Source organism: Bradyrhizobium sp. BRP23, from assembly GCF_020194135.1.
Taxonomy (GTDB): domain Bacteria; phylum Pseudomonadota; class Alphaproteobacteria; order Rhizobiales; family Xanthobacteraceae; genus Bradyrhizobium; species Bradyrhizobium yuanmingense.
The window spans coordinates 1-56,074 of sequence record NZ_JADYVW010000004.1; the positions used below are offsets into that span (position 1 = coordinate 1).

General features: G+C 65.1%; 53 protein-coding genes and 1 pseudogene (1 of these 54 cut by a window edge). 29 read left to right on the plus strand and 25 right to left on the minus strand.

The genetic code is table 11. The annotated features are described in order from the left end of the window. Positions 1-448: pseudogene (locus I6F24_RS11485) on the minus strand (hypothetical protein); the annotation flags it as partial. A gap of 37 nt (positions 449-485) precedes the next feature. After that, on the minus strand, positions 486-1,778 hold the full coding sequence (locus I6F24_RS11490) for an adenylosuccinate synthase (RefSeq protein ID WP_036022070.1): 1,293 nt from the start codon (positions 1,776-1,778) through the stop codon (positions 486-488). 422 nt (positions 1,779-2,200) lie between these two features. Between I6F24_RS11490 and I6F24_RS11495 the strand changes: the two genes are divergently transcribed. Further along, positions 2,201-3,133, plus strand: a complete 933-nt coding sequence (locus I6F24_RS11495; protein WP_035998893.1) for a DMT family transporter — start codon at positions 2,201-2,203, stop codon at positions 3,131-3,133. Positions 3,134-3,327: 194 nt separating this feature from the next. Here I6F24_RS11495 and I6F24_RS11500 read toward each other — a convergent pair whose 3' ends face one another. After that, positions 3,328-3,729 (minus strand): DUF1330 domain-containing protein, encoded by a 402-nt coding sequence (locus I6F24_RS11500; RefSeq protein ID WP_036022067.1) that lies wholly within the window; start codon positions 3,727-3,729, stop codon positions 3,328-3,330. A gap of 92 nt (positions 3,730-3,821) precedes the next feature. Between I6F24_RS11500 and I6F24_RS11505 the strand changes: the two genes are divergently transcribed. Then, positions 3,822-4,757, plus strand: a complete 936-nt coding sequence (locus tag I6F24_RS11505) for a DMT family transporter (protein ID WP_036022066.1) — start codon at positions 3,822-3,824, stop codon at positions 4,755-4,757. A 97-nt stretch (positions 4,758-4,854) separates the two neighbouring features. Beyond that, complete coding sequence (locus I6F24_RS11510) at positions 4,855-5,832, plus strand: tripartite tricarboxylate transporter substrate binding protein (protein WP_035998887.1); 978 nt, start codon at positions 4,855-4,857, stop codon at positions 5,830-5,832. 120 nt (positions 5,833-5,952) lie between these two features. On the opposite strand, the gene I6F24_RS11515 is transcribed toward I6F24_RS11510, so the two are convergent. Next, positions 5,953-7,638: a methyl-accepting chemotaxis protein gene (locus I6F24_RS11515; protein ID WP_035998883.1), complete on the minus strand. Its 1,686-nt coding sequence runs from the start codon at positions 7,636-7,638 to the stop codon at positions 5,953-5,955. Between the two features lie 254 nt (positions 7,639-7,892). On the opposite strand from I6F24_RS11515, the gene I6F24_RS11520 reads away from it, so the two are divergent. The 5 genes from I6F24_RS11520 (at position 7,893) to I6F24_RS11540 (ending at position 13,849) form a co-directional block, all read left to right on the plus strand. Next, positions 7,893-8,936 carry a C-terminal binding protein gene (locus I6F24_RS11520; protein ID WP_036022064.1) on the plus strand — a complete coding sequence of 348 codons (1,044 nt, stop codon included), beginning with the start codon at positions 7,893-7,895 and terminating at the stop codon, positions 8,934-8,936. Between the two features lie 85 nt (positions 8,937-9,021). Then, positions 9,022-10,362: an extracellular solute-binding protein gene (locus tag I6F24_RS11525; RefSeq protein WP_225149212.1), complete on the plus strand. Its 1,341-nt coding sequence runs from the start codon at positions 9,022-9,024 to the stop codon at positions 10,360-10,362. 141 nt (positions 10,363-10,503) lie between these two features. Next, on the plus strand, positions 10,504-11,460 hold the full coding sequence (locus I6F24_RS11530; protein WP_225149213.1) for a sugar ABC transporter permease: 957 nt from the start codon (positions 10,504-10,506) through the stop codon (positions 11,458-11,460). Between the two features lie 49 nt (positions 11,461-11,509). After that, entirely contained in the window at positions 11,510-12,352 is an 843-nt protein-coding gene (locus tag I6F24_RS11535) for a carbohydrate ABC transporter permease (protein ID WP_225149391.1), read from the plus strand. Between the two features lie 141 nt (positions 12,353-12,493). After that, positions 12,494-13,849, plus strand: a complete 1,356-nt coding sequence (locus I6F24_RS11540) for an esterase-like activity of phytase family protein (protein WP_225149214.1) — start codon at positions 12,494-12,496, stop codon at positions 13,847-13,849. A 60-nt stretch (positions 13,850-13,909) separates the two neighbouring features. Here I6F24_RS11540 and I6F24_RS11545 read toward each other — a convergent pair whose 3' ends face one another. From I6F24_RS11545 to I6F24_RS11570, 6 genes are all read right to left on the minus strand, one after another. Beyond that, positions 13,910-14,737, minus strand: coding sequence for an energy transducer TonB (locus I6F24_RS11545; RefSeq protein ID WP_225149215.1), 828 nt, complete (start codon positions 14,735-14,737; stop codon positions 13,910-13,912). Beyond that, positions 14,737-15,177: a TonB system transport protein ExbD gene (gene exbD, locus I6F24_RS11550; protein ID WP_225149216.1), complete on the minus strand. Its 441-nt coding sequence runs from the start codon at positions 15,175-15,177 to the stop codon at positions 14,737-14,739. The genes I6F24_RS11545 and exbD overlap by 1 nt, the downstream gene beginning before the upstream one ends. Before the next feature lie 2 nt (positions 15,178-15,179). After that, on the minus strand, positions 15,180-15,956 hold the full coding sequence (gene exbB / locus I6F24_RS11555; protein WP_128264129.1) for a tonB-system energizer ExbB: 777 nt from the start codon (positions 15,954-15,956) through the stop codon (positions 15,180-15,182). A gap of 23 nt (positions 15,957-15,979) precedes the next feature. Beyond that, positions 15,980-16,495, minus strand: coding sequence for a heme utilization cystosolic carrier protein HutX (gene hutX, locus I6F24_RS11560; RefSeq protein WP_035998840.1), 516 nt, complete (start codon positions 16,493-16,495; stop codon positions 15,980-15,982). Between the two features lie 24 nt (positions 16,496-16,519). Further along, complete coding sequence (locus I6F24_RS11565) at positions 16,520-16,855, minus strand: antibiotic biosynthesis monooxygenase (RefSeq protein ID WP_035998838.1); 336 nt, start codon at positions 16,853-16,855, stop codon at positions 16,520-16,522. Positions 16,856-16,981: 126 nt separating this feature from the next. Beyond that, positions 16,982-19,375, minus strand: coding sequence for a TonB-dependent hemoglobin/transferrin/lactoferrin family receptor (locus I6F24_RS11570; RefSeq protein ID WP_225149217.1), 2,394 nt, complete (start codon positions 19,373-19,375; stop codon positions 16,982-16,984). A gap of 262 nt (positions 19,376-19,637) precedes the next feature. Between I6F24_RS11570 and I6F24_RS11575 the strand changes: the two genes are divergently transcribed. From I6F24_RS11575 to I6F24_RS11590, 4 genes are read left to right on the plus strand one after another with little or no spacing between them, the layout of a single operon-like run. Then, on the plus strand, positions 19,638-19,844 hold the full coding sequence (locus I6F24_RS11575; protein WP_036022033.1) for a hemin uptake protein HemP: 207 nt from the start codon (positions 19,638-19,640) through the stop codon (positions 19,842-19,844). A gap of 5 nt (positions 19,845-19,849) precedes the next feature. Beyond that, the gene (locus I6F24_RS11580) at positions 19,850-20,800 is read left to right on the plus strand and encodes a hemin ABC transporter substrate-binding protein (RefSeq protein WP_225149218.1); all 951 of its coding nucleotides are present in this window, start codon (positions 19,850-19,852) and stop codon (positions 20,798-20,800) included. Continuing rightward, positions 20,797-21,882, plus strand: a complete 1,086-nt coding sequence (locus tag I6F24_RS11585) for an iron ABC transporter permease (RefSeq protein WP_225149219.1) — start codon at positions 20,797-20,799, stop codon at positions 21,880-21,882. The genes I6F24_RS11580 and I6F24_RS11585 overlap by 4 nt, the downstream gene beginning before the upstream one ends. Beyond that, on the plus strand, positions 21,879-22,691 hold the full coding sequence (locus I6F24_RS11590; RefSeq protein ID WP_225149220.1) for a heme ABC transporter ATP-binding protein: 813 nt from the start codon (positions 21,879-21,881) through the stop codon (positions 22,689-22,691). Before I6F24_RS11585 ends, I6F24_RS11590 begins: the two co-directional genes overlap by 4 nt. Before the next feature lie 172 nt (positions 22,692-22,863). Here I6F24_RS11590 and I6F24_RS11595 read toward each other — a convergent pair whose 3' ends face one another. Both I6F24_RS11595 and I6F24_RS11600 read right to left on the minus strand, forming a co-directional pair. Then, complete coding sequence (locus tag I6F24_RS11595; protein ID WP_225149221.1) at positions 22,864-24,543, minus strand: mucoidy inhibitor MuiA family protein; 1,680 nt, start codon at positions 24,541-24,543, stop codon at positions 22,864-22,866. A gap of 179 nt (positions 24,544-24,722) precedes the next feature. Then, a complete protein-coding gene (locus I6F24_RS11600) occupies positions 24,723-25,331 on the minus strand; it encodes a response regulator (RefSeq protein WP_225149222.1) in 609 nt (202 codons plus the stop codon). 200 nt (positions 25,332-25,531) lie between these two features. Between I6F24_RS11600 and I6F24_RS11605 the strand changes: the two genes are divergently transcribed. Further along, positions 25,532-26,560, plus strand: a complete 1,029-nt coding sequence (locus I6F24_RS11605) for an AraC family transcriptional regulator (protein ID WP_225149223.1) — start codon at positions 25,532-25,534, stop codon at positions 26,558-26,560. Between the two features lie 2 nt (positions 26,561-26,562). Here I6F24_RS11605 and I6F24_RS11610 read toward each other — a convergent pair whose 3' ends face one another. Continuing rightward, positions 26,563-27,774, minus strand: coding sequence for an NnrS family protein (locus tag I6F24_RS11610; protein WP_225149224.1), 1,212 nt, complete (start codon positions 27,772-27,774; stop codon positions 26,563-26,565). 129 nt (positions 27,775-27,903) lie between these two features. Between I6F24_RS11610 and I6F24_RS11615 the strand changes: the two genes are divergently transcribed. Beyond that, entirely contained in the window at positions 27,904-28,614 is a 711-nt protein-coding gene (locus I6F24_RS11615) for a Crp/Fnr family transcriptional regulator (protein WP_036021991.1), read from the plus strand. A 105-nt stretch (positions 28,615-28,719) separates the two neighbouring features. Here I6F24_RS11615 and I6F24_RS11620 read toward each other — a convergent pair whose 3' ends face one another. Next, positions 28,720-28,917, minus strand: a complete 198-nt coding sequence (locus tag I6F24_RS11620; protein WP_225149225.1) for a DUF1858 domain-containing protein — start codon at positions 28,915-28,917, stop codon at positions 28,720-28,722. Positions 28,918-29,096: 179 nt separating this feature from the next. Then, a complete protein-coding gene (gene hemN / locus I6F24_RS11625; protein WP_225139242.1) occupies positions 29,097-30,449 on the minus strand; it encodes an oxygen-independent coproporphyrinogen III oxidase in 1,353 nt (450 codons plus the stop codon). A 165-nt stretch (positions 30,450-30,614) separates the two neighbouring features. Between hemN and I6F24_RS11630 the strand changes: the two genes are divergently transcribed. The 5 genes from I6F24_RS11630 to I6F24_RS11650 all read left to right on the plus strand — a co-directional run bounded on the left by I6F24_RS11630 (position 30,615) and on the right by I6F24_RS11650 (position 36,044). After that, entirely contained in the window at positions 30,615-30,815 is a 201-nt protein-coding gene (locus I6F24_RS11630) for a hypothetical protein (protein ID WP_057028036.1), read from the plus strand. A gap of 302 nt (positions 30,816-31,117) precedes the next feature. Continuing rightward, the gene (gene nirK / locus I6F24_RS11635; protein ID WP_225149226.1) at positions 31,118-32,215 is read left to right on the plus strand and encodes a copper-containing nitrite reductase; all 1,098 of its coding nucleotides are present in this window, start codon (positions 31,118-31,120) and stop codon (positions 32,213-32,215) included. A gap of 58 nt (positions 32,216-32,273) precedes the next feature. Next, a complete protein-coding gene (locus I6F24_RS11640; RefSeq protein WP_036022002.1) occupies positions 32,274-33,152 on the plus strand; it encodes an SUMF1/EgtB/PvdO family nonheme iron enzyme in 879 nt (292 codons plus the stop codon). Positions 33,153-33,316: 164 nt separating this feature from the next. Further along, positions 33,317-34,342, plus strand: a complete 1,026-nt coding sequence (locus I6F24_RS11645) for a Fe(3+) ABC transporter substrate-binding protein (protein WP_035998784.1) — start codon at positions 33,317-33,319, stop codon at positions 34,340-34,342. Positions 34,343-34,409: 67 nt separating this feature from the next. Next, positions 34,410-36,044, plus strand: a complete 1,635-nt coding sequence (locus I6F24_RS11650) for an iron ABC transporter permease (RefSeq protein WP_035998781.1) — start codon at positions 34,410-34,412, stop codon at positions 36,042-36,044. Between the two features lie 79 nt (positions 36,045-36,123). On the opposite strand, the gene I6F24_RS11655 is transcribed toward I6F24_RS11650, so the two are convergent. The 3 genes from I6F24_RS11655 to I6F24_RS11665 are packed head-to-tail and all read right to left on the minus strand — an operon-like array spanning position 36,124 to position 38,157. Next, on the minus strand, positions 36,124-36,759 hold the full coding sequence (locus tag I6F24_RS11655; RefSeq protein ID WP_225149227.1) for a GNAT family N-acetyltransferase: 636 nt from the start codon (positions 36,757-36,759) through the stop codon (positions 36,124-36,126). 21 nt (positions 36,760-36,780) lie between these two features. Further along, entirely contained in the window at positions 36,781-37,431 is a 651-nt protein-coding gene (locus I6F24_RS11660; protein ID WP_035998776.1) for a CoA transferase subunit B, read from the minus strand. Positions 37,432-37,449: 18 nt separating this feature from the next. Continuing rightward, positions 37,450-38,157 (minus strand): CoA transferase subunit A, encoded by a 708-nt coding sequence (locus tag I6F24_RS11665; protein ID WP_035998773.1) that lies wholly within the window; start codon positions 38,155-38,157, stop codon positions 37,450-37,452. Positions 38,158-38,445: 288 nt separating this feature from the next. On the opposite strand from I6F24_RS11665, the gene I6F24_RS11670 reads away from it, so the two are divergent. The 4 genes from I6F24_RS11670 (at position 38,446) to I6F24_RS11685 (ending at position 43,720) form a co-directional block, all read left to right on the plus strand. Further along, complete coding sequence (locus I6F24_RS11670) at positions 38,446-40,329, plus strand: AsmA family protein (protein ID WP_225141310.1); 1,884 nt, start codon at positions 38,446-38,448, stop codon at positions 40,327-40,329. Positions 40,330-40,517: 188 nt separating this feature from the next. Then, complete coding sequence (locus I6F24_RS11675; RefSeq protein ID WP_109142529.1) at positions 40,518-41,903, plus strand: ABC transporter substrate-binding protein; 1,386 nt, start codon at positions 40,518-40,520, stop codon at positions 41,901-41,903. 96 nt (positions 41,904-41,999) lie between these two features. Continuing rightward, a complete protein-coding gene (locus tag I6F24_RS11680; RefSeq protein WP_225149228.1) occupies positions 42,000-42,872 on the plus strand; it encodes a sugar ABC transporter permease in 873 nt (290 codons plus the stop codon). Next, complete coding sequence (locus I6F24_RS11685) at positions 42,869-43,720, plus strand: carbohydrate ABC transporter permease (RefSeq protein ID WP_035998760.1); 852 nt, start codon at positions 42,869-42,871, stop codon at positions 43,718-43,720. Before I6F24_RS11680 ends, I6F24_RS11685 begins: the two co-directional genes overlap by 4 nt. Positions 43,721-43,836: 116 nt before the next feature. Here I6F24_RS11685 and I6F24_RS11690 read toward each other — a convergent pair whose 3' ends face one another. From I6F24_RS11690 to I6F24_RS11710, 5 genes are all read right to left on the minus strand, one after another. Continuing rightward, positions 43,837-44,649, minus strand: a complete 813-nt coding sequence (locus I6F24_RS11690; protein ID WP_036041161.1) for an ABC transporter permease subunit — start codon at positions 44,647-44,649, stop codon at positions 43,837-43,839. 4 nt (positions 44,650-44,653) lie between these two features. Then, the gene (locus tag I6F24_RS11695) at positions 44,654-45,568 is read right to left on the minus strand and encodes an ABC transporter permease (protein WP_225112931.1); all 915 of its coding nucleotides are present in this window, start codon (positions 45,566-45,568) and stop codon (positions 44,654-44,656) included. Continuing rightward, complete coding sequence (locus I6F24_RS11700) at positions 45,565-46,737, minus strand: ABC transporter ATP-binding protein (RefSeq protein ID WP_225149229.1); 1,173 nt, start codon at positions 46,735-46,737, stop codon at positions 45,565-45,567. Before I6F24_RS11700 ends, I6F24_RS11695 begins: the two co-directional genes overlap by 4 nt. Positions 46,738-46,855: 118 nt before the next feature. Continuing rightward, positions 46,856-48,328, minus strand: coding sequence for a glycerol-3-phosphate dehydrogenase (locus tag I6F24_RS11705; protein WP_225149230.1), 1,473 nt, complete (start codon positions 48,326-48,328; stop codon positions 46,856-46,858). Positions 48,329-48,466: 138 nt separating this feature from the next. Further along, on the minus strand, positions 48,467-51,151 hold the full coding sequence (locus I6F24_RS11710) for an EAL domain-containing protein (RefSeq protein ID WP_036021968.1): 2,685 nt from the start codon (positions 51,149-51,151) through the stop codon (positions 48,467-48,469). Positions 51,152-51,353: 202 nt separating this feature from the next. Between I6F24_RS11710 and I6F24_RS11715 the strand changes: the two genes are divergently transcribed. Beyond that, positions 51,354-52,478, plus strand: coding sequence for an NAD(P)/FAD-dependent oxidoreductase (locus I6F24_RS11715; protein WP_036021966.1), 1,125 nt, complete (start codon positions 51,354-51,356; stop codon positions 52,476-52,478). 146 nt (positions 52,479-52,624) lie between these two features. Here I6F24_RS11715 and I6F24_RS11720 read toward each other — a convergent pair whose 3' ends face one another. After that, positions 52,625-52,807, minus strand: a complete 183-nt coding sequence (locus I6F24_RS11720) for a DUF465 domain-containing protein (protein WP_008546178.1) — start codon at positions 52,805-52,807, stop codon at positions 52,625-52,627. Positions 52,808-53,137: 330 nt separating this feature from the next. Between I6F24_RS11720 and I6F24_RS11725 the strand changes: the two genes are divergently transcribed. The 3 genes from I6F24_RS11725 to I6F24_RS11735 all read left to right on the plus strand — a co-directional run bounded on the left by I6F24_RS11725 (position 53,138) and on the right by I6F24_RS11735 (position 53,968). Next, entirely contained in the window at positions 53,138-53,344 is a 207-nt protein-coding gene (locus I6F24_RS11725; RefSeq protein WP_008546179.1) for a DUF465 domain-containing protein, read from the plus strand. A gap of 131 nt (positions 53,345-53,475) precedes the next feature. After that, positions 53,476-53,694 (plus strand): hypothetical protein, encoded by a 219-nt coding sequence (locus tag I6F24_RS11730; protein ID WP_035998725.1) that lies wholly within the window; start codon positions 53,476-53,478, stop codon positions 53,692-53,694. Between the two features lie 22 nt (positions 53,695-53,716). Then, entirely contained in the window at positions 53,717-53,968 is a 252-nt protein-coding gene (locus I6F24_RS11735) for a hypothetical protein (RefSeq protein ID WP_036021965.1), read from the plus strand. Position 53,969: 1 nt separating this feature from the next. On the opposite strand, the gene I6F24_RS11740 is transcribed toward I6F24_RS11735, so the two are convergent. Next, positions 53,970-54,677, minus strand: coding sequence for a GGDEF domain-containing protein (locus tag I6F24_RS11740; protein ID WP_050995844.1), 708 nt, complete (start codon positions 54,675-54,677; stop codon positions 53,970-53,972). A gap of 142 nt (positions 54,678-54,819) precedes the next feature. On the opposite strand from I6F24_RS11740, the gene purE reads away from it, so the two are divergent. Both purE and I6F24_RS11750 read left to right on the plus strand, forming a co-directional pair. Next, the gene (purE, locus tag I6F24_RS11745; RefSeq protein WP_036021962.1) at positions 54,820-55,308 is read left to right on the plus strand and encodes a 5-(carboxyamino)imidazole ribonucleotide mutase; all 489 of its coding nucleotides are present in this window, start codon (positions 54,820-54,822) and stop codon (positions 55,306-55,308) included. Beyond that, positions 55,305-56,074: the 5' portion of a 5-(carboxyamino)imidazole ribonucleotide synthase gene (locus tag I6F24_RS11750; protein ID WP_036021959.1), read on the plus strand. It continues 337 nt past the right edge of the window; the window shows 770 of its 1,107 coding nt (coding positions 1-770); its start codon is at positions 55,305-55,307; its stop codon lies beyond the right edge, outside the window. Before purE ends, I6F24_RS11750 begins: the two co-directional genes overlap by 4 nt.

Below are 56,074 nucleotides of genomic sequence, written 5' to 3' on the forward strand. Positions count from 1 at the left end.
GGCCAGGTGGGCGCGGGGCGTCGAAACGGGGCGCGCGCGGCGGCCGCGGGGCCTCGCCTTGATCATCGACGTTGAAGGACGGGCGGTCGGCGCGCGGCGGCGTCGGGGCCGGACGCGTGCGCGGCGGCACTGCTGCCGGGTTGGCCTCGGTGGCACGGGTGCTGGCGCGGCGGAAGGCATCGCCACTCGAGCCGGAGCGGGCGGCGCCACCGGGACGCGAGGCCTCGCGGGCCCGCTGGGCGGCCTCCGATTCGACCTTGCGGACGGCCTCCTCCAGCGACAACCGTTCCCGGGTGATCTCGGATTCGGAGAGCGGCGGCTGCACGCTGCGCAGCTGCGCGATCAGGGCCGTGCGCGCCCGTTCATAGAGCGCGCGACGGCTTTCGCCGGGAGCGTTGGGGTCCAGGGCGGCAATAGCGCGGGCGATCAGCGGATAGTAATCAGCCATTTCTACTCAACTATACGCGCGTCCCGGTAAGATATCGTTAAGCCTCAAACGGATTTTGCACCAGGATAGTATCTTCGCGTTCCGGGCTGGTGGAAAGCAGCGCGACCGGACATCCCACCAATTCCTCGATCCGCCGGACATATTTGATGGCCTGCGCCGGCAGGTCGGCCCAGGACCGCGCATTGGCGGTCGGCTCCTTCCAGCCCTCGATGGTCTCGTAGATCGGCTCGACCCGGCTTTGCGCGCCCTCGCCGGCCGGGAAATGGTCGATCTCCTTGCCGTCGAGCCTGTAGCCGGTGCAGACCTCGATCGAATCGAAGCCGTCGAGGATGTCGAGCTTGGTCAGCGCCAGGCCATTGATGCCGCAGGTCCGGACCGCCTGGCGGACCAGCACGGCGTCGAACCAGCCGCAGCGGCGCGGACGGCCGGTATTGGTGCCGAACTCGCGGCCGCGCTCGCCGATCTTGCGGCCGATCTCGTTGTCCTGCTCGGTCGGGAACGGGCCCTGGCCGACGCGGGTCGTGTAGGCCTTGCACAGGCCGAGCACGTAGCCGACCGCGCCCGGCCCGAGGCCGGCGCCGGTCGCGGCCTGCGCCGCCACCGTGTTGGACGAGGTGACGTAGGGATAGGTGCCGTGGTCGACGTCGAGCAGCGCGCCTTGCGCGCCCTCGAACAACATGCGCTTGCCGGCGCGCCGCTCGATATCGAGCAGCCGCCAGACCGTCTCGGCATAGGGCAGGAGCTGCGGCGCCATCGCCATCAGCTCCTTCAGGATCACCGCGCTGTCGAATTCCGGCAGGTTGAGGCCGCGGCGCAGCGCGTTGTGGTGCGCCAGCAGGCGGTCGATCTTGTGCGGCAGCGTCTGATGATCGGCCAGATCCATCAGGCGGATGGCACGGCGGCCGACCTTGTCTTCATAGGCCGGCCCGATGCCGCGGCGGGTGGTGCCGATCGCAGTCGCGGCGCTGGCGGATTCGCGGTGCGCGTCGAGCTCGCGGTGCAGCGGCAGGATCAACGTGACGTTTTCCGCGACACGCAGGTTGTCGGGGCCGACATCGACGCCCTGCGACCTGAGCCTGGCGACCTCGTCGAGGAAGGCGGCGGGGTCGAACACGACGCCGTTGCCGATCACCGACAGCTTGCCCTCGCGCAGCACGCCGGAGGGCAGCAGCGCGAGCTTGTAGGTCTTGCCGTTGATCACCAGCGTATGGCCGGCGTTGTGGCCGCCCTGGAAGCGGACGACGATATCCGCCTGCTCCGACAACCAATCGACGATCTTGCCCTTCCCTTCGTCGCCCCACTGGGCGCCGACGACGACAACATTGGCCATTCGCGGGTAATCCTGTTCAATCTGTCTCTAGAAGGCATGATCCTCGCGGAAAACCGGTGCCCACTCTTCCGGGATCACGCCTGCGCCCAGCCCAATCGGCAGCCGGAGCCGCCCGCACGCAAGGCAGCCAACCGGATAAAGGAAGCAGCCCTTCTAGGCAAGCAAGAACGGGGCTTTTTCGGGGTCCAACGTCCGGTCCAAGCCCTTGATATCCGCGGAAAATCCCGAACCCTGGCAGGCCGGCGCAACAGCTTCGACCAAAGCGGGAGAGGCCGCCTTCGCCGCCAGCATGGTCGCGATGCGCCCGTCGGCGTTGATGCAACCTCGATTTCCGTGTCTTTGGACCTGCCGGGTGATCAGCCGGCCCGGACCTCGCCGGGCCGGAGGGCTCGGCGTACTCGACGCGGGGCCCAACCGTCACAATGTCCGCCACCGGCCAGACCACGCCCGCGGAAACATCCGGCCACAGCTGGATCGCCAACCAGCCTTACCTGCTGCTCAGCATCACCGCGCTGTGCTGGGCCGGCAACGCCATCGTCGGTAGGCTCGCTGCCGGCCACATTCCGCCGGTGACGCTGTCGTTCCTGCGCTGGTTCTTCGCCTTCCTGCTGGTGCTGCCGTTCGCCTTCAAGCACCTCGTGCAGGACTGGCCGGCGATCCGCGGCAAGCTCGGCCTGATGGTCACGCTCTCGGTCACCGGCATCGGCGCCTTCAACACGCTGCAATATTGGGCGCTGGAGCACACCCAGGCGCTCAACACGCTGCTGCTGCAGTCGGCCGCGCCGCTGCTGGTGGCGTTGTGGTCGCTGGTCATCCTCGGCATTCGTCTCACCGCCGCGCAGGCCTTCGGCGTGCTGCTGTCGATGTGCGGCGTGCTGACCATCCTGCTGCACGGCGATTTCACCACGCTGTCGAGCATCGACTTCAACAAGGGCGACCTGATCTTCCTGCTCGCGCTCCTGATCTTCGCGCTCTATTCGGTGCTGTCACTGAGGCGGCCGCCGATGCACGGCCTCTCGTTCCTCGCCTTCACCTTCGGCTGCGGCGCCGCCTGTCTCATTCCGCTGGAGATCTGGGAACTGTCCGCTCGCCCGGTGATGAAGCTCGACGGGCCGAACCTCCTGACGCTGTTCTACGTCGCCGTCTTTCCCTCGACGCTCGCCTATCTCTGCTTCAATCGCGGCGTGCGCCTGATCGGCGCCAACCGCGCCGCACCGTTCTTCCACGTCGTGCCGGTGTTCGGCTCGATCATGGCGATGGCGTTTCTGGGCGAGCACCCGCAGGCGTTCCACTTCATCGGTTTCGCATTGGTGCTGGCGGGCGTGTTCGCGGCGTCGCGAAAGCAGGCAAGTTAGGCGGCTTCATCGAAGCGCTCGCTGCACTTCCCTTCTCCCCTTGTGGGAGAAGGTGGCGCGAAGCGCCGGATGAGGGGTTCTCTCCGCGCATTCAATTGGGAGTGGACTCGCGGAGAGAGACCCCTCACCCGTCTCGCCGCTACGCGGCGAGCCACCCTCTCCCACAAGGGGAGAGGGGAAAAGTGCACGCGCTGCTACTTCGTCTTGAACTTGCTGTACGCCTCGCTCGTCGCAATGATCACGTGCTCGGCGCAGCCGTTGACGCGATGCGGATCGGCTTCGCGCTCGTAGGCTTGCGAGGTCATCATGTCGAGAAAGGCCGAGACGGACGGGTAATGGACCAGCGCGACGAAGTCCCAATCGTTGCCCGCGTGCGGACCGAGTGCGACCGCCTTGCCTTCACCGGTCCAGAGCAGCGTGCCGCCGCGCGCCTTGATCATCGGCACCGTGATCGCGCTGTAGCGCAAGTATGCGTCCCAGCCCGACCCGTCGCCATCGAGCGAGCGCGCGTGGAAGCGCATCAGGTTCAGCATCACCACCGGCGCATTCGGATCGAGCCGCTCCAGGCCCTCGATGTTCAACATATTGACCGCCAATGGCACCTCCTTAGGGCTCGGCTGCATTGTAGCATTGCGGCGCTGTGACTTGTGCCATCGCGGCAATCGGGCGCAAGTTGTATCCAACGCCCATGACGACCGCTTCGCCCGCGCCACCGGCCGCCAATCCGGCCAGCTGGCTCAACAACCAGCCTTATCTGCTGCTCAGCCTTAGCTCGCTGTTCTGGGCCGGCAACATCGTGCTCGCGCGCCATGTCGGGGCGCATGTGCCGCCGCTGACGATCACCACGATCCGCTGGTTCGGCGTGTTCCTGATCCTGTTGCCGTTCGCCTGGCCGCATCTGAAGCGCGACTGGCCTGCGTTGCGCAAGAGCATGCCCCTGATGCTGTTCCTGTCGCTGGTCGGCTTTGCCTTCAACAACGCGATCTCGTACTGGGCGCTGCAATACACCGAGGCGCTGAATGCGCTGCTGATCCAGTCGGCGGGTCCGCTGTTCGTGGCGCTGTGGTCGCTGGTGCTGTTCGGCGTGCGGCTGACCGGCGCGCAGCTCGGCGGCATCGCGATCTCGCTGCTCGGCGTGCTGATCATCATCCTGCGCGGCGACCTCGCGGCGCTGGCAAGCATCAGCTTCAACAGAGGCGACATCATGTTCGCCTCCTCGCTGGTGGCGTTCGGGCTCTACTCGGCCTTCATCCCGCGCCGGCCGAAGATCCACCAGCTCTCCTTCCTGTCCTTCACCACCTGCTGCGGCGCGACGATGCTGCTGCCGACGGCAATCTGGGAGGCGGCGAGCGGCCGCGTGTTGCAATTCGACGCGACCACGCTGGCGACACTGGGCTACATCCTGATCTTCCCCTCCACACTCGCCTATCTCTTCTTCAACCGCGGCGTGGCGCTGATCGGGCCGAACCGGGCGGCGCCGTTCTTCCATTTGGTGCCGGTGTTCGGCTCGGCGCTGGCGATCGTGCTGCTGGGCGAGAAGCTCCAGCCGTTCCACCTGATCGGTTACGCCCTGGTGCTCGCCGGAGTCGTGCTTGCATCGCGGCGGGGCTCGGCGATGACATAATTCCGCGCGACGGACGCGGTCACGACCTATAGCCATCTTCCGATTCCCCTTTGGACAAGCTAGGTTCCCCGCCAACCAAAAAGAGGGAACGACCGACATGATTTCAGGGCTGATTCGAAACCTGCGGACCGTCGCCGCGGCCGCGCTATGCCTCACGGCAGCATCCACCGCTCACGCCGACACCTATCCCAGCCGCAACATCACGCTGGTGCTGCCCTTCGCGGCCGGCAGCGGCACCGACACCACGACGCGGCTGATTTCGCAGCATCTGTCGCAGGCGCTCGGCGTTCCCATCGTGATCGAGAACAAGGCGGGGGCCAACGGTATGCTTGCCGCGACCTATGTCGCGAAGGCTGCTCCCGACGGCTACACGCTGCTGGTGACGACCAACACGACGCATTCGGCCAATCCCTATCTGCTCAAGAGCCTCACTTACGATCCGGTCAAGGATTTCACCCCGATTGCCCGCACCGGCGATCTGCCCTTCATGCTGGTCATCAATCCCGAGGTGCCGGCCAAGACGGTCGGAGAGCTGGTGGCCTATGGCAAGGCCAATCCGGGCAAGCTGAGCTACGCCTCGGGCTCGTCGGCGGCGATCGTATCGGGCGCGACCTTCGCGCACAATGCCGGGCTCGACCTGCTGCACGTGCCCTACAAGAGCTCGCCGCCGGCGCTCAACGACGTCATGGGCGGCCGCGTGTCGATGATGTTCGTCGACATCCTGACCGGCCTGCCCCATGTCAACGGCAACGCGCTGCGCGCGCTCGCCGTCACCACCAAGAACCGCACGCCGCTGGTGCCACACCTGCCCTCGATGCAGGAGGCCGGCGTGCCGGACTTCGACATCACGTCCTGGCAGGGCTATTTCGGCCCGGCCGGCATGCCGAAGGAGATCGTGACCCGGCTCAACACCGAGATCCGCAAGATCATCGAGAACCCGGAGATCAAGGCCAAGCTCGCCACGCTCGGCATGGACGCTTTTTCCGGCACGCCGGAGCAGCTCGGCACCTTCGTGAACGAGCAGCTGGTGCTGTGGGAGAAGCTGATCGCCAACGCGAAGATCGAGAAGCAGTAGAACGGTCTCGTAGGGTGGGCAAAGCGCAGCGTGCCCACGAAGAGTCGCACCGTACTCAAAAAGAAAAGGTGGGCACGACGCTTCGCGTCTTTGCCCACCCTACGAATTCAGCGTAAGAATTTACGCCGCGCGGACCTTGGCGAGGAAGCCATCGACGGCATCGCGCAGCGCGCCGGACTGGGTGTCCAGCTCGCGGGCGTTGGTGAGCACATCGCTGGCCGCGCTGCCGGTCGCTTCGGCGGCCGAGGTGACGCTGCCGATATGGGCGTTGATCTCGCTCGAGCCGGCCGCGACCGACTGGATGTTGCGGGCGATCTCGCGCGTCGCCTCGCCCTGCTGCTCGATCGATGCGGAAATGCCGGCTGTGATCTCGCTCATCTCGGCGATCGTCTGGGTGATGCCGGAGATGGCCGACACCGCATCGCTGGTCGAGGTCTGCATCGCCGCGACCTGGGCGGAGATCTCCTCGGTCGCCTTCGCGGTCTGGTTGGCGAGCGCCTTGACCTCGGAGGCGACCACGGCGAAGCCGCGGCCGGACTCGCCGGCACGCGCCGCCTCGATGGTGGCGTTGAGCGCGAGCAGGTTGGTCTGCGCCGCGATCGAGTGAATGAGCTTGACCACCTCGCCGATCTTCTCGGCACCGGTGGAGAGCTCCTGCACCGTGGCGTTGGTGCGCTCGGCATCGCTGACGGCACGGCTCGCAACTTCAGTCGAGCGCGTCACCTGGCGGGAGATTTCCGCAACCGAGCTCGACAGCTCTTCGGCGGCGGCCGCAACGGTGCCAACATTGCCGGACGCCTTCTGCGAGGCGGCACCGACGGTCGCCGCGCGCGAGGAGGCATCGCTGGCGGTCGCGGTCATCGATTGCGCCGTGGTCTGCATGCCGGCTGCGGCCGAGGAGACCGAGCGGACGATGCCGTTGACGCTGCGCTCGAAATCGTTGGCGATCTCCTCCATGGCGCTGCGGCGATCCGCCGCGGCGCGTTCCTTGGCGTCCGCGTCGGTCTTCTCGAGGTCGCGGATGCGGATCGCGTTGTCCTTGAAGATCTGCACGGTCGATGCCATCGCGCCGATCTCGTCGCCACGACCGACGCCGGGGATGTCGCCTTCGAGCTTGCCGTCGGCCAGCTCCCGCATCCGGGTGCCGAGCAGCCCGAGCGGAGCACTGATGCTGCGGCCGATCATCCAGGCGACGCTGCCGGCAACGATGACGATGCCGAGCACCGCCAGGCCGAGCAGCCAGTAGACCGGACCCATCTTGGCGTCGATGTCATCCAGATAGGCGCCGGTGCCGAGATACATATCGAAGCCGGGGACCGCGACCGCGTAACCGATCTTGCGGATCGGCGTTTCCTGGCCGGGCTTCATATATTCATAGTGAAGCAGGATCTCGCCGTTGGCCTTGACGCCGTTCATCAATTCCAGCGACAGCTTGCGGCCGTTGGTCACGACGTCCATTCGGTTGGTGCCGATCACCTTCGGATCGGGCGCAAGCTGGGTGAGACCGTCATAGGACGTGCCGAACAGGTAGCCGGCACCCTTGTCATAGGTCATCGCGTTGCCGTAGCGGCGAAGCTCGGCCATAGCGGCGTCCTTCGTCATTTCGCCGGCATCGACGCGCTTCTTCAACGCGGCGGCATAGTTGCGCGCCAGCTCGACGATCGCCTTGGCCTGGTCGATGCGCGCATTCACCATCTCGCGCTTCATCAGATAGCCAGCGAGAACTCCGGAGATGCAGAGGCCGAACAGCGTGACTCCAACGAGAATGCCAAGCTTCGGGGCGATCTTCAGATTGCTCAACTTCACGGGGTTAGCTCCGGCAATATTGGGGTACGGGCGCATGACGAGATCGATCAAATTCGAATCAAGTCTTAGTGGCGGAGCCCTTAGCAAGTTACTTACGCACCTCCGTAGAAGCCCGGGGCTTGCACGGAAAAACGGAAATAGACCTCACCCGCAACAACCGTGAATTGTACGCACTTGCCCGAATTTCGCGTAAAAGACGCAAAGGCCCGCTCGTCGAGGCGGACCACGACAAGAAACCAAATCGGGAGCAGAGAATGCCGAAATACAGGGTGGTGACGCCGAAGGGTGCGAGCTTCACGGTCGCCGGCAGCGATTATTCCTATGAGCGCGAGGCGCTCGATCCGATCGATGCCGAGATCGTCGAGGCGCCCGCCGACGAGGCCGGGTTCATCGCCGCCGCGAAGAACGCCGACGCGATCTACGCCAAGGGCATCCCGATCACCAAGACCATCATCGACGCGCTCGAGAGCTGCAAGGTGATCACGCTCGGCTCGGTCGGCGTCGACAGTGTCGACGTCAAGGCCGCCACGGCCCGCGGCATTCCGGTCACCAACATTCCCGACACCTTCATCGAGGAGGTCGCCGACCACGCCATGATGCTGCTGCTCGCCGGCTTCCGCCGCCTGGTCGAGCAGGACCGCATGGTGCGCGACGGCCGCTGGGCCGAGGGCCGGCCGGCGCTGCTGAAAATCCCGAGGCTGATGGGCCAGACGCTTGGCTTCATCTCGTTCGGCCGGGTTGCGCGTGCGGTCGCGAAACGCGCCGCGCCTTTCGGCCTGCGAATGATGGCCTACGATCCCTTCATCCAGGAAACGCTGATGTACGAACACGGCGTGATCCCGGCGACGCTGAACGAGGTGCTGTCGCAATCCGACTTCGTCTCGATGCATGCCCCGGCGCGGCCCGAGGTGCACCACATGCTGACTGAGAAGCACTTCCGACAGATGAAGAAAGGCTCGATCTTCATCAACACCGGCCGCGGTGCCACCGTGGACGAGGAGAGCCTGATCAAGGCGCTGCAGGAGGGCTGGATCGCGCACGCCGCCCTCGACGTGCTGGAAAAGGAGCCGCCCTCGCACAACAATCCCCTGCTCGGCATGGAGAACGTGACCCTGACCGCCCATGTCGCCTCGGCCTCGGCACGGTTCGACGAGGCGCGCAAGCGCCGGGTGGGCTACGAATTGTCACTGGTGCTCCAGGGCATGTGGCCGGTAAGCTGCGTCAATCCGTCGGTGCTGCAGAACACCGCGCTCCGCCGCTGGCAGCCCGTCAGCATGGACCGCGGGCCGAACAGCTAGGCGGGCGGCGCGAAGGCGCCAAGGACCAAACGGCCCCTTCACCGGCGATCAACGCCGGGAAGGGAGACATCATAGGGAGGTACTGATGAGGAACGACATCACACGTCGTGATGCCTTGGCGCTGGGCCTGTCCGCTGCAACGCTCGCGGCCACCGGTGCTGCAGCGCAAACGTCCGCTATCAAGGCTGCCGACGTCCCGGCACCCAAGCGCGAGATCGAAAAGGGCGCGTCCTTGCGCATGCTGCGCCCGGTGCGCTTCGTCCAGGCGGACGAGGACGTGTTCCGCGCCAATGCGGCAAAGTTCACCAAGGACACCGGGGTCGAGGTCAAGGTCGACTTCGTCGGCTGGGAGGACATCAACCAGCAGACCGCGGTGACCTCGAATTCCGGCGCCGGCCCCGACATCATCATCGGCTTCTCCGACGCGCCTCACATCTACATCGACAAGCTGATCGAGCTCACCGACGTCGCCGACTATCTCGGCAAGAAGTACGGCGGCTGGCTGCCGCTGGCGCAACGCTACGGCAAGAAGAACAAGAGCGAGTCCTGGATCGGACTGCCGTTCGGCGCCACCGCAGGTCCCCTGATCTACCGCAAGTCGGTCCTGCAATCGGTCGGCTTCGACAAGGTTCCGGAAGATCATGCCGGCGTGCTCGACCTCTGCCGCAAGCTGCAAAAGGCCGGCAAGCCGGCCGGCTTCGCACTCGGCAACGCCAAGGGCGACGGCAACGGCTTCGCCAACTGGGCGCTGTGGTCGCACAACGCCTCGCTGCTCGACGAGGAGGGCAACGTCACCATCAACAGCAAGGAGACGATCGCCGCACTCAACTGGGTCAAGGAGCTGTATCCGACCTTCATCGCCGGCACGCCGTCCTGGAATGACGTCAGCAACAACCGCGCCTATTCCTCGCAGGAGATCGCGCTGACGGCCAACGGCGTCTCACTGTACTTCTCGCTGAAGAACGACCCGGCCACCAAGTCCATCGCCGAGGACAGCGAGCATCAGCTGCTGCCCAAGGGCCTCGCCAAGGTCTCGCCGATGGCGGGCCTGACATTGAACGCCATGGTGTTCAAGCACAGCCCGTACCCCAATGCCGCCAAGGCCTTCCTGCAGTACATGCTGGAGAAGGACCAATACGAGCCGTGGCTCAATGCCAATTCCGGCTATTGGTCGCAGCCGCTGGCCGCCTATGCCGAGGCCGCCGTGTGGTCGCAGGATCCGAAGGTGAGCCTGTTCAAGAACACGATGCAAAGCACTTACTATGACGGCTACAAGGGGCCGATCTCGACGGCCACAGGCGCAGTCAGCGCCGATTACGTGCTAATCCAAATGTGCGCGTCCGTTGCCACCGGCGCCGCCACGCCGGAGGCCGCGGCCGCCGAAGCCGAGCAGCGCTGCAAGCGCTACTTCCGGCGACAGCGGTAGAGCGACGACGACAGAGCCGCCGTCATTGCGAGGAGCACTTGCGACGACGCAATCCAGACGATCACTGCGGAGACAGACTGGATTGCTTCGCTTCGCTCGCAATGACGGTGTCGTGACACTTCAGACGGGACAAACCAATCTATGTCCGTGACCACCCTCTCCTCCCACGCACTGGCGCAGCGCCAGCCGAACTGGATCGTGCGGCTGTTCGACTACAAGCCGTTCCTGATCGCGATGTGCCTTGCGCCCGCGCTCGGGCTGCTCACAGTGTTCCTGACCTATCCGCTCGGCCTCGGCGTCTGGCTCGCCTTCACCGACACCACGATCGGCCGGCGCGGCATCTTCGTCGGGCTCGAGAATTTCCAGTACCTGCTCACCGATCCCTTGTGGTGGAACGCGGTCTTCTACAGCGTGTTCTACACGGCCGTGGCGACCTTCGGGAAATTCGCGCTCGGCTTCTGGCTCGCCCTGCTGCTCAACAACCATTTCCCGTTCAAGAGCCTGCTGCGCGCCATCGTGCTGCTGCCCTGGATCGTGCCGACGGTGCTCTCTGCGCTGGCGTTCTGGTGGATCTACGATCCGCAGTTCTCGATCATCTCCTACCTCCTGGTCGACGTGTTGCATTGGCGCGACAGCAATATCGACTTCCTCGGCTCGCCCTGGCCGGCGCGCTTTTCGCTGATCGCCGCCAACATCTGGCGCGGCATTCCCTTCGTCGCGATCTCGCTGCTGGCGGGCTTGCAGACCATCTCGCCCTCGCTCTACGAGGCCGCGATGCTGGACGGCGCCAGCGCCTGGCAGCGCTTCCGCTACATCACCTTCCCGATGATGCTGCCGATCCTTGCCATCGTCATGACGTTCTCGATCATCTTCACCTTCACCGACTTCCAGCTGGTCTACGCCATCACCCGCGGCGGTCCGGTGAACTCGACCCACCTCTTGGCGACGCTGGCGTTCCAGCGCGGCATCGCCGGCGGCGAGCTCGGCGAAGGCGCGGCGATCGCGGTGTCGATGATCCCGTTCCTGGTGTTCGCGACACTGTTCTCCTATTTCGGCCTGGCGCGCCGCAAATGGCAGCAGGGAGAGGCCAATGACTGACACCGCAGCGCAATCGACCGTCGCCGACGCAAAAGCCCCGCCCGACACCATGGCCTGGGATTCCGGGCTTCGGCGGCTGATGATGATCTACCTGCCGCTCGGCTGCTTCGTGCTGATCCTGCTGTTCCCGTTCTATTGGATGGCGATCACCTCGTTCAAGCCGAACGCGGAGCTGATGAATTACCGCGACAACAACCCGTTCTGGATCTCCTCGCCGACGCTGGCGCACATCAAGCACCTGTTGTTCAACACCTCCTATCCGCAATGGCTGAAGACGACGATGCTGGTCGCGATCGGGTCGACCACGCTGTCGCTGATCGCGTCGACGCTGGCGGCCTACGCGATCGAGCGCCTGCGCTTCCGCGGCAGTCCCTATGTGGGGCTCGGCATCTATCTCGCTTATCTGGTACCGCCGTCGATCCTGTTCATTCCGCTCGCGACCGTCGTGGTGCAGTTCGGCCTGTTCGATTCGCCGCTGGCCCTGATCCTGGTCTATCCGACCTTCCTGGTGCCGTTCTGCACCTGGCTCCTGATCGGCTATTTCAAGTCGATCCCCTACGAGCTCGAGGAGTGTGCGCTGGTCGACGGCGCCACGCGGCTGCAGATCCTGCGCCGGATCACGCTGCCGCTCGCCGTGCCCGGGCTGATCTCGGCCGGCATCTTCTCCTTCACGCTGTCCTGGAACGAGTTCATCTACGCGCTCGCCTTCATCCAGAGCGGCGCCAACAAGACCGTGCCGGTCGCGATCCTGACCGAGCTCGTCACCGGCGACGTCTATCAATGGGGTGCGCTGATGGCGGGATCGCTGCTCGGCTCGCTCCCGGTCGCGATCTTCTACTCGCTGTTCGTGGATTACTACGTCTCTTCGCTGACGGGTGCGGTGAAGGAGTAGCCCCGCTCTCTCGTCCCCCTCTCCCCGTTCTCACGGTCTGCAGGCGGGGAGAGGCGAAGAGCGCTGCGGCCTTTGGCCCGGCTTCACAATACTGCAACATGCGATCCGCATAAGCGTTGCGTCCGCCAACAGGAGACGCACATGCGCGCGACTTTTCTTTGCACCGTCGCCACGATCATCCTCACCGCGAGCACAGCGCTCGCGCAGAGCGAGGGCGAATTCCCCGCCAAGCTCGCCGGCCACGCGGTGATGCCGGCCGAAACCTTCATCGAGGCGCCGGCTGATGCGCCCGCCGATCTCAAGGCGGCGGGCAAGTATACCACCGGCAAGCGGGTCGACGCGCTTGGCACCGTCATGGGCAAGTCCTTTGAGCGCTCGACCGGCGTGTCGCTGCCGTTCAAGGGCCAGCCGCTGCAGGGCCATTCCGGCATCAAGACCCTGCCCGACGGCACGTTCTGGGTCCTCACCGACAACGGCATGGGCGCGCGCGCCAACTCGCCGGATTCGATGCTGTACCTCAACCGCTACAAGATGGATTGGGCCGGCGGCAAGATCGAGCGGCTGGACTCCATCTTCCTGCACGATCCCGATAAGAAGGTGCCCTTCCGCATCGTGCACGAGGACACCCAGAAGCGCTATCTCACCGGCTCCGATTTCGACACCGAAGGTTTCCAGATCATCGGCGACACCTTCTGGGTCGGCGACGAGTTCGGCCCCTATGTCCTGAAGGCGGACAAGTCAGGCAAAATCCTCGGCGTGTTCGATACGGTCGCCGACGGCAAGCCGGTGCGCTCGCCCGACAATTGGGCGGTGGGGACGCCGGCCGCGCCGGGCGCGACCTATACCAACGTCAATCTCCGCCGCTCCCGGGGCTATGAGGGCTTCGCCGCGTCGAAGGACGGCAAGTTCCTCTACGGCCTGCTCGAGGGACCGCTGTGGGATGCCGACAAGAAGGACTGGGAGAAGGTCGACGGCAAGGAAGCCTCGCGCATCCTCGAATTCGACGTCACTGCTGAGAAATTCACCGGCCGCTACTGGCACTATGTGTTCGAGCAGAACGGCAACGCCATCGGCGACTTCAACATGATCGACCAGGCTTCCGGCCTCGTCATCGAGCGCGACAATGGCGAGGGCACCGCCGACAAGGCCTGCCCGCAAGGCCAACGCGGCGAAAACTGCTTCCCCGACCTCGCCAAGTTCAAGCGCGTCTACAAGATCGAGCTGACCGACGCCAATGTCGGCAAGCCCGTGCGCAAGATCGGCTACATCGACCTCATGAAGATCAGGGATCCCGACAAGAAGGCGCGGAAGCCGCTCAATGATGGCGTCTACACCTTCCCGTTCTTCACCATCGAGAACGTCGATCGCGTCGACGACACCCACATCATCGTCGGCAACGACAACAACCTGCCGTTCTCCTCCAGCCGCGATCCCAACAAGGCCGACGACAACGAGTTCGTGCTGCTCGAGGTCGCGGATTTCCTGAAGGCGAAGTGAGGCGAGGCTCGCTCTCTCTCCCTCCCGCTTTTCCGCGGGAGGGAGAGTCATTGCCCATGGCTACTTCCCGAAAATCACCGGGACGTTGATGGGTATGGTTGCATAACTGATCTCGGCCGGCACCGGCGGGAATGGTTGGGCCTGGCGCACCATGGCCATCGCCTGGGCATCGAGCGCTGCGACGCCCGAGGAGCCGCCGAGGCGGCTGGACAATACCTGACCGTTACGGCCGAGCGTGAAGCTCACCTTGACCACGCCCCTCTGGCCATTCGCGCTCGTCGGATACTGGTGGAAGCGCATGAGATGCGCGCGGACGCGCTGATAATAGGTCGCCATGGTCGATGCCAACGAGCCTGCACTCACCGCGGAGGCCAGTGGCGCCTGCCGCTCCGCGCGCGGCGGTGCGCTGGTGCGCGGCGCCGGAAGGGCATCCGACGGCTTCCGGGCGTCGAGGCGGACCGCCTTGGGCTTCGCCGGGGCGGGCTTCTCCACGGGTGTAACTTTCGCAGGCTCGGGCTCCGACGGGCTCGGCTTGAGGCTCTGTTCCGGTGGAGCCACCACATCCGGCTGCTCCTGCGGCGGTGTCGGCGGAATCATTTCCTCGACAGCCTGCTGCTGCACCGGCTCGGGCGGTGACGCATCCGCCTGCTGCATCATCGGTCCCGGCGCGATGTCCAGCGGCGTCGACTGCGGTGCCGAAGTCTCCGGCGTCATGTCGATCAGGATGGCCGGCATGTTGACGCCCTCGTCCGGCACCTGCTTCAGCCAACTCGTTGCAAGCAACGCGGCGCCGAGATGCAACGCCACGATCATCGCCGCCGAGGCCCCCCAGCGCGCACCCTCCCGCTCGTCGACCGGCTGGTGCAGGGCAAAGGCGTTCGCTGCCATCAGCTGCGTCCGTCGAGCCCGACGAGGGCGACCTTGAGATAGCCGGCGTTGCGCAGGGTGTTCATCACCTCCATCAGGTCGCCATAGGAAACGGCCTTGTCGGCGCGCAGATAGATGCGCTCGTCCTTGCGGCCCCTGGTGGCCGCATCGAGCGAGGTGCTGAGCCCGTCGCGAGCGACGATATCCTCACCCACGGCGATCGAAAGATCCGGCTTGACGGTAACGAAGACCGGCTTGTCGGGCCGCGGTGCCGGCTCGGCGGCGGTCGCCGGGAGATTGACGCCGATGTCGACGGTGGCGAGCGGTGCGGCCACCATGAAGATGATCAGTAGCACCAGCATCACGTCGATGAACGGCGTGACGTTGATCTCGTGGGTGACGTCGAAATCGCTCGTCTCGCCGCGCGAGCCGAGCTTCGATGTTCCGAGCTTGACGGCCATGGCTACTCCGCTGCCCGCGCCAGACGGAAATGGCCGTGGTCGCGCTGGCGGCTCACCAGCAGCATGAGCTGCGCCGAGGCGTCGCCGAGCAAAGCGCGGTAATTGGCAATGCCGCGGACGAGGTGATTGTAGATCACCACCGCCGGAATCGCGGCGACGAGACCGAGCGCGGTCGCGAGCAACGCTTCGGCAATGCCGGGCGCGACCACCGCCAGACTGGTGGTGTGGCTCTCGGAGATGCCGATGAAGGAATTCATGATGCCCCAGACGGTGCCGAACAGACCGACGAACGGCGCGATGGCGCCGATGGTCGCGAGCACGCCGGTGCCGCGCGCGATCTGCCTGGACATCGCCGCCTCGACCCGCTCCAGCCGCAACGCGACGCGCTCCTGCAGGCCGTCGTCGAGAATGCCGCCGGAGAGCTCGGCCTCCCTGGCGCAGGACTGAATCAGCTGCGCGACTGCGTCGCGGGCGTCGCCGGTCCGCGCGGATGCCTCGGCCAGCGTCATGTTGCCTTCGAGGGTGCGCGTCCGCTGCAAGGCGAGCGAGCCCTTGCGACGCAGCTCGATGGTCTTGGCGAGCCAGACCGTCCATGTCGCCAGCGAGGCAACGGCAAGCCCGACCATCACGACCTTCACGACGATGTCGGCACCGAGGAACATGCCCCAGGGCGACAGATTGCGCGGCAACAGCGCCGCGTCGATCGCAAAGGCCGGCGCCGGCACGAGCGCCAGTGCGATTGTGAGGATCACGTGCCCTAGCGTGGAATTGCTCTGCATCCTGATCTCCCGACAAATGGAAGTCACGCCGAAAGCTTCGCCGCGATCCGGTCCGCGAGCCGCCGGAACCGCGCCAGCTGATCCGCCCGCAGCGCCCTCGTCTCGTCGCGGCCGACGAAGACCTTGAACATGATGCCGCCGTCGGCGTTCACGAAGGCGACGAAGGCCGAGGACTTGCCCATGAAGGGCCGCTCGACGAAGGCAATTCCCGCGCAGCGCTCGTGGCGGAGATGGCCGTGCAGGCCCTTTGGCTGCATCAGGTTGAAATAGCCGCGGCCGATCTCGCCCGCGGGAATGGTCCCGGTGAACTCGAAGATCGCATCATCGGTGTGGACGATCAGCGTGACCTCGCCCCATTCCGCGATGTCCTGCATGGCGGCGGCAAAATGTTCGCCGCTCCCGATGCGCACCATTGACGGCGGCAACGCCTCGATCACCGCGCGCGGCGTGGCGCTGCGCTCGCGCGCGACGTCCTCGATCACGGCACCCGGATTGTCCGCCATATGCGCCTTGAGGTCGGCGAGATCGGTGCTCAGCATATCTGGCTCCTCAACCCCGGCGCCTCAAGCGGCCGCGCTCGCCTTGCGCTCGGTCATGATGACCTCGAAACCTTCGAACTTGGGGTGACCGAGATAGAGGCTCTCGCCGGTCTTGTTGTCGGCGCGCGCATGAGCGCGGCGGAATTCCTCCGAGCGCGTCCAGGCCTCGAAAGCCGCCTTGTCGACCCACACGGTATGCGAGGAATACAGCGTGTGGTCCTCGGCGACCGGCCCCTTGAGCAGATGGAATTCGACGAACCCCGCCATGCTGCCGAGATAGGACTCACGGGTCCGCCAGACGGTTTCGAACGCGGCTTCCGAGCCGGGCTTCACCTGGAAGCGATTCATGGCGATGAACATTCGACTTTTCTCCTGTGACTTGTAGATCGGCAATTGCCGACCGGATATTTCAGAACGGGTCGAAAGCCACGCTGACGCATCAGCGTGGCTTTCGAGATCAGCAAGGCATAACCTGCGGTGTCTTCCTCAGGTGCCGCCAAAGTGGTATTTGAGACCTCCCTTGATCACGAGCCCAGCGCCGGCGCTCGCCCACTTCACGTCGTTTTGCGTGTCGCCCGTGCTACCGACCGGAATGGCGTACGGACGATAGTAGCGGTTGAAGAGGTTCTCGACGGAGAAGTTGAGCGTGAGATCGGGCGTCGGGTGATACTGCGCGTAAAGATTGACGAGATCGTACGACGTCGCGGGCGTGTAGGTCCTGGGGATGTCGTAGTTGGCGATTGCCGACGTCCACATCATCGAAAGGATGAGGGTGCGGTCGAGCAGACGCACGCCGGCCGTCGTCGTGATCTTCTGCGGCGGAATGCTGTAGAGGCCGAAGCCGGTCTGCAGATTCTTTCCGCTCTGATAGGTCCCGGAGAGGCCGAAGAACCACAGGTTCGCGTCATACATCGCCTCGGCCTCGACGCCTTGTATGAGCGCGGACGCCACGTTCTGATACTGCAGGAACGGGAGCACCGTGATCGACGGCGCCGGTGGCGGCCCGGTCGGGACCACGAGCGGGTTTCCGTAAGCGACCTGATCGATGAAGTCGCTGATGTCGTTGCGGAACACGTTGATCTTGCCGCGCAGCGTGTCGCCCGCCGTGAACAGATCGTTCTTCTTGATATTGAAACCGATCTCCTTGTTCTTGCCGACCTCGGGGCGCAGGTTTGGATTGGGCACGAAGCAGAAGGTCGAGTCCGCGCCCGGTCCCGGCGTGCCCGACGGACAGCGGAAGAACGAGTCGTTGACCGTCGCGCCGGCATGTGGCCCGCTCACCAGCGTCTCCGTGATCGAGGGCGCCCGATAGCCTTCCGCGTAGCTGGCATAGGGGGTCACGACCGCGGTCGGAACGAGAGCAACGGTGATCTTCGGCGAGAGGCGATCGCCGCCCGACGACGAGGATGCCGAGGAAAGCTGATAATTGTCGTAACGGAGCGCACCGATCACCTCGAGCATCGAAGTGTAGTTCGCCCGCCACTGCACGAAGCCGCCAGACACCGTGCGCTGGCCGCCGGGCGTCGTCACTTCGGCGGTACCGGTCCTATCCTGCGTAGATACTTTATCCTGAAAGGCGTCCAGGCCGTATGTCACCGCGTGGCGCCAGCTTCCAGTGTCGAACCGCGTCGTATTGTGCACGTCGATGCCGATTGTATCGAGCAGATATCCGCGGTTGCTCCCGATGCACCCCGAAACGGCATTGCCCGGCACGCCACCGCAATACACTGACGGCGTCGTGGTGGTGTGCCTGGTCTTAGTCTGGTCGTTCTCGGTGCGATTCCAGTAGATCTTCGCATCCCAGTCGAACCACTGATCATCCGGCTGCGAATATTTCCAGCCGAGCGTCGTGGTGTAATTCTTCACGTTGGAGGCGTAGATCGACGTGCCGTTCAGATTGTTCGTGCCGTTCGCATTGGTCGAATTGGGATCGCCGGCGCGTCGCGGCGGCTGGCCCAGGCTGTAGATGTCTTCCTGAAAGATGGCGCCGAGCTTGACCTCGTGGCCGTCCGCCGGCCGCACCGTCAGCTTGGCGATGCCGCTGCTGAGCCGATTGCCGGTATTGGCGACCTCGAAGCCGGTGCCGTCCTTGTAGCTCTCCTGCGTCGAATAGGTGCCGCCTGCGAACACGTCGACATTCGGATTGACGTGCACGCCGCCGAAGGCCGAGCCGAGTGCGCGACCATAATTGCTGCCAAGGATAGTCTTGACATCGACGCCCCAGCGCTCGCCCACGCGGACGACATCCTCGATGTCCTTGGTGCGGAACGAGGCCACGCCACCGATCGCGCCGGAGCCGTAGATGTTCGCGGTCGGGCCGCGCACGATGTCGATGCCGCTGATCAGCTCCGGATTGAGGAAGAAGGAGCCGTTGGCGAAGTGGCCTGTGCGCTGATAGTTCTGCCGCGCGCCATCGACGACGACAGCAACGCGGCCGAAATCCTGCAGGCCGCGAATGTTGATCGAGGTCGACGGCTCGTCGCCGCGATTCTGAACCCATACGCCCGGCACATTATAGATGAGGTCACCAACCGTGCTGGCCTGACGTCCCTCGATCTGCGCCGAGGTCACGACGCTGACCGGTGCCAGCGCATCCACGGCACGCTCCTCGGTCTTCGTTGCCGCGACCGTAATCGCATCGAGCGTTTGCACCGGCGCTGCGCCGCCGGCCTGGGCGCGGGCGTTCATCACCTCCGGCGCGGCCTGCTGCGCAACTTGCGGCGCCGGCTTACGCTTGGCCTGCTTCGGCCTGTCCGACGACGCGTTTTCGCTCTGCGGCGATGCGGTCTGCGCGAGACTGCCCTCCGCCGTCATTGCCGCAATTGAAACCACCGACGCGCCCAAAATCAGGGCGCGCGAATACCTAGCCCCGTCAGCCATATCAGCCCCAGCCTGCACTTCACTTTAGTTTTTGATGTCGTCTGGCTGGCGCGCGCTCGCAACGCGAGCGACTGGCTGGCTGATTGTCTCAAGAGGCGGGCGAGTTCCCCGCTGTGAGAAATCGTTACGTGGCAACACTCTGACGGTCAATGACATCGGGTTACAGTTTATATCGATTGTAAACTGCGATGGTTGGAATGCGCTTGGCGCCACCTGTACAAACGGGCGGTACTCCAGCTTTCGAAAGCGCATCACACCGACAATGTCAGCCACATCAGGAGACAGCAGCGGCAGCGCGGCAGGACCGGCACAAAGCCCTTCTGCGGCAACCCGAACTCTCACCATGCGCGGCAGCCGGATCGACAGTCGCGAGCTGTTTGCCGCCGAGCGCGAGATCATCATTGCGCATGGCGAGGACAGCTATCGTCTCCGCCTGACCTCGCAGAACAAGCTGATTCTGACGAAGTAACTGCAATGACATGTTGCCGCACCCTCACCCGTCTCCTGCTCTCCGGCGGACTCGCGTTCGCGTCTGCTGCGCACGCCGCGGGCATCACCGTGCATGACGCGCGCAATCGCGACGTCACTGTTACCGATTTTGCCCGCACGGTGTCGATCGGCGGCGCCATCACCGAGATCCTCTATGCGCTGGGATTGGAAAGCCGGCTGGTCGGCGTCGACACGACGAGCCTCTATCCGGCGGCGGCACTGCAAGACAAGCCGAATGTCGGCTACGTGCGCCAGATCTCGGCCGAAGGCGTGCTCGGTCTCAACCCGACGCTGATCCTGGCGATCCAGGGCTCGGGCCCGCGCGAGACCATGGACATCCTGGAGACGGCGAAGGTGCCGCTGGTGCTGGTGCCCGAGACCTTTTCCGAGGAAGGCCTGATCGAGAAGATCAAGCTGGTCGGCCACGCCATGGGCGTCGATGCGCGTGCCGAATGTCTCAGCGCCGCGGTCGGCGCCGATCTTGCACAGCTCCGTGCCCTGCGCGCCAAGGTGACGAAGCCGGTGCGGGTGATGTTCGTGATGTCGCTCCAGAACGGGCGGGCGATGGTGGCGGGCCACAAGACCGCGGCGGATGAGATCATCCAGCTCGCGGGCGCGGCCAACGCGGTCGAGGATTACGATGGTTACAAGGTCATCAGCGACGAGGCGATCGTGGCCGCAAAGCCCGATGTCGTGCTGTCGATCGAGCGCGGCAAGGATTCGCTGCAGGCCGATGCAGTCTACACGCACCCCGGCTTTGCGCTGACGCCGGTCGCGGCCAACAAGAGCTTCATCAGCATGGATGGGCTTTATCTGCTCGGCTTCGGGCCGCGCACCGCGGCAGCGGCGCGCGATCTCTCAGTCAAGCTCTATCCGGCCTTGGCCGAGGGCGGCGCGTTCGCGTCGGCGCTGTCGACGGCGAATTGCCGGCAATGAGCGTGGCCGCCGGGATCGAAACACGGAGCCCGCGACACAGCGCGGGACGGCGAGCAGCATCGTTCGCGATTCCCCTTCTGCTCGTGGTGCTCCTGGTCACCGCGATCGCCGCCCTGACGGTCGGCGCCGCCGGCATCCCGCTCTCCCGGCTGCCAGCCGCGCTGGGCTTGGCCGGCGAAAGCGCGGCCATGACGGCCCGCGACCAGCTCGTGCTGTGGTCGATCCGCATTCCCCGGATCGCGGCGGCGGCGATGATCGGCGGCCTGCTTGCCGCGGCCGGCGCGATCATGCAGGGGCTGTTTCGCAACCCGCTCGCCGATCCCGCCCTGGTCGGCGTCTCCAGTGGCGGCGCGCTCGCAGCCGCGAGCGCGATCGTCTTCACCGATTCCCGCTTCGGCGAGGCGCTGCGCTTTCTCCAGACCGAGCTGTTGCCCCTCGCGGCCTTCGCGGGTTCGCTGGCGACCACCACAATCCTCTACGGCATCTCCAGCCGCTCGGGACGCACCTCGATCGCGATCTTCCTGCTCGCCGGCGTCGCCATCACCGCGATCGCCAATGCGGGCATCGGCCTTCTGGTATTCATCGCCGATGACCGTCAGCTGCGCGACATCACGTTCTGGATGCTGGGCTCGATGAGCGGCGCGACCTGGACCAAGGCCGCCGTGCTCGCGCCGGTGCTCATTGCCGGACTCGCAGGCTGCGCCTTCATCGCGCGCGGCCTCGACCTGCTGGTGCTCGGCGAGGCCGACGCCTTTCACGGCGGCGTCGACGTCGAGCGCCTGAAGCGGATCTCGATCGTGATGGTCTCGGCCATGACCGGCGTCGCGGTGTCGATCAGCGGCGTGATCGGCTTCGTCGGCATCGTCGTGCCGCATCTGCTCCGTCTCGTGATCGGCCCGGCGCATCGCCTGCTGCTGCCGGCCTCGGTGCTATCAGGCGCGATCCTGATGGTCGGGGCCGACACGCTGGCGCGGACCATCGTGGCGCCCGCGGAGATGCCGATCGGCATCCTGACGGCGGCCGTCGGCGCACCCGTCTTTCTCTTCATCCTGCTGCGGCAGCGCGGGCTCGCCGCGCTATGACCGCAGTGCTCGATGCACGACACCTAGGCAAGCGCGCCGGTCGCGCGACATTGCTTGACGGCGTCAGCCTGACGGTTGCGGCCGGCGAGATGATCGCCATCATCGGCCCGAACGGCGCCGGCAAGTCGACGCTGCTGCGGCTGCTCTCCGGCGATCTCCGCCCGAGCGCCGGCGAGGTGCGGCTCAAGCAGCGCGACATCGACAGCTTCGCGCCGCGCGAGCTCGCCGCGCACCGTGCAATGCTGTCTCAGCACATCAATGTCACCTTTCCCTTCACCGTCGAGGAGATCGTGCTGATGGGCGCGGGCGAGCGCAGCTTGCGCGAGGCCGGCCCGCTCGTCGACTCCGCGCTGGACGAGGTGGGCCTGTCGCATTTCCGCGAGCGGCAATTGCCGACCCTGTCGGGCGGCGAGCAGCAGCGGGCTCATTTCGCCCGCGTGCTGGTGCAGCTCGCCTGCGGCGAAGCCAAGCACGGCCCCGGGCTCTTGCTGCTGGACGAGCCGACCTCGAGCCTCGATCTGCGCCACCAGATCGACCTCGTCGAGGCGGCCCGCCGCCGCGCGGCTGCCGGCACCGCCGTGATCGCGATCCTGCACGATCTCAACCTCGCGATCCGCTTTGCCGACCGCCTGGTCGTGCTGGCCGGCGGCAGGCTCGCCGCGGACGGTCCGCGCGCCGAGGTCGTCACGCGGGAGAGGATCCGGGATATTTTCGAGATCGACGCGGACGTGCATCAGGTTGACGGCGTGCCGTATGTGCTGCCGCAGTCGATGCGGGCTGCGGGGCAAGCTGAACTGCCGCCACGGTGAAGGTGCGCTCCCTCGCCCCGTTCTTACGGGGAGAGGGGTGGGGTGAGGGGCCTCTCTCCACACGCGAGATGGTCGAGAGACCTGTACCCCCTCACCCGGATTGCATCTTCGATGCAACCCGACCTCTCCCCGCAAGCGGGGCGAGGTGAAGCTGCGCCACCCGTGCAGGAAATCAGCCCGCCGGGACGATCACCATGCTCTTGTCCTTCGGCCAGCGGATGCGCCAGGCGAAGTTGATGTCGCGGGCCTCGCCGGGCTTGGCGTCGAACGACCATTCCAGCACGCCGCGCTTGTCGCGGATGTTGTTGGCGGTCGGCTGGGTGCTCGAGGGCAGCATCTCGACGACGATGTCCTCGTTCTCGCTGACCGGCAGCTGATCCTCGATCGCGACGCGAATCGGAAAATCATGCCCGTTGCGGATCGTGGTCTTGAACGAACGCTCGTCGGTCTTCGACGTCGTGACCAGGAGGCCTGCCGAGCCTTCGTTGCGCTTGAGCACGGCGCGTTCGATCTTGACCTTGTCGTCGGCGCCGAACCCGAGCCGCACGATGTCGTCCTTGGTGGACGCCGTGATCTTGCCGCGGCCGACGAAGGTGCCGTCGCGATAGATCGCGACCTTGCCCGGCAGCAGGGTCGTTTCGTCGGTCTGCTTGAAGCTGGCTTCCAGGAATGCGGTCGGATCCAGCACCGGCGCGGCGCGCACCGCGAGATCGGCGGGCACATTCACCGAAGCGATACGTAGGCTCTTGGCACCGTCGGCGGCGCCGAGGCTGACGCGGCCGGGAATCCTGAAGGTGGCCTGGAAGTCGCCGATCTCGGCGACGGCCTGTTGCTCGTCGGCGCGCTCGCGCAACTCGGTCGCTTCGGCAGCCTTGGACATGGGCTCGTACGAGCGCTGGCGAACAGTTGGCGCAGGCCGCGCTAGATCCGAGGCCGTGCCAAGGGCCATGGGCTTCGGCACTTGTGGATATTGCGCGATCAGCGAATGCAGCTCCGGAGCACTGCCGCCGCGGCTGATGCGCACGGTGGAGACGCCGAGCGTCACGTTCGACCAGTCCTCGCCGGTGGCCTGAGTCACCTCGGCGCGACGAACCAGTTCGAGCTGCGGCTTGCGATCCTTGGCGCCGGTATCGAGCCGCGCATCGTAGAGCGGCACCCAGCGCGCGTTGCGCACGGCATAGGTCACGCGCAGCGTCGCCTTGGTCGCGGCGGCCGAGGCGACGTCGATCCGCACTTCCAGCTTGCTCGGCGGCTTGGCCGAGCGCTCGGCTTCCAGTTGCGCGATCTGGCGGTCGAGCTCGCGCTGTTTTCGCGTGGCATCGCGAATTGCGCTGTCGGCGGTCGCGATCTCCTCGGCGACCGCGGCAAAGGCCGCGCGCCATTCAGCAATCGGGCGCGCCTCGCCCTTCTCGCCGAGGCCGGCCGGCGACGCCTCGGCAAAATGCTGCGCGAACTTGCGCCGGGCATTGGCCGAGTCGATCGCACCCTGCAGGTCGGCCCGTTGATCCCTCAGCGCTTCGATGCGCTTGTCGAGCTCGGGCAGGTTGACCGGCGGCGCGGCCTTCGGTGGGCGTGCATCGATCGTGCCGATGGTGAGCTTGGCGCCCGCCTCGCCTTCGACGCGGAGGGAAGATGGATCGAGCGAGAGCGGAAAATCCTTGGCCACCAGCGTCGAATCGCCGGAGGCGAGATCCAGCGAAATGATGCGGGTGACGGTTGCACCGTCGGGATAGACGGTGACCGTGTCGATCGTCGAATTGGCGTCCACATTGGCCGCCCATGACGGCGATGCGAGCGCCGTGGTCACCAGGACCAGGCCCGTGGTTGCCAAATATCCTGCGGTGATGCGCATAAAGTCCCTCCTGCCGGTATCGCCGCGTCGCCAGCCGGACGCGCGCGATGAGATGCCTCGCCATCGTGGTTGGACGCGGCAGGGAAGGAACCGGTTCGATTGAGACTTCCGTGGGGCGCCGCCGCGGCGGCACCATGTCTGTGGAAGGCTCGGTGGTCCGGGCGGCTTCAGGCCTGGGCCTAAGAGCCCTGGCCGAAAATGCGCCGGAGCAGATCGGTCACGTTCTTGGCGCCGGCCTTCTTCAGGACGCTGGCACGGTAACCTTCGACCGTCCGCGCGCTCAGATGCATCCGCCGGGCGATCCCCTTGTTAGTGAGGCCGGCGGCAAGATGCTCGAGCACGTCGGCTTCGCGCGCGGTCAGAGGCTCACAGCCCGGCAGCCAGCGTTGCCCGATCGCCCCGGGTTGCGCGAATTGATCGATGGCGGCATCGATCCGGTTGACAATGTCGTGGGTGCGGAACGGCTTTTCGATGAAGTCGGTCGCGCCGCTCTTGATGGCGTCGACCGCCATGGCGATGCTGCCATTCGCCGACGTCACCAGCACCGGCGCCATGCAATTCTCCTCGCGCAGCTGCCTGAGCACCTCGAGAGCGGAGCGATCCGGCGGCATCTCCAGCAGCACACAGGCCGGCATCCGCGTCTTGGCTTCCGAGAGCAGAGAGGCACCATCGGCAAAGCAGATCACGTCATAGGCGCTCTGTTCGAGCGCGGCGGAAAGTTGTTCGCGGGAGGCGGCGTCAGTGTCGATGACGAATACCTCGCCCTTGGAAAGCATGTTTCCCGGCATAGTCCCGATCCAGCAATGTCTTGGTCAAATGGCCCGAGACGGCCGGGGGCTCCGTCGCGCCCCGCCGTCATGCGCACGGCATTCACGCCAGTGCTTCGGTTTTCCTTATGTATGTTCCATCCGGTTCCTGGATTTGACGGATCGGGACAGAAACTTTACATTTCGGGACATCTGCGGGAATGCTGGCAGGAACGGTTTGCATGACCGACCTCATTCGCAGCGCAGGATTGAGCTGTTACCCCGAGGTCGCCCGGTCGGTCGGGCTCGACCCCAGCCAGATGATGCGCAAGGTCAGGCTGCCGCTGGCCTGCCTCGACCAGCCGGACATTCCCATCGCCGTCACCGGCCTGCGCCGCCTGCTCGAACTGTCGGCAAAGGCCTCCGGCGCCGAGGATTTCGGCCTGCGTCTCGCCGAGCGCGGCGGCCTCACCAATTTCGGCGCGGTCGGCCTGATCGTGCGCGAACAGGCGACCGTCGGCGAAGCGATCGAGGCGTTTTCGCGCTTCATCCATATCCATCACGACGGCATGCGGCTCGACGTCACGCGTGACGAGCGGACCGTGACCATCACGCTGCATTTGCGCGGCCGGCAGCCGCGCGCGCCGCGGCAGTCGATCGACATGGCGCTCGGCAGCGTTCACCGCATCATCCAGTCGCTGTTCGGCAGCGATTGGCGGCCGCTGGAAGTGCATCTGCACTACCCGCCGCCGCTCGACCGCAAGCGTTACCGCGACTTCTTCGGCTGCCGGGTGATCTTCAATGCGGACGACGATGCGATCCTGTTGTCGGCGCACGACATGCAGCGCCGGATCCCAAGCGCGCATCCCTTGATCGCGAGTTACTTGCGCAAGCGGATCGAGGCGATCGAGAGCAGGCCGGCAAGCTGGGAGGCGAAGGTCGACGAGGTGGTGCGGACCCTGCTCGCCAGCGGCGATTGCACGGTCGAGCGCGTCGCCGAGCATCTGGCCTGCACCCGCCGCACCATCCACCGCCGCCTCGCCGCATCGGGCACCAGCTTCTCGGCCATCCTGGACGCGCAGCGCGCCGATCTCGTGGTGCAGCTGATCGAGGATCACACCCGGCCGCTGGCCGACATCGCGGTGCAGCTCGGCTTCTCCGCGCAGAGCGCCATGGCGCGCTGGTTTCGCGGCCGCTTCGGCTGCACCATCACCGATTGGCGCAAGGGCGTGCGGCCTCGCTCCGCACCGCCCTCGGCAAGTGCAGCCTGACTTCAGCGCGCGGGGGCGGGCACGCCCATCGTGGCGAGCGCCCGCCGCCCGCTGCCGGCGAGCAGCGGACCGAACGCGACGGCAAATCCGAGGAAGGCGAGGATCCAGCCGCAGGCAGCGACGTACAGCAGCACGTCGCCATACGCGGGCAACACGACGGCACCGATTCGGGCCAGAGCCGCGATGACGATTGCAGCATAGATTGCCTGGACCGCCGGCGAAGCCGTCAGCGCCTGTCCGGTATGGCCGAGGCTGGCGCGGGTCATCACCGCGAGCGTCATCGTTCCCGCAGCACCCGCCATCCAGGCATGGATGCCGGCGCTCGGCGGCAGCTCGCCGAAGGCGGCCACAGCGTTCAGGATGAAGCCGAGCGGCACGAAGACATAACCGACATGCAGGATCAGCAGCAGCCGCTCCCGCGTGGTGCGGTCGCCGGCCCAGCGTGCAAGCCGAACCAGATGCAGCACGCCGACTGCCGCCATCGCGACGCCGGTGATCATGTTCAGCGGTGCCGCGATCCATGCGATCAGCGCCAGCGCGCTCAAGCCGATCACCGCGCCATCGAATCGTCCGAACGGCACCGGCAGGCGGCCGGGATTGAACTTGACCAGCCAGTTGCGGGTGAAGCTCGGAATGATGCGGCCGCCGATCAAGCCGATCAGCAGGACGACCACGCCGATGCCGACGCGGATGCTGACGTCGGCCGCGCCTGCGTAATGCGTCTCGACATGGAAGGCGACGTTGCCGGCGAGCAGAACCAGCACCAGCCCCACCACCGGCAGGTTGCGCCAGTTGCCGCCCGCGATGATCTCGCGCGTTGCGGCGGCAACGACCAATGCCAGGAACGCGGCATCGACGACCAGTGCAAACGTCCAACCGGTATTCGCCGACAGCGTCACCGCGACGCGTCCGGCAAGCCAGACCGTCACCAAGCCTGCGAGCGGCGCGCCCTGGATCGGCAGGCGCCCCGTCCAGTTCGGGATGGCGGTGAAGAGGAAGCCGGTGATGACGGCCGGCAGGAAGCCATAGAGCATCTCGTGGATGTGCCAATCGCGCGGCGCGAATGCGGAACTCACCGACAATTCGCCGTAGAACATCGGCAGCCAGACCAGGATCGACAACGCCGCCTGGATTGCGGCGAGCAGGAAAAAGGGGCGAAAGCTGTTCGCAAACAGCGGCCAGCCCGCAAAGTTGCGGGATCGGGCGCCAGCCATGGGTCAACTCCAATCAAATCAGACTGTTGCTTGGAAAAATACTGCCACCGGGCGGCCTCGTTTTGCGCTAACGCAAACTACCTGACGATTGCAGGTGCCATCACACTCCCTGATGCCAGGGGAGGCAGAATGGCCAAGGTCGACACATCGCTGGTTGCGCATTTGCCGCTGTTTGCGGGGATGACGCCGGAAGCTCTCGACGAGATCCTGCGTGAGGCCCGCTCGGCGCGCTATCCCAAGAACAGTGCGATTTTCGAGCAGGGGGCGGACGCGCAGTCCTTCTTCCTGCTGCTGCACGGCCATGTCCGCGCGGCCAAGACCACACCTGCCGGCGAGCAGATCGTGGTGCGCTATGTCACGCCCGGCGAGACGTTCGGGCTCGCGATGGCGATCGGAGCCGCGCGGTATCCGGCGACGGCCATGGCGGTCGACGACAGCGTCGTGCTGATCTGGCCGACTTCGGCCTGGCCGCGGCTGGTCGAGCGGTTTCCGGCGCTTGCCGCCAACACGCTCCAGACCGTCGGCACGCGGCTGCAGGAAAGTCACACCCGCATCCTGGAAATGTCGACCCAGCAGGTCGAGCAACGCGTCGCGCACGCGCTGCTTCGCCTCGCCAAGCAATCCGGCAAGAAGCTCGACCACGGCATCGAGATCGACTTCCCGATCAGCCGCCAGGACATCGCGCAGATGACGGGCACCACGCTGCACACCGTCAGCCGCATCCTGAGCGGCTGGGAGAGCCAGGGCCTGGTCGAGAGCGGCCGCCAGCGCATCATTCTGCGCGAGCCGCACAAGATTGTGGTTCTGGCGGAGCGGAGCGTCGACAGCGGCACGGCGTGAGAGACACCTCTCTGCTCAAGTGAGGGATGAGGCGCGCTTCCGCTTACGGCGAAAGCGCGCTCATCATCCGGGAACCCACGCACACCTGCGCGATTCCTGATCGTTTCACGCCGGCACGCACTCGATCAGCGCGGCGAGGAACTGGTCGCGGTCAATGCCATGCTCGCGGCAGGCGTCATCGACCGTGTGGAAGGTCGCGATCGGACAGCCGACGCAAGCCATCCTGAAGGCGAGAAACACGCGGATCGTGTGCGGCGCCGAATGCATGATGTCATCGACCAGATCGTCGGATCGGAAGGACATGGACAACTCCATTCCGATCGACGATAGCGACGCGGGACCGAGTTTCTTTGTTGGAGCGCAAGCTGGCTCGTCATTGCGGGGCGCGCGTAGCGCGAACCCGGAATCCATCGAGCAGCAACCAGTGCAGTGAAATGGATTCCGGGTTCGCGCCAAGAGGCGCGCCCCGGAATGACGGGGGGCTACACCGCCCGACTGTGCAACTGCTTGCCTGGATCCAGATGCGCATCGAACGCAGCGGCGACGCTGCGGACCAGGAAGCGCGAGTCCTTGGCGACAGCGAGTCGATCGCCCTCCACCCTCACGACGCCGTCGGAAATCAGCGGCTTCAGACGCGAGGCAGATTTCAGCATGGCGCCGGCCTCCGCGCCATGGCGCGCGCAGATGTCACCGAGATCGGCACCGAACTCGCACATGATGCGTTCGATAATGTCGGCGCGCAGCCGGTCGTCATCGGTGAGGCCGTAACCCTTCGCGGTGGCGAGGCGGCCGGCAGCGATGCTCTGCGAATAGGCGCCGATCTGCACCTCGTTCTGGACATAGCCCTGCGGCAGGTGCCCGATCGCGCTGGCGCCGAAGCCGAGCAGGACTTCGCTCCGGTCGGTGGTGTAGCCCTGGAAGTTGCGCCGCAGCGTGCCCTGCTCGAACGCCACGGCCATGGCATCGTCGGGCCGCGCGAAATGATCGAGCCCGATCTGCACGTAGCCGGCCTCTTTCAAGGCATTGGCGATGGCGCAGGCCTGGTCGTGGCGCGCAAGGCCGTCGGGCAACACGCCTTCATTGATCATGCGCTGGTGCTTCTTGAAGGCTGGCACGTGAGCATAGCCGAACACCGAGAAGCGGCTGGGTGAAAGCGCGAGGCTGCGTCGCACCGTCTCCAGGCACGAAGCCACTGTCTGGTGCGGCAGTCCGTAGATCAGGTCGAAGTTGACACCCTCGATCGCAGCGCCGCGGAGCATCTCGACCACGGAGGCCGTCTGCGCGAAGCTCTGCACACGGTTGATCGCCCGCTGCACCACCGGGTCGAAGCTCTGCACGCCGAGGCTCGCGCGGTTGACGCCGGAGAGCCGCATCGCCTCGACCATGTCCGCGCTCAATGTACGGGGATCGATCTCGACCGCGATTTCCGCCGAGGGCAGCACGAAGAATTCCTGGCGCATCGTCGCCATCAGCTCGGCAAAGGCGTCCGGCGCCATGATCGTCGGCGTACCGCCGCCGAAATGAATGTGCTCGACCTTGATGCGGTGGCCGATGGTTTCGGCCGTCAGCGCGATCTCTCTGCGTAGCGTCCGCTGGTAGCCGGCGATCAGTTCGTCGCGGCGGACGATCTGGGTATGGCAGCCGCAGTACCAGCACATCTCGCGGCAGAACGGCACGTGCAGATAGAGCGAGGCGCTGGCGGCCACGGGCAGCTCCGCCAGCCAGCGGGCATAGGCGTCCGGACCGATCGCCGGCGTGAAATGCGGTGCGGTCGGATAGCTGGTATAGCGTGGCAGGCGTTCCTCGCCGTAGATCGCCGCAAGATCAGCTCTCATAAGTTACCCATTCGTAAATGCCCGCCGCGCGCGAGACATCGCGGCAAATCACGGAATGAATTCAAATAACCCGGATCGGCGGACGCGGCTTTGCGCTCGCGCAAAGCGCGGATACCGGTTCCCGGCCATGGTGAGAAAAAATCGCGGCCATCCGGAGCGTTCGCCATGAGGCTTTTCGCACTCGAACTCATTCTCTCCCTGCTCGACGTCCGCGGCCATATCCCGCGTTTCGACGACTACCGGCCGGCCCCGGCCGCGCCGGCCCCCGCAGGCGCGGTGCGCGCCCTGGCGGCCGCGATCGCCGTCTTCGTCGCGCTGTCACTGGCGATCTGGGGATTGGTCTGGCTCGCCGTGAACCTGCTCTGAACGGACGCGCCTTCGCCAAGGCCTGTCTTGCGATCTCGTCCACGCGCATGAGCGGGGCAACCGAGATCGTCATCCAGCTTGAACATGCAAACGAGTTGCCGCTGAGTTGACGCTCGGCCTCGATCGGCATCGCGCCTGCGGACGCGGTGAGTTGCCATCGCCGACCCCGCTCCTTCGAGAAATCTAGGTCATGTTGCCGAACGCGAATCCGGCGGAAGCTTGTCGCAGCACAAACACGCTTGCCGCAATCGGCGCACACTGCACTCCGTCATCAAAACCATTTCAGATGAAGGATGCTTCCGATGTTCACCCGCAGAGCCGCATTGATCAGCGCCGCCGCGACCGCCCTGATGTTGGCGATCCCGGCTTTCGCCGCCGGCGATCTCAAGCTGCCGCGTCAGAAGGTAGAGCTGGTCGCTCCGCCCTTCGTGCACGCGCACGAGCAGGCCACGACACAGGGCCCCAAGATCGTCGAGTTCAGGATGACGATCGAGGAGAAGAAAGTCGTCATCGACGACAAGGGCACCACCTTCCAGGCGATGACGTTCAACGGCTCGATGCCGGGCCCGCTCATGGTCGTGCACGAGGGTGACTATGTCGAGCTGACGCTAGTCAATCCCGCGACGAACACCATGCCGCACAACATCGACTTCCATTCCGCGACCGGCGCGCTCGGCGGCGGCGAGCTCACGCTCATCAATCCCGGCGAGCAGGTCGTGCTGCGCTGGAAGGCGACCAAGACCGGCGTGTTCGTGTATCACTGCGCACCGGGCGGCCCGATGACCCCCTGGCACGTCGTCTCGGGCATGAACGGTGCCGTGATGGTGCTGCCGCGTGAGGGGCTGAACGACGGCAAGGGCCGCGCGCTGAAATACGACAAGATCTACTATATCGGCGAGCAGGACATGTACGTGCCGCGCGACGAGAAGGGCAACTTCAAGTCCTACGAATCGCCGGGCGAAGCCTTCACCGAGACCGAAGAGGTGATGAAGAAGCTGACCCCGACCCACGTCGTGTTCAACGGCAAGGTTGGCGCGCTCACCGGCAAGAACGCGCTCACCGCGAAGGTCGGCGAGAACGTGCTGATCGTGCACTCGCAGGCCAATCGCGACAGCCGTCCGCATCTGATCGGTGGCCACGGCGACTATGTCTGGGAGACCGGCAAGTTCGGCAACGCGCCCGAGGTCGGGCTCGAGACCTGGTTCATCCGCGGCGGCTCGGCGGGAGCTGCGCTGTACAAGTTCCAGCAGCCCGGCATCTACGCCTATGTCACGCATAACCTGATCGAGGCGGCCAGTCTCGGCGCCACCGCGCACTTCAAGGTCGAAGGCAAGTGGAACGACGATCTGATGATGCAAGTGAAGGCGCCTGCCGAAATACCTCCTGCCAGCACCAACTAGACGCGACGAAGGGGCCGGTCATCGCCGGCCCCTTTTTTCCTTCTGCGGAGGAATGATTGTGCTGATCGCATTCAAGCTCAAGCTGGCACTTGCCTGCGCGGCCGGGCTTGCGGGGCCGCTGGCCGTTGCGCCTCTGGTCTCGGAGCTGACGATGCGCCATGCCGTCGGCGAGCCGGCCTTGGTCGAGGTCGCCCCGGGCAGCTTCGCCTATCGCGAGGCCGGCGATTTCACCCGCGGCGGACAGCAGGCGGAAGCGCCGATGCGCACCATCCGGATCAACCGGCCGCTGCGCATCATGCGGAATCAGGTCGCTTCATCGGACTATCAGCATTGCGTGCAGGATGGCGCCTGCCGCGCACTCGATCGCGACGTGGCAATCGCCCCCGATCGTCCCGCAGTGCAGGTGAGCTGGCACGACGCCGAGGCCTATGCAGGCTGGCTGTCGCGCAAGACCGGCCATCAATACCGCCTGCCGAGCGACGAGGAATGGGCCTTTGCCGCCGGCTCCAGATTCCGGGATGACGGGGTACCGGTCGATGCAAGCGACCCTTCGAAGCGCTGGATCAGCCGCTATGAGCGCGAATCCGAACGCGACCTCTCCGACACCACGGCTCATCGCTTCGGCAAGTTCGGCCCGAACGAGCATGGCGTCGAAGACCTCGCCGGCAATATCTGGGAGTGGACCGCGACGTGCTTCGTGCGCTCGCGTGTCGATGATTCCGGCAATCCCGGCCGCGCGACCGTGAATTGCGGCGTGCGCGTCGCCGAGGGTGCGCACCGCGCCTATGTCACCGACTTCATCCGCGACGCCCGTGCCGGCGGCTGCGCCCAGGGCGTGCCGCCCGCCAATCTCGGCTTCCGCCTGGTGCGCGAGGAGACGTCGTGGCTGGCCAGCGTCTCGCAGCGCCTGAGCAAGATGAGGCCGGCAGGATCATAGGGCGCCAATTATTTCCCATGACCGTCGCTTCAGTATTAGAATGAGTCTAAAAGATACTTTGGAATTGCTCTAAGCTTATGCTCTCGCGACATCGCGTCGCTAACGTTGGCCCCCCGCCTGCGCTACTCAATCGGCGTTCAATCTCGCGCCTGGGAGCAGCCCTTATGATCTATCTTCGCGTCCTCGCCGCGTCTGCGGCGGTGTTGAGCCTGACCACGTCTTTCGTGTCGGAGGCCGCCGCCAATGGCGAGGTCAACGTCTATACCTACCGCGAGACCAAGCTGATCCAGCCGCTGTTCGATGCGTTCACCAAGGACACGGGCATCAAGGTCAACGTCGTCTCCGCAAGCTCCGGTCTGGAGCAGCGCATGAAGGCGGAAGGGGCCAACAGTCCGGCCGACGTGCTGCTGACGGTGGACATCGGCCGCATCGACGAGGCCGTGCAGGCCGGCGTCACCCAGCCGATCAAGTCGGAGGCGGTCGACAAGGTCGTGCCGGCGCAATATCGCGATCCGGACGGACACTGGGCCGGCATCTCCATGCGCGCGCGCGTGATCTATGCCTCGAAGGATCGCGTCAAGCAGGACAAGATCACCTATGAGGAGCTCGCCGATCCCAAGTGGAAGGGCAAGATCTGCATTCGCTCGGGCCAGCACATCTATAACAACGCGCTGTTCGCGGCCTACGCGGCCAAGTACGGCGAAGCCAAGGCCGAGGAATGGCTGCGCGGCCTGAAGGCCAATCTCGCGCAGAAGCCGTCGGGCGGCGATCGCGAAGCCGCGCGTGACGTCGCCGCCGGCAAATGCGATATCGGCATCGGCAACACCTATTACTGGGCGCTGATGATGAACAACGATCCCGAGAAGAAGCCGTGGGCGGAGGCGACCCGCGTCATCCTGCCGACCTTCGAGGGCGGCGGCACCCACGTCAACCTCTCCGGCGTGCTGCTCGCCAAGAACGCGCCCAACAAGGCCAACGGTACCAAGCTGATCGAGTGGCTCGTCAGCGAGCAGGCGCAGCAGATGTATGCCGACCAGAACTACGAATATCCGGTTCGGAGCGGTGTCGCCGTCAATGCGACCATCGCCGGCTACGGCAAGCTCGTCCCGGATCCGTTGCCGATCGCAAAGATCGCCGCCAACCGCAAGGCTGCGGCCTCGCTGGTGGACAAGGTCGGCTTTGACAACTGATCTCTGGCGGCCCACGTCTATCGAACTGCTGGAAGCTACGAGCACACGGCCTCGATCGAGGGGCCGTGTGCGGGCCGGTCGCGCCGCAACCGCCATCGCGATCGCAACCGCGGTCCTGGTCGCGGCGCCCGTGATCTCGATCGTTTCGCTGGCTTTGCAGCCGGCATCCGATGTGTGGCACGACCTGATCAACTACGTGCTGCCGGCCGCCCTTCTCGACACTGCCCTTCTGCTCGTCGGGGTCGGCGCGGTCACACTTTTGATCGGCGCCGGCACTGCATGGGTGATGTCGCGCCACGATTTTGCCGGCCGGGGCATGCTGCTGTGGCTGATGCCGCTGCCGCTGGCGATTCCGACCTATCTTGCGGCGTACGTCTATGCCGATCTGTTCGAACCGCTAGGCCTGGTGCATCGCACCCTGGCGACCTGGCTGCCGCTGGGCGATGCCCTCGGCCTTCTGCCCAACCTCCGCTCGTTGCCGGGCGCCATCTTCGTGATCGGGCTCGTGCTCTACCCTTACGTCTATCTCTCGGCGCGTGCGACGTTCCAGGTTCAGTCAGCCGAATTCGCGGAAGCGGCCACGACGCTGGGCGCCGGCCGATGGACCATCTTGTGGCGCGTTTCACTGCCGATGGCGCGGCCGGCGCTGGCGGTCGGCGTGGCGCTGGTCGCGCTGGAAACGCTCAACGACATCGGAGCCAGCGAATATCTCGGCATCCGCACGCTGACGGTCTCGATCTTCACCACTTGGCTCAACCGCGGCAGCCTTGCCGGTGCAGCGCAGCTCGCATGCCTGATGCTTGCGATCGTCGCCGGCCTGATCGCGATGGAGCGTTACGGCCGTCGCAACGCCAGCATCGAATTCTCGGCCGAAAGCCCGCATGTGAGGCGGCGAACCCCGCTGTCGGGCGCAAGAGCGTCGATCGCGTTCGCCGTCTGCGTGCTGCCGGTGCTGATCGGTTTCGTGGTCCCGCTGCTCTATCTGGCGCATCAGGCTCTCGGCCGCGGCCTGCTTGCAAATTTCGACCCGCTGCTGTGGCGCCACACCTTCCATTCGTTTGCCTTTGCAGGGCTCGCAACGCTCATGGCCTTGATGCTTGCGCTCGCCACGACGATCGCGCATCGCTTGCGGCCGGATCCTCTGCGATATGTCGCGCTGAGCATCGCGCAGGCCGGATACGCGCTGCCGGGTCTCGTCATCGCTCTCGGCCTGCTCACCCCGGTCCTGGCGGTCGACAATGCGCTGAGCGCGGTCGCGACCTGGACCGGACGTTCGCTTCCGGGTCTGGTCCTGGTCGGCTCCGGGATGGCCGTCGTGATCGCCTACACGATTCGTTTTCTGGCTGTGCCGGTCGGCATGATCAAGGCCGGGTTCGACAGCATTCCGAGCGACTATGACGAGAGCGCACGCGCGGTCGGCGCCGGCCAGGGGGTCATGTTGAGGCAGATCTATCTGCCGTTGCTCCGGCCCGCGATGCTTGGCGCCGTCATCATCATGTTCGTCGACTGCCTGAAGGAGCTGCCGGCAACGCTGCTCCTGCGGCCCCTCAACGTCGAAACGCTGTCCACGTCAATCTACCAGTACGCAAGCCGCGGCAATTTCGAGGACGGCGCGCTCGCGGCCCTCCTGATCATCGCGGCCAGCATCGGCCCGGTTGCCTGGCTAACCCGGTTCTCCGAGGTGCCGAGCGGCCCCGCTTGAAGGGGCAACGTCCGCACATTCATGGCGCTTCGACCAATTGATAGCAAACGCTTGGTTGTCGCCGGCGCCTGCAACCTGCTCAAATCTTTCGCGCGAACATGCGAAAACCGGGCGCGCCGATGATTGCCTCGAAATTCGGGTCGCGCTTCTCTTCCGCGAAGACAAAACCCGCCTTCGCGTAGGCGCGCTCGGCCGGCTCGTTGCCGATCAGGAATGATATCGTCGCCCGGGCAAACCCAGCTGCGCGCCCTTTGTCCAGCGCATGCGCGATCAACGCCTGCATCAAGCCACGACCACGATAGGCAAGGTCGGTCGCGACATGCTCGATCATCCAGTCGCCCTCGCCGCCCTGGACCCAGCAAGCTCGCGAATAGGCACCGCGCTGGCGGATGGCGTCGAGCTCTGACGCCGTCAACCCAATTGAGAGACCGACCTCTTCGACCGCGCGCCATGCCGCCGGTCCGGTGCCGGCTGCCGGCACGGCGCAAAGTGCAGCAGCGGGCTTGCCATCAATCTCGGCGACCAGGAACTGCGAAAAATGCCACATCGACACCGCCCGTGCGACGGCGACGCGCGCGACGAAAGCGAGGCAGTCCGCTTCCGGCCAGCCGAGCGCCACGTCGAACCAGCCGCGCGGCCGGTGGCCGCGCATCGAATTCAGGATGGTTTGTGCGATGAATTCGGCATCTTCGGGACGCGCGGACCGTATCGTCATGCGCGCCCCTTTACGACGACCCTACGTGTTCTTCAGCGCGACGCGGAATTCGGCTTCGGTCTTGGACTTGATCTCGTCGAGCGTGACGCCGTCGGCGAGCTCGATCAGCGCCATGCCGCCATCGCCGTGCTTGTCGATGGTGAAGACGGCAAGATCAGTGACGACCATGTCGACGACGCGCTCGCCGGTCAGCGGCAGATTGCACCTCTTCAGGAGCTTCGGGCCGTCCTTGGCCGAATGCTCCATCACCACCACGACGCGCTTGACGCCTGCGACGAGATCCATCGCGCCGCCCATGCCCTTGACCATCTTGCCGGGGATCATCCAGTTGGCGAGATCGCCGTTCTGGGCCACCTGCATGGCGCCGAGGATCGAGAGATCCATGTGGCCGCCGCGGATCATGCCGAAGGAATCCGCGCTCGAGAAATACGAGGTCGACGGCAGCTCGCTCACCGTCTGCTTGCCGGCGTTGATGAGATCGGCGTCTTCCTCGCCCTCATAGGGGAACGGCCCCATGCCGAGCATGCCGTTCTCGCTCTGCAAGGAGACGTCCATGCCATCGGGGATGTAGTTCGAGACCAGCGTCGGGATGCCGATGCCGAGATTGACGTAGTAGCCGTCGCGCAATTCCTTCGCGGCGCGCGCGGCCATCTGTTCACGGGTCCAGGCCATGTGAGTCTCCTGTTGCGCTTAAGCGGCGGTACGCGGGCGGGTGTTGCGGAATTCGATGCGCTTCTTGGCCGTGCCGACCTCGACGATGCGCTTCACGAAGATGCCGGGCGTGTGGATGTGGTCGGGATTGAGTTCACCGGCGGGAACCAGATGCTCGACCTCGGCCACCGTGATCTTCGCGGCGGTCGCCATCATCGGGTTAAAGTTGCGCGCGGTCTTGCGGTAGATCAGGTTTCCGGCGGTGTCGCCCTTCCAGGCGTGCACGATGGCGAGGTCGGCGAACAGGCCGCGCTCCATCAGGTACTTCTCGCCGTCGAATTCCTTCACTTCCTTGCCTTCGGCGATCAGCGTGCCGACGCCGGTCTTGGTGTAGAAGGCCGGGATGCCGGCGCCGCCGGCGCGGATGCGCTCGGCCAGCGTGCCCTGCGGATTGAACTCGAGTTCCAGCTCGCCGGCGAGGTATTGCTGGGCGAACAGCTTGTTCTCGCCGACATAGGACGAGATCATCTTCTTGATCTGGCGGGTTTCGAGCAGGCGGCTGAGGCCGATGCCGTCGACGCCGGCATTGTTGGAGACCACGGTCAGGCCCTTGACGCCGGAATCCCGGATCGCGTCCGACAGCTCCTCGGCAATGCCGCAGAGGCCGAAGCCGCCCGACATGATCATCATGTTGTCTTTTAGAATGCCTGACAGCGCCGACTTGGCGTCGGGATAGACCTTGTTCATGCAAAAAACCTCGACTGAACCTTGGGCTGGCGGGCGTCGCGCCTCATTGGCGGCGATTATTAGGCGAAATCGTCCGAAGCCGTCAATGATACGGGGTTCTCCGCTCCGCCCCCGGGTGATAGAAGCTGCCCATGCCGTGGGCATAACCGCGCAGCGGCCTTGAAAGCGTCAAGAAAACCCATCAAGTTGCGGTACTTAACACCATAGGATCTGGGCGTTCGGCACAGACGTTACGCGGCCCGCCCTTCTGGCTCCAACGACCAACCCGATCAGGACATGCCATTGACCATGGCCCAAGGAATGAAGCGCCTCGGGACGCCGATCGCGGCGCTGCTCGGCGTCGCGCTGATCGCCCTGATCGCGACCTCCTGGCTCATCAACCGCGACGCGCTGCGCAAGGCGGTCGAAGCGCAGATCCGCGACGTCACCGGGCTCGAGCTCAATGTCGCAGGCAGCATCGAGATCTCGGTGCTTCCGGCGAGCTACATCTCCTTCCGCGACGTCGGCCTCAAGGGCGGCGGCACCAGCGCCCCCGCGCTCCAGGTCGACGTGCTCACCGCGAATTTGCGGCTGCTGCCGCTCCTGCTGCAGCGTTTCGAGATCGCCGACCTGACGCTGCTGCGGCCGCGCATCCACGTCAGCCTGAAGCCGGACGGCGAGAGCAACTGGACGCCCTTCATCCAGACCATCGCACGCACCATGAAGCCGGGGGCCGAGAACCAGGTCTCGTTCTCCGAAATCCGCATCCAGGACGGCGTGCTCGATTACGAGGACGTTGCCACGCGTGCCACCGAGAAGCTCGAGGACATCGACCTGTCGCTGGCCTGGCCTTCGATCTCGCGCTCCTTTGCCGCGACCGGACAGTTCGACTGGCGCGGCGAGCGCGTCGACGGTTCGATCAGCTTTTCCGATTTCGTGGCCGCCCTCTCCGGCGACCGCTCCGGCCTGAAGGCGCGCATCGCCAGCGCGCCGCTCAAGCTCGCCTTCGACGGCAGCGTCGCCAATCGCACCAGCCCGATGATGGAGGGCACGCTCACAGTGGACAGCCCGTCCTTGCGCAACGCGCTGCGCTGGACCGGACAGCCGCAGCCCGGCAGCGGCGGCTTCGGCCGCTTCGTGCTGAAGGCGCGCGCCAACGTCGTCGGCGCCTCGATCGCGCTCACCAATGTCAACGTCGAGCTCGACGGCAATGCCGCCGAAGGCGTCATGACCTACGCCAATAACGGCCGGCAGACGCTGCAGGCCACGCTCGCCGCCGACGCGCTCGACTTCACACCTTATATCTCGACGTTCCGCCTGCTCGCGAGCGGCGCGCGCGACTGGAACAGGCAGCTGTTCGACCTCCAGGGATTGTCGACCACCGATCTCGACATGCGCCTGTCGGCGGCCAAGCTGACGGTCGGGCCCACGCGGCTCGGCCGCACCGCGATCGGCGCCAATTTGCGCAATGGCACGCTGGCGCTCTCGGTCGGCGAGGCGCAGGTCTATGGCGGTATCGCGAAAGGCTCGTTCGGCATCGCGCGGTCCGATACGGTCGCCGACATCAAGGCGCAATTCCAGTTCACCGACGTCGATCTGCAGGCCTGCGCCACCGAGCTGTTCGGCCTCAACAAGCTGTCCGGCCGCGGCAACATCAACGTCTCGCTGTTCGCCTCGGGCTCGAGCCCGTTCGGCCTCGTGCAGTCGCTCGACGGCAGCGCCACCGTGACCGGGCATAACGGCGCGATCGCGGGCTTCAATGCCGAGCAGCTGCTGAAGCGGCTGGAGCGGCGGCCGCTGTCGGGCGGCGGCAATTTCCGCAGCGGCTCGACGCCATACGACAAGCTCACGATCGCCGTGAAATTCTCCGACGGCATCGCAACCGCCGAAGACATCCGCATCGAAGGCCCGGCGGCCAAGATCACGCTGACCGGCACCGCCTCGGTGCCGACCCGCGAATACGACATGAAGGGCGTGGCGAGCCTCAACACGGCGTCCGGCTTTCAATTGCCCTTCATGGTGCAGGGCCCCTGGGACGATCCCCTGATCTTCCCCGATCCCGAAAGCCTGATCCGGCAGTCGCCGGCGGCGTCTCCCTTCCTCGATCTCCTCAAGCAACGCATCACGGGTGGAAAGCGCCCGGAGGGATCGCCGACCGCCCAAAATGCGAAAGAGGGCGCGAAGTCGAACTGACGATTGTGCGCCGTGGGGCGCGCGCGAATTGATCCCGGTGAATTGATGCGGCGATTGGATCGATGCGCGCATGATGCATCTCCGACGCGCTACGACCTTGGTCCGACAAGATGCGTTGATTGCGCTACCACCATGCGCTAGTGTTTTATACGACCGGTTAAAACACCGGCCGTTTGAGGGAGAAAAACGTGAAATCCAAGGTTATTGGCGCAGTTTCATTGGCGGTCGCTGCGGTTGGGCTGTTTGCCGCCACTGCGCCCGCATTTGCACAACAGAAGACGATCACGGTCTGGTGGGTCAAAGGCTTTTACAAGTCCGAGGACGAAGCGCTCGCCGAGACGATCAAGAAGTTTGAAGCCAAGACCGGCATCAAGGTCGAATTGTCGCAATACGCGATCCAGGACATGATTCCGAAGACCGTCGCAGCGCTCGATGCGGGCACCGTGCCCGACGTCGCCTATTCCGACAGCTACGACGTGCAGGTACAGGGCAAGTGGGCCTATGAGGGCAAGCTCGAGGACCTCACCGACGTCATGGAGCCGATCAAGGGCCGGTTCGTGCAGAACACGCTGGACGCCTCGATCCTCTACAACGACGTCGCCAAGAAGAAGGCCTATTACGGCTTCCCGCTGAAGCAGCAGAGCATGCACGTCCAGATCTGGAACGACATGCTGGAGAAAGCCGGCTTCAAGCAGAGTGACATCCCGAACGACTGGACCGGCTACTGGAGCTTCTGGTGCGACAAGGTGCAGCCGGCGATCCGTAAGGCCACAGGCCAGCGCATCTATGCCGTCGGCCAGCCGATGGGCGTGGAATCCACCGACTCGTTCCAATCGTTCTACACCTTCATGGACGCCTACCACGTCAAGCTGGTCGACGACGACGGCAAGCTGCTGGTCGACGACCCCAAGGTCCGCGACGGCCTGATCAAGGCGCTGAAGGACTACACCGACACCTACACCAAGGGCTGCGCCCCGCCCTCCGCGACCACCTGGAAGGACCCGGACAACAATGTCGCCTTCCACAACAAGACGATCGTGATGACCCACAACTTCACGATCTCGATCGCAGCAAAATGGTACGAGGAGTCACAGAACCAGAACCTCACGCCGGAACAGCGCGAGGCCGGCAAGAAGGCTTATGAGCAGGACATCGTCACGGCGTCCTTCCCCAAGGCTCCCGATGGCTCGACCATCAAGTATCGCTCCGACGTCAAGACGGGTCTGATCTTCACCGCGGCCAAGAACAAGGCCGAGGGCAAGCAGTTCCTCAACTTCCTGCTGCAGGAAGAGAACATCCGTCCCTACATCGAGGGCGCGCTCGGCCGCTGGTTCCCGGTGACGAAAGAAAGCCAGGAAAGCCCGTTCTGGCAGGCCGACAAGCACCGCAAGGCCGTCTACACCCAGTTCAAGGGCGGCACCTCTCAGTTCGACTTTACCAGGAACTGGAAGTTCACGATCTTGAACAATGAGAACGTGTGGGCGAAGGCGATGAACCGCGTCGTCAGTGAGAAGGTTCCGGTCGACAAGGCTGTCGACGAACTCATCGCCCGCATCAAGCAGGTCGCGGGCTGAGTCGTCCGCCCATCTCTCCGCGTTGCGGGGGAGAGTGCAACAACAACAACACCGGCCGCGTCTCGCGGCCGGCTTCTCTTTGAAGAGTCCGAAAGAATGGCGATCACGCTCTCTGGCGATCAGGCAATACCCGGCCCGCCCCTGTCGTCGCGGCTGACCCCGGCGCAGGTCTGGGGCATCCTCCTGCTAACACCTTATCTGCTCGTCTTCCTTGCCTTTGTCGTCTATCCCGTCTGCTACGGGCTCTGGCTGGCACGCGATCCGGCGAACTATGTGGCGCTGTATCACGACCCGGTCTTCGCGCGCGCTGCAATCAACACGCTGATCTTCCTGGTCGTCGGCATCAACATCAAGATGATGATTGCGCTGTTCCTGTCCGGCTTCTTCGCGCAGCAGCGCACCTGGATCAGATGGCTGTCGGTGATCTTCATCCTGCCTTGGGCGGTGCCGTCGATCCCGACCATCCTGTCGGTGCGCTTCATGCTCAATCCCGAATGGGGCATGGTCAACCACTTCATCTTCTCCCTGACCGGCGATGACGGCCCGAACTGGCTGAACGACCCGACCGTCGCGCTGTGCATGGCGATCGCCGTGCACATCTGGAAGTCGCTGCCGTTCTGGACGCTGATCCTGATCACCGGGCGCCTTGCGATCTCGCACGATCTGTTCGAGGCCGCCGAGGTCGACGGTGCCAGCTGGTGGCAGAAATTCCGCTACATCACCTGGCCGTCGATGCAGACGCTCTACGTCACCTGCACGCTGCTCTCGATGATCTGGACGCTGGGCGATTTCAACAGCGTCTACCTGCTCACCGGCGGCGGACCTGCCGACCTCACGCACGTGCTGGCGACGCTCGGCATCCGCTATCTTCGGCTCGACCAGCTCTCGCTCGCGATGGCATCCATCGTCTGCGCGATGCCGTTCGTCCTGCCACTGGTTTACTTCATGATGAAACGGTTGTCGCGATGAAGCTTCCCTCCCTCCGTGACGTCGCGACGGAAGCGCGGCTGCTGCTGATCGGCATTCCCGTCTTCCTGTGGACGATGATCCCGATCTACCACATGTTCCTGTTCGCGATCTCCCCGAAGGAGGACGCGTTCTCGGGCAAGCTGTGGCCGGACCATCCGACGCTGCACAACTTCGAAATCGTGTTCAAGCAGCAGCACTACTTCCTGCGCGACTTCTACGCCCAGTTCTGGAATTCGACGCTGATCGCAGTCTCCGTGGGCGTGCTCACGCTGTTCATCGCGACCGCCGCGGCGTTCGCGATTTCGCGATTGAAGGTGCCGGGCGGCCGCGCCGTGCTGAACCTCGCGCTCTTCACCTATTTCATTCCGGCGGCGTTCCTCGCGGTCCCGATGTATCGCACGATGGGCAATTACGGCCTGCTCAACAATCACTGGTCGCTGATCCTGGCCATGGTGACGATCGCCTCGCCTTACGCGATCTGGGTGCTGAAGCAGGCCTCGGACAAGCTGCCGGTGGAGCTGGACGAAGCCGCGGTGATGGACGGCGCCACCACGCTGCAGATCTTCCGCCTGGTCTATTTGCCGCTGATGATGCCCTCGCTGGTCGCGATCGGCACCTATGCGGTGCTGCTGGCCTGGAACGAGTATCTCTACGCGTTCCTGCTGCTGTCGAACGACCGCGACATCACCCTTCCCGTCGCGCTCGGCAACTTCCTCGCCGCCGACGACTCGCCGTGGGAGCTGCTGATGACGACGGGCTTCATCTACGCGCTGCCGCCGGCCGCGGTCTATTACGCCTTCCGCCGCTACATGGTGGGCGGGCTCACGGCGGGTGCGGTGAAGTCGTAAATGGGCTGTCATTCCGGGATGGTCCGAAGGACCAGACCCGGAATCTCGAGCTTCTCAGGTGCGCCATTCCGCACCATGGTTCAATGCTGCGTATCGCTCCGGAGTGACGCTCTCCCCTACAGCGGCGCCGCGCTCTCGCCCTGCGAGCTCGACAGCTTGGAGGCGAGCGAAGCGATCACGATCACCACCGCGATCAGCGCGATCACCAACGTGCAGATCGCGTTGATCTCGGGCTTCACGCCGAGCCGCACCTCCGAATAGATACGGATCGGCAGCGTCGCCGAGCCTGGGCCGGTGGTGAAGCTCGCGATCACGAGATCGTCGAGCGACAGCGTGAACGCCAGCATCCAGCCGGCGACGATTGCAGGGGCGATCAGCGGCAGCGTTACGGCAACGAACGCACCGACGGGATTGCAGCCGAGATCCATCGCCGCCTCCTCCAGCGAGCGATCGAGCGAGCCGAGGCGCGACTGCACGACCACCGTGACGAAGCACATGGTGAGCGTGGTGTGGGCGATCGTCACCGTCCAGAAACCGCGCTCGGCGTTCAGCGCAACGAACAGCAAGAGCAGCGACAATCCGGTGATCACCTCCGGCATCACCAGCGGTGCGTAGAGCATGCCTGAGAACAGGGTGCGACCACGAAAGCGTTCACCGCGCGACAGCGCCACCGCTGCGAGCGTGCCGAGCAGCGTCGCGATCGTCGCGGAGGCGACAGCGACCCGCAGGCTCATCCAGGCCGCCTCGATCATGGCGCGATCGTTGAACAACTCATGATACCAGCGCAGCGACCAGCCGCCCCACACCGTCACCAGGCGCGAAGCGTTGAAGGAATAGAGAACGAGGATCAGGATCGGCAAATAGAGGAACGCCAGCCCCAGCGCGAGCGAGGCGATGTTGAAGCGGGACAGGCGGGAGACCTTGCGCATCGCGCTACCTTCCCTGTTCCAGCTGCCGCTTCTGCAGCCGCTCGTACAGCAAGAGCGGCACCAGCAGCACGACCAGCAGCACGATCGCGGCAGCCGAGGCAACCGGCCAGTCCTTGTTGGTGAAGAATTCGAGCCACAGGGTCTGGCCGATCATCAGCGAATTGGAGCCGGCCAGAAGGTCGGGAATGACGAACTCGCCGACGATCGGGATGAAGCACAAGAGCACGCCGGCGCCGACGCCGGGCAGCGACAGCGGGAAGGTGACGAGCCAGAACACCTGCCAGGGCGGCGCGCCGAGATCGGCAGCCGCTTCCTCCAGCACCGGCTCCATCTTGGCGAGCGTCGCGTAGAGCGGCAGGATCATGAACGGCAGATAGGAATAGACGATGCCGATATACATCGCGGTGTCGGTGGAGAGCCACACTACGGGCTGGCTGACCAGATGCAGCGCCAGCAGGACCTGGTTCAGCAGGCCGTCGTGCTGGAGGATGTTGATCCAGGCGTAGATGCGGATCAGGAACGAGGTCCAAAACGGCACGATCACCAGCACCATCGCCACCGCCTGCCAGCGCTGCGGCAGCCGCGCCATCCCGTAGGCGATGGGATAGCCGATCAGGAGCAGCAGCGCGGTGGCCGTGAGGGCGACGGTGAGGCTGCGGACATAGGCGAAGACGTAAATGTCGTCGGAGGCGAGCAGCTTGAAATTGTCGACCGAGAGCGCAGCGAACGCTGCCTTCAGCGCGTCCCATCCCGCCGTGAGGTCGAACACCGGCTCGTAAGGCGGCTGCGCGATCGCGGTCTGCGACAGGCTGATCTTGAGCACGAAGCCGAACGGCACCAGGAAGAACAGCACCATCCAGACATAGGGCGCGATGGCCGCGAAGCGCGCCGGCTTTGCGAAGATGCGGCGCGAGCTCATGATTGCAGCACCACGCAATCGTCGGGCGTGAACCAGGCGACGACATGCTGGTTCAGGCTGTAGGCGTCGACGTCCAGCCGCGCGCTGTTAGCGACCGACGCCTGCAGCATCCCGCCGGTGTCGAGCTTCACCTTATAGGTGGTGGTGCCGCCGAGATAGCAGATGTCCGCGATCACGCCCTCGAGGGTGTTGATCGCCGTCTCACGACCGGCCTCATTGACCGGGCCGCGCCGCGACAGCTTGACCTTCTCGGGGCGGATCGCGACCGCCAGTTTTCCGGTGCCGACGGCCTCGCGCGGCTCGGCCACCACCAGCGCCCCCGCATCGCGCGTGCCGATGACCAGACGATGACCGTCGCGCAATTTTGACTCGCCGTCGAACAGGTTGATGTCGCCGACGAACTCGGCGATCCAGCGCGAGCGCGGCGCCTCATAGAGCTCGCGGGGGTTCGCGACCTGGGCGAGCTTGCCTGATTTCATCACGCCGATTCTATCAGCCATCGTCATCGCCTCCTCCTGGTCGTGGGTGACGATGATGAAGGTCATGCCGAGCCGCCGCTGCAGCTCCATCAGCTCGGCTTGCGTGCTCTCGCGTAGCTTCTTGTCAAGCGCTGCGAGCGGCTCGTCGAGCAGCAGGAGCTGCGGCCGGCGCGCCAAGGCGCGGGCGAGCGCCACGCGCTGGCGCTGACCGCCGGACAGCTGGTCCGGCTTGCGCTTCTCCAATCCCTCGAGCTTGACCAGCGCCACCATCTCCGCGACGCGCGTGGCGATGTCGGCACGCGGCATGCCGGCGCGCTTCAGGCCGAAGGCAATGTTGTCGCGTACCGAAAGATGCGGGAACAGCGCATAGTTCTGGAACATCATGTTGATCGGGCGCTCGTGCGGCAGCGCCTGCGCGATATCCTTGCCGCCGAGCAGGATACGCCCCTCGTCCGGCGCCTCGAAGCCCGCGAGCATGCGCAAGAGCGTGGTCTTGCCGCAGCCGCTCGGGCCGAGCAGCGCGAAGAACTCGCCGGCCTTGATATCGAGCGACACGCCGTCGACGGCGCGGAACATACCGAAGGTCTTGGCGACGCCCTCGATGAGCAGCAGCGGCTGGCCGGTCGCCGGACATGCGTCTCCGCCAGCCGTTTCAGCCGCAACGTTCATCCCGGGCAACTCTTCCGCCATGGTCCCTGCCAACCCCGATTCCGCCGCACGCTAGCGGCCGATTGGCTTTTGCTCAACCGGTTCGGGGAAAACTTACATCGCGCCGCCGTAGCCCGGATGGAGCGAAGCGGAATCCGGGCTACACCAGTGACCGGCTCAGATCCGCCATGAACGCCGCCAGCGCGTCGTGGTCCGTCGCAGGCATTGTCAGGCCCAGCTTGGAACGGCGCCACAGAACGTCATCCGGAAAACGCGCCCACTCGCAGGTCATGAGATATCGCACCTCCGCGCCGGTCAGTTCGGGACCGAAGGCTGGGCCAAGCTCTTTTCGCGTCCTTGCTTCACCGAGCACGGCCGCCAATCGCGAGCCGTAGGCCGCGACCAGGCGCTGGGCTTCCGGCTCGGACAGAAAGCGCCAGCGCTCGCGTGCGAGGTCGACCTCGGTGTCGAAACGATCCCAGGCGAAATCTCCACCTGGCAGCGCTGCGCCGGCGGTCCAGGGCGGCGACATCGGATAGAACGGCGTCAGCCTCGTCACCGCCCGCTCGGCGCGCCGGCGCGCGGTGGTGAGGTCGCCGCCGAACATCGTGATCAGCGGTGCCTTGCGCCGGCGCGCGTGGAACAGGGTTGTGCCCTCGCGTTGCCGCGCGGACGCCGGTCTCAGATTGACGCCGCAGACCGCCCGGACCACGTCGGTCGGGGCGACGCGCTCGCGGAAGTAGCGGCTCGCCGCTTCGCAGAGATAACCGACATCGGCCCCTCGCACCGCCACGATGGCGGGGTCGCCGGTGAAATCGTGCGTGACTGTGCCGATCAGCGTGAACGCGCGCTCAAACGGGCTTGCGAAGATCAGTCGGCCGTCGCTGTTCTGGAACACGTAGACATTGTCTGAATCGAACAGCCTGGGCACGATGATCTGGCTCATCTGCATGGCCGTGGCGGCGGGCTGCGGCTGGCGCAGGACGGTCTCCGCGACGATCGAGGTCCAGCCGCCACTGGTATTGGCCAGCGCCCTTGCTGTAACGGAGCGGCGGTGGCCGCGATCGACCACGGCGAGCCGCCAGATGTCGGTTCGGTCGGCACGCACGCAGCGCGCCCCGGTCCGGATCGTCGCACCACGCTCGGCGGCGTCCAGCGCCGTGAGCACGACAAGGCGGGAATCGTCGACGATACAGTCCGAATATTCGAACGCCGTGCCGAACGGGCGCTTCAGCGCGTTGCCGACCGGGTGATGGGTGATGTCGAGGGTCGTCGATCCGGGCAGGCCGCTCCGGCCGGCGAGGACGTCATAAAGAAACAGGCCGGCCCGCAGCAGCCACGGCGGACGCTCGTCCACATGTGCAGGAATCACAAAACGCATCGGCCGCACCAGATGCGGCGCGATGGCGAGCCAGGTCCGGCGCTCGGCCAGTGCCCGGCGCACCCGCCAAAAGCCGCGGCGCTCCAGCACCGAGAGATCGCCGTGGATCAGCCGCGGTGTGGCCGACGACGCCGCGCCGCCGAGATCGCCCTGCTCGAACAGGATCACCCGCAGGCCGCGGCCCGCCGCATCGCGGGCGAGGCTGACGCCGTTCAGGCCGCCGCCGATGATCGCGAGGTCGTAATCCGCCATGAAGCCGTCGAATGGGAGCGAAGCACTCCCATCCACTAGAGCGATTTCCGTTCCGATGAAATCGGAACGGTGGCTCTAGATTCATATTCTGACGCGTTTTCTTGACGCGAGCCGCTGTCCACTTCGCTCGAAAACGCTCTAACCGGTCTTCAGCGCAAGCTCCATGGCTTCGGCGCGGCCGACGAGCCCGGCATATTTGCCGATCGGCAACGGCTTGCCGAGCAGATAGCCCTGCACCCCGTCACAGCCTTCCTTGGCGAGGAAGGCGAGCTGGTCGAGCGTCTCGACGCCCTCGGCGATGATCGACATTTCGAGGCCGTGGCCGAGGTCGATGACGGCGCGCACGATCGCCGCCGATTGCGGGTTGCGGCCGAGATTGATGATGAAGGCGCGGTCGATCTTGATCTTGTCGAACGGGAACGCCTGGAGATAGCTCAGCGAAGAATAGCCGCTGCCGAAATCGTCCATGGAGATGCGCACGCCGAGCGCCTTCAGGCGGCGCAGCAGCGCAAGGCCGCGATCGAAATCCTCGATCAGAACACCTTCGGTGATCTCGAGCTCGAGCCGGCCGGGTGCGAGGCCCGTCTCGATCAGGATCGAATGGACGAGGCCGACCACGTCGCCGTGCATGAACTGCGCCGGCGACAGATTGACCGCGACCTGCAGCGGCTTCGGCCAGGACGCCGCCTCGCGGCAGGCCTCGCGCAGGATCCACTCGCCCATCTCGACGATGAGGCCGCTCTCCTCGGCGATGGGAATGAATTCGGCCGGCGAAACCTGGCCGCGCACCGGATGCTGCCAGCGCGCCAGCGCCTCGAAGCCGATGATCTCGCTCTCGGCGACGCTGTGGCCCGCGGCCCCCTGCGGCTGGAAGGCGAGCGAGAGCTCGCCGTTCTTGACCGCCATGGAGAGGTCCTGGTGCAGCACGCGGCGGTCGCGGATCTGCTGGTCCATCTCGGGCTGGTAGAGGCTGATCGTGCCGCGCGACTTCTGCTTGGCGCGGAACAGCGCCGCGCCGGCATTGGCGAGCAGCGAGGCGCCATCGGTGCCATTGTGGGGAAAGACCGACATGCCCGTGGTGATGCCGGCGCGGACCGGCCGGCCGTCGATCTGAAAATCCTTCGCGACGGCTTCGCCGATCTGCTGCGCCAGCGCGAGGCCGGCCTCGGGCTGCTTGCCGTCGATGATCAGGCCGAACTCGTCCCCGGACAGGCGCGCCACCACGCCGCCGCGTGCGGAATCCTGGAGCCGATGGGCGACCTCGATCAGGAGCTTGTCGCCGAGCGCATGGCCGAAGACGTCGTTGACCTCCTTGAGGCCGTCGAGGTCGACGCAGAGCACGGCGAACTCCTCGCCGGTGCCCTCGCAAGCCTCGATCATCTGGGTCAGAGCCTGCAGGAAGGCGGCGCGATTCGGCAGATCGGTGAGGCCGTCGTGATAGGCCATGTGCGCCATGCGCGACTCGGTCTGCCGGCGGTCGGTGACATCCTCGTGGGTCTTGATCAGATATTGCGGCTCGCCGGCATCGTTGACCACAGTGGCGCGGCGGGTCAGGAACAGCCGCAGGCCGCCCTTGGTGGAGATCGGATGCTCCTCGGTGATCATCCCGCGCTTCTTGATCGCGGCCTCGTCGCGCGCGACGATCAGCTTGGCTTCCTTGGCGTTGAAGATGTCGGACGCGGTCAGTCCGGTGGCTTCCTCGCGCCTGCGGTTGAGGATCGTCTCCGCGCTGCGGTTGGCGAGCAGATAGCGGCCGTCCTTGACCTGCTCCACGATCAGCGCAACCGGGATGTTGTCGACCACGAGCTCGAGGAACTTCTTGGTGCTCTCCAGCTCCTGCGACAGCGAGCGGCGGTCGGTGATGTCCTCGAACAGGATGAGCAGAAATTCGGGCTTGTTGCTCTCGTTGCGGACCACGATCCGGATCGAGGCGACCATGCGCCGCGCGCCGGCACGATCCACCTCGAACTCATTGCGGTGCTGGCCATCGGGCGAATTGAGCGCGGCCTGGTCAGCGGCCTCGATGCTGGCCGCCGAGGCCGACGCAAACAGCTCCCGTGCATTCCTGCCGACGGCGAAGTCCCGCGACAATCCCCAGAACTTCTCATAGGCGCTGTTGGCGAAGATGTAGCAGCCGTCCTCGATGTTCTTGGCCGCCACGCAGGCCGGCACATGATCGAGCACCGATTCCAGGAACTGCTTGGTGGAGGCGAGCTGCCGCGACAGGTTGCGCTGCTCGGTGACGTCGAGATGGGTCGCCACCGAGCCGCCGTTCGGCAACACGAAATACTTCACCAGGATAGCCCGTCCGTCCGGCAGTTCCGTGGTCAGGCCATTGGCGCTCGATGCCTTTTGGTAAAATTCGTCATCGGTGACGCCGAGCACTCCGCGCTCGCGGCGCAGCCTCAGGATGTCGCAACCGGTCATGTTGGGCCGGAGGTCGGATCGCGTCAGGCCATAGATCTCTAGATAGCGGTCATTGCAGAAGATGACGCGGCGCTGCGCATCCGTCATCACCACGCCCTGGTTGAGGTTGTTCATGGCGGAGGAGATGAAGGCGTTGCGACGCAGCTGCAAACGGCTGGACCGGCGCAGCGAGGAATGGATCCACAGCCCGATCGCGGCGAGGAACGAGCAGACCACGATGCCCGCGATGAGGGCTTCCCAGATCACGCCGGGATCAAGCCTGGTGGGATCGCCCGGAACGGCAAGGCTGTCCGATGCCGCAAAGGCGCGCGCAGGCGCGCCCGTAACGGCCAGGCATAGGAGGGCGTGCACAGCAATCGAAAGCGTGCTGCCCACGTGCCAGTTCTTCTCAGCCATCAGCCACCCGCGATTTCAACGTCGGATTGTCTGGCCTCGCGGGTTTGGATCGGGTAAACGCCTGTGGGCACAACAGAATAATGTGACATAAAATGCGGCAATTGCCCTGACATGATAAACGACTTCTTAACGGAAGCCCCGCCTGCGCCGCCGCATCCGGACCGTGCGCCACCGGTGCTTCCAACTGGTCTCCTGCACAACCATGGATAGGGTCGATTGCGTCGTCATCGGAGCCGGCGTGGTCGGGCTCGCGGTGGCCCGGAAGCTCGCCCAGGCCGGGCGCGAGGTGATCGTGCTGGAGGAAGCCGAGGCGATCGGCACCGTCACCTCCTCGCGCAACAGCGAGGTGATCCATGCCGGCATCTACTACCGGGCCGGGAGCTGGATGGCGCGCATGTGCGTGGCAGGCAAGCACGCGCTGTACCGCTACTGCGCCGAGCGCGGCATCCCGCACAAAAATTGCGGCAAGCTGATCGTCGCGACCAGCCCGAAGGAGACCGAGAAGCTGCAATCGATCAAGGCGCATGCCGAGGCCAACGGCGTGCTCGACATGCAGCTGCTCTCGGGCGAGGCCGCACGCGCGCTGGAGCCGGCGCTCGCCTGCGACGCCGCGCTGCTGTCACCGTCGACGGGCATCATCGACAGCCATTCCTACATGCTCTCGCTGCGCGGCGAAGCCGAGGACGCCGGCGCAGCTTTCGCGTTTCACACCCCGCTGATCCGTGCCAAGGCGGCGGCCGGCCTCATCGAGATCGATGCCGGCGGCGAGGCACCGATGACGCTGCAATGCAGCCTCCTCGTCAACGCCGCGGGGCTGTCGGCAACGCATGTGGCGCGCAGCATCGACGGCATGCCGCTGGACCGGATTCCGCCGGCCTATCTCGCCAAGGGAAACTACTTCAGCTGCAACGCCAGGGCGCCGTTCTCGCGCCTGATCTATCCGGTGCCCGAGCCCGGCGGCCTGGGCGTGCACCTGACGCTGGACATGGCAGGACAGGCGCGCTTCGGGCCTGACGTCGAATGGATCGAGACGATCGACTACGAGGTCGATCCGTCACGCGCCGAGCGCTTCTATCCCGCGATCCGCAAATACTGGCCGACGCTGCCTGACGGCGCGCTGATGCCGAGCTATTCGGGCATCCGCCCGAAGATCGTGCCGCCGGCCGTGGCCACGCAGGATTTCTTGATGCAGGGCCCGCGCGATCACGGCGTTGCAGGCCTGATCAATCTGTTCGGCATCGAATCGCCGGGACTGACGTCCTCGCTCGCGATCGCCGATCACGTCGCCGAGCTCGCAGATATCGACAGTGTTTCGAGAAGCGGATAAGTGTGCGCGTCGAGAGCCACGGGTCCAAGCAAGAGTGAGCGCCGCACAACCGTGTTGCACGGTACACACCTTGCAGCAGGGATGAGCACGGATGCTCTCATCCCTGCGTGAAGGACGTGATCAACTCTACACTGTCACGGGGGTTACTAGTGGAGCGTGTCGCCAGATTGCTTCAGACGCTCGATCTGGTCCTTGACCATCAACTTCCGGCGCTTCAACTCAACAATTTGCAGGTCGTCTGTTGAAAGGTGCACGAGAGCTTCGTGCAATTCGTTTTCGAGAAGTTTGTGCTTCCGTTCCAATTCAACGAGATGTGCCTGAATTGTCATTCGAAACCTCCTCGGTAGGGTTGAACCTTTAGGATTCGATCCGGACAACCAAGTCTACATCACCGATTCGTCCTGTCGATGGGTATCCGTCGTTGCAGCGTCATTTTTGAAAGTTCATATGTAACGAAGCGTGACTAAGGGAACCACGCCGGAAAAATCCATGATATCAATACGCCGACGCACCGCCGCAGCTCCCTGCAGAAATATGTTGCTGGAGATCGGGGACGAGGGATCGCAGATCGCTTGCGATCACGCGGCGCAAGGACGATAATTTCCACAGGGCATCCACAGCCCGGATCTCACGCCTATCGGTTTTCGGCCACCGCAGACATGACCAATGAAGATGAGCGTGAGCTCGAAGCCGAGCTCACCCGGTTGCAGCAGGAACACCGAGATCTCGATGCGGCGATCGATGCATTGCATCAATCGCCCGCCCCCGACCTGTTGCGGTTACAGCGCCTGAAGAAGCGCAAGCTGTTGTTGCGCGACCGCATCGCGTTCATCGAAGACCAGATCACCCCCGACATCATCGCCTGACCGTGAGCCGGTCTTGCGCGGCGCCCCGCCGCTTCCGAATCCGCTTGACTCAATAAGAACAAAATAGGAACATTCGCGGGCGCCCCAACACCTCAGAGAACGCTCAAGGACAACACACGAGGACAACGCAGATGTCGGCAACCGCCCTTTTCGACAACAGCCATTACGAACAGGCCTGCGATCAGGCGATCGCGATGTGCGACGGCAATCTGCGCAGCACCATCAAGGCGCTGATCATGGCCAACGAATATCTGGAAGCCGAGCTGGAGGAATTGCAGGCGGCGATTTCAGCCGGCTGCATTCCGGAGATCTCGCGCAGCAAGATGCGGAGCAAGAGCAGCGCCGCATAATCTTCAACCTTGGAGCAACGCCATGTCGGATGTGACCTATTACGTTGCAATGCCCTTCTTGATCGATGACGACGGATCACCCGTCGCAGGCGCTGCAGAGGAGTGTCAGTCCTCGACGGCGGCGCTGCGACGCGCAGAGATGCTGGCGCGCGGCGCCGGCCATATCGGCGCGATCGCGTTCAGCCGCAGCGGCGATCCCATGACCGGCGAATTCGGCGACGCGACGCTGCTGCGCAAGTTCGGCAACGTGCCGGAAGATCTTGCCACCCTCTAGACTAGCGCTCGCCGCCGACCAGCCTGATCCGCGGCTCGTGCCGGCGGCTCGCCTTGCGCACATACATGGCGGCATCCGCATCCTCCAGGGCGCGGCCTGCAGCGGATTGCGGACCGAGCAGCGCGACGCCGGCCGAGGCGCCCGCGGCCACGTGCTGGCCGCGAAAAACGAATGACAATTCGTCGATCGCCTGCTCCAAGGCCGCAGCCTTGACCTTCGCATCGGTCTCGCTGAGATTCCAGAGCAGCAGCGCGAACTCGTCGCCCCCGAGCCGGCCGACCACGTCGGAGGCGCGGATCTGTCGCGTCAGCGTGGCGACAATCGCCTTGAGCACCTCATCGCCGGCGGCATGACCGAAGGAATCGTTGATCGGCTTCAGCCGATCGACGTCGAGCACGATCAGCGCCCCGCTGGCGCGGTAGCGCTTCATATAGGCGATGGCGCGCGCGAGCTCGCGCTCGAAACCGCGCCGGTTGGGAATCCCGAGCAGGAAATCGGTATCGGCGGCCGCCTCGAGCTCCGAGATCCGCAGCAGGGCCGCCTTGAGCTTGCTCCTGAGGCCGCGGATGATCGCCTTGCCGTCATCGGCAGCCGGCGCTCTGCGCAAGGCCGGTTTGGCCGCGCGGCTCGAAACGGCTTTGGATCGGGCGGCGCTCATGTTCCGGCCCTTTCTGGCCTTCGCAGGGCTCGCCCTTTTCGGTTTCTTCATGGGCATCGTGCTCAATGAAGGCTTGCGGGGATTCACCAAGACAGGATAGTGGATTCCCTTCTCCTTGCCACCGCCTTGCGAGCCGCCGGCCGGAATCATTAATCTGGCCTATCTCTCTGTTTTTCTGGGCACAATTGACGTCATGACCGCGCCGATCGCCATCATCATGGGAAGCCAGTCGGACTGGGACACGATGCGGCACGCCGCCGACACGCTTGACGCGCTCGGCATTGCTGCCGACAGCCGCATCGTCTCGGCCCACCGCACGCCCGACCGGCTGTTCGCATTCGCCAAGGGTGCCAAGGCCGCAGGCTACAAGATTATCATCGCCGGCGCCGGTGGCGCGGCCCATCTGCCCGGCATGGCGGCGGCGCTGACGGAACTCCCGGTGTTTGGTGTTCCCGTCGAATCCAAGACGCTCAGGGGCGTCGATTCGCTCTATTCGATCGTCCAGATGCCCGCGGGCATTCCGGTCGGCACCCTCGCCATCGGCAAGGCCGGCGCGATCAATGCCGCGCTGCTGGCAGCCGCCGTGCTGGCATTGTCCGACCCCGCCCTGTCGGATCGCCTCGCCGCCTGGCGCAAGGCCCAGACCGAGGCGGTCGCCGAGCGGCCGGAGGACAAGGCGTGACGGACACCAGGCACGTGAAGCTGAAGCCCGGTGACACCATCGGAATCCTCGGCGGCGGACAATTGGGCCGGATGCTTGCCATGGCCGCGGCGCGACTCGGCCTGCGCTGCCAGGTGTTCTCGCCCGATCCGGATTCACCGGCCTTCGACGTCGTGCTGAACGCGACCTGCGCCGAATATGCCGACGTCGAGGCGCTCGAATTGTTCGCGCATGATGTCGACGTCATCACCTACGAATTCGAGAACGTGCCGGCGGCAGCCGCGCTGGTATTGGACGCGCGCCGCCCGGTGCTGCCCAACCGCAAGATCCTCGAGACGACCCAGGACCGGCTCGCCGAGAAGGATTTCGTGACGAAGCTCGGGATCGGCACTGCCGCCTACGCCGACGTCACCTCCGTCTCCTCGCTGCGCGAGGCGATCGCCAGGATCGGCCTTCCAGCGGTGCTGAAAACCCGCCGCTTCGGCTATGACGGCAAGGGCCAGGCCATCATCCGCGAGGGCGACGACATCGCGAAGGTGTGGACCAGCCTCGCCACCAAATCGGCGATCCTGGAGGCCTTCGTGCCCTACGAGCGCGAGATCTCCGTGATCGCCGCGCGCGCGGCCACGGGCGAGGTCGAGTGCTTCGACGTCACCGAGAACGAGCACCGCGACCACATCCTGAAGATATCGCGTGCGCCCGCGCCGATTCCTGACGCGCTCGCCGAGGAGGCGCGCAGCATCGCGAGCAAAATCGCAAGCGCGCTCGACTATGTCGGCGTGCTCGC

What these genes read in the sequence shown, in the direction of transcription:
- I6F24_RS11490 (WP_036022070.1), bottom strand. Translation starts at nt 1,778, where the DNA reads ATGGCCAATGTTGTCGTCGTCGGCGCCCAGTGGGGCGACGAAGGGAAG.
- I6F24_RS11495 (WP_035998893.1), top strand. Translation starts at nt 2,201, where the DNA reads ATGTCCGCCACCGGCCAGACCACGCCCGCGGAAACATCCGGCCACAGC.
- I6F24_RS11505 (WP_036022066.1), top strand. Translation starts at nt 3,822, where the DNA reads ATGACGACCGCTTCGCCCGCGCCACCGGCCGCCAATCCGGCCAGCTGG.
- I6F24_RS11510 (WP_035998887.1), top strand. Translation starts at nt 4,855, where the DNA reads ATGATTTCAGGGCTGATTCGAAACCTGCGGACCGTCGCCGCGGCCGCG.
- I6F24_RS11520 (WP_036022064.1), top strand. Translation starts at nt 7,893, where the DNA reads ATGCCGAAATACAGGGTGGTGACGCCGAAGGGTGCGAGCTTCACGGTC.
- I6F24_RS11525 (WP_225149212.1), top strand. Translation starts at nt 9,022, where the DNA reads ATGAGGAACGACATCACACGTCGTGATGCCTTGGCGCTGGGCCTGTCC.
- I6F24_RS11530 (WP_225149213.1), top strand. Translation starts at nt 10,504, where the DNA reads ATGTCCGTGACCACCCTCTCCTCCCACGCACTGGCGCAGCGCCAGCCG.
- I6F24_RS11535 (WP_225149391.1), top strand. Translation starts at nt 11,510, where the DNA reads ATGGCCTGGGATTCCGGGCTTCGGCGGCTGATGATGATCTACCTGCCG.
- I6F24_RS11540 (WP_225149214.1), top strand. Translation starts at nt 12,494, where the DNA reads ATGCGCGCGACTTTTCTTTGCACCGTCGCCACGATCATCCTCACCGCG.
- I6F24_RS11545 (WP_225149215.1), bottom strand. Translation starts at nt 14,737, where the DNA reads ATGGCAGCGAACGCCTTTGCCCTGCACCAGCCGGTCGACGAGCGGGAG.
- exbD (WP_225149216.1), bottom strand. Translation starts at nt 15,177, where the DNA reads ATGGCCGTCAAGCTCGGAACATCGAAGCTCGGCTCGCGCGGCGAGACG.
- exbB (WP_128264129.1), bottom strand. Translation starts at nt 15,956, where the DNA reads ATGCAGAGCAATTCCACGCTAGGGCACGTGATCCTCACAATCGCACTG.
- hutX (WP_035998840.1), bottom strand. Translation starts at nt 16,495, where the DNA reads ATGCTGAGCACCGATCTCGCCGACCTCAAGGCGCATATGGCGGACAAT.
- I6F24_RS11565 (WP_035998838.1), bottom strand. Translation starts at nt 16,855, where the DNA reads ATGTTCATCGCCATGAATCGCTTCCAGGTGAAGCCCGGCTCGGAAGCC.
- I6F24_RS11570 (WP_225149217.1), bottom strand. Translation starts at nt 19,375, where the DNA reads ATGGCTGACGGGGCTAGGTATTCGCGCGCCCTGATTTTGGGCGCGTCG.
- I6F24_RS11575 (WP_036022033.1), top strand. Translation starts at nt 19,638, where the DNA reads ATGTCAGCCACATCAGGAGACAGCAGCGGCAGCGCGGCAGGACCGGCA.
- I6F24_RS11580 (WP_225149218.1), top strand. Translation starts at nt 19,850, where the DNA reads ATGACATGTTGCCGCACCCTCACCCGTCTCCTGCTCTCCGGCGGACTC.
- I6F24_RS11585 (WP_225149219.1), top strand. Translation starts at nt 20,797, where the DNA reads ATGAGCGTGGCCGCCGGGATCGAAACACGGAGCCCGCGACACAGCGCG.
- I6F24_RS11590 (WP_225149220.1), top strand. Translation starts at nt 21,879, where the DNA reads ATGACCGCAGTGCTCGATGCACGACACCTAGGCAAGCGCGCCGGTCGC.
- I6F24_RS11595 (WP_225149221.1), bottom strand. Translation starts at nt 24,543, where the DNA reads ATGCGCATCACCGCAGGATATTTGGCAACCACGGGCCTGGTCCTGGTG.
- I6F24_RS11600 (WP_225149222.1), bottom strand. Translation starts at nt 25,331, where the DNA reads ATGCCGGGAAACATGCTTTCCAAGGGCGAGGTATTCGTCATCGACACT.
- I6F24_RS11605 (WP_225149223.1), top strand. Translation starts at nt 25,532, where the DNA reads ATGACCGACCTCATTCGCAGCGCAGGATTGAGCTGTTACCCCGAGGTC.
- I6F24_RS11610 (WP_225149224.1), bottom strand. Translation starts at nt 27,774, where the DNA reads ATGGCTGGCGCCCGATCCCGCAACTTTGCGGGCTGGCCGCTGTTTGCG.
- I6F24_RS11615 (WP_036021991.1), top strand. Translation starts at nt 27,904, where the DNA reads ATGGCCAAGGTCGACACATCGCTGGTTGCGCATTTGCCGCTGTTTGCG.
- I6F24_RS11620 (WP_225149225.1), bottom strand. Translation starts at nt 28,917, where the DNA reads ATGTCCTTCCGATCCGACGATCTGGTCGATGACATCATGCATTCGGCG.
- hemN (WP_225139242.1), bottom strand. Translation starts at nt 30,449, where the DNA reads ATGAGAGCTGATCTTGCGGCGATCTACGGCGAGGAACGCCTGCCACGC.
- I6F24_RS11630 (WP_057028036.1), top strand. Translation starts at nt 30,615, where the DNA reads ATGAGGCTTTTCGCACTCGAACTCATTCTCTCCCTGCTCGACGTCCGC.
- nirK (WP_225149226.1), top strand. Translation starts at nt 31,118, where the DNA reads ATGTTCACCCGCAGAGCCGCATTGATCAGCGCCGCCGCGACCGCCCTG.
- I6F24_RS11645 (WP_035998784.1), top strand. Translation starts at nt 33,317, where the DNA reads ATGATCTATCTTCGCGTCCTCGCCGCGTCTGCGGCGGTGTTGAGCCTG.
- I6F24_RS11655 (WP_225149227.1), bottom strand. Translation starts at nt 36,759, where the DNA reads ATGACGATACGGTCCGCGCGTCCCGAAGATGCCGAATTCATCGCACAA.
- I6F24_RS11660 (WP_035998776.1), bottom strand. Translation starts at nt 37,431, where the DNA reads ATGGCCTGGACCCGTGAACAGATGGCCGCGCGCGCCGCGAAGGAATTG.
- I6F24_RS11665 (WP_035998773.1), bottom strand. Translation starts at nt 38,157, where the DNA reads ATGAACAAGGTCTATCCCGACGCCAAGTCGGCGCTGTCAGGCATTCTA.
- I6F24_RS11670 (WP_225141310.1), top strand. Translation starts at nt 38,446, where the DNA reads ATGGCCCAAGGAATGAAGCGCCTCGGGACGCCGATCGCGGCGCTGCTC.
- I6F24_RS11680 (WP_225149228.1), top strand. Translation starts at nt 42,000, where the DNA reads ATGGCGATCACGCTCTCTGGCGATCAGGCAATACCCGGCCCGCCCCTG.
- I6F24_RS11685 (WP_035998760.1), top strand. Translation starts at nt 42,869, where the DNA reads ATGAAGCTTCCCTCCCTCCGTGACGTCGCGACGGAAGCGCGGCTGCTG.
- I6F24_RS11690 (WP_036041161.1), bottom strand. Translation starts at nt 44,649, where the DNA reads ATGCGCAAGGTCTCCCGCCTGTCCCGCTTCAACATCGCCTCGCTCGCG.
- I6F24_RS11695 (WP_225112931.1), bottom strand. Translation starts at nt 45,568, where the DNA reads ATGAGCTCGCGCCGCATCTTCGCAAAGCCGGCGCGCTTCGCGGCCATC.
- I6F24_RS11700 (WP_225149229.1), bottom strand. Translation starts at nt 46,737, where the DNA reads ATGGCGGAAGAGTTGCCCGGGATGAACGTTGCGGCTGAAACGGCTGGC.
- I6F24_RS11705 (WP_225149230.1), bottom strand. Translation starts at nt 48,328, where the DNA reads ATGGCGGATTACGACCTCGCGATCATCGGCGGCGGCCTGAACGGCGTC.
- I6F24_RS11710 (WP_036021968.1), bottom strand. Translation starts at nt 51,151, where the DNA reads ATGGCTGAGAAGAACTGGCACGTGGGCAGCACGCTTTCGATTGCTGTG.
- I6F24_RS11715 (WP_036021966.1), top strand. Translation starts at nt 51,354, where the DNA reads ATGGATAGGGTCGATTGCGTCGTCATCGGAGCCGGCGTGGTCGGGCTC.
- I6F24_RS11720 (WP_008546178.1), bottom strand. Translation starts at nt 52,807, where the DNA reads ATGACAATTCAGGCACATCTCGTTGAATTGGAACGGAAGCACAAACTT.
- I6F24_RS11725 (WP_008546179.1), top strand. Translation starts at nt 53,138, where the DNA reads ATGACCAATGAAGATGAGCGTGAGCTCGAAGCCGAGCTCACCCGGTTG.
- I6F24_RS11730 (WP_035998725.1), top strand. Translation starts at nt 53,476, where the DNA reads ATGTCGGCAACCGCCCTTTTCGACAACAGCCATTACGAACAGGCCTGC.
- I6F24_RS11735 (WP_036021965.1), top strand. Translation starts at nt 53,717, where the DNA reads ATGTCGGATGTGACCTATTACGTTGCAATGCCCTTCTTGATCGATGAC.
- I6F24_RS11740 (WP_050995844.1), bottom strand. Translation starts at nt 54,677, where the DNA reads ATGAAGAAACCGAAAAGGGCGAGCCCTGCGAAGGCCAGAAAGGGCCGG.
- purE (WP_036021962.1), top strand. Translation starts at nt 54,820, where the DNA reads ATGACCGCGCCGATCGCCATCATCATGGGAAGCCAGTCGGACTGGGAC.